The 57,671-nt window shown below is 38.1% G+C and carries 45 protein-coding genes (2 of these 45 only partly in view); 16 read left to right on the top strand and 29 right to left on the bottom strand.

What is annotated here, in order from left to right; all coding sequences use genetic code 11:
• A protein-coding gene (locus ACQ334_RS08640; protein WP_430987791.1) for a DUF3108 domain-containing protein crosses the window boundary here: on the top strand, positions 1-709 show its 3' portion. Its footprint begins 89 nt before the window's first position; 709 of the gene's 798 nt are visible here — the last part of the coding sequence; the start codon falls outside the window, past its left edge; it ends in the stop codon at positions 707-709.
• A gap of 61 nt (positions 710-770) precedes the next feature.
• Here the strand turns inward: ACQ334_RS08640 and ACQ334_RS08635 are convergent, their stop codons facing one another.
• From ACQ334_RS08635 to ACQ334_RS08610, 6 genes are all read right to left on the bottom strand, one after another.
• Positions 771-1,661, bottom strand: a complete 891-nt coding sequence (locus ACQ334_RS08635; RefSeq protein ID WP_430987790.1) for an MBL fold metallo-hydrolase — start codon at positions 1,659-1,661, stop codon at positions 771-773.
• 9 nt (positions 1,662-1,670) lie between these two features.
• On the bottom strand, positions 1,671-2,957 hold the full coding sequence (locus ACQ334_RS08630; protein WP_430987789.1) for an MFS transporter: 1,287 nt from the start codon (positions 2,955-2,957) through the stop codon (positions 1,671-1,673).
• Positions 2,958-3,080: 123 nt separating this feature from the next.
• On the bottom strand, positions 3,081-3,509 hold the full coding sequence (locus ACQ334_RS08625) for a hypothetical protein (protein ID WP_430987788.1): 429 nt from the start codon (positions 3,507-3,509) through the stop codon (positions 3,081-3,083).
• A gap of 65 nt (positions 3,510-3,574) precedes the next feature.
• On the bottom strand, positions 3,575-4,372 hold the full coding sequence (locus ACQ334_RS08620; protein WP_430987787.1) for an undecaprenyl-diphosphate phosphatase: 798 nt from the start codon (positions 4,370-4,372) through the stop codon (positions 3,575-3,577).
• Between the two features lie 75 nt (positions 4,373-4,447).
• Positions 4,448-4,708: a DUF3098 domain-containing protein gene (locus ACQ334_RS08615; protein ID WP_430987786.1), complete on the bottom strand. Its 261-nt coding sequence runs from the start codon at positions 4,706-4,708 to the stop codon at positions 4,448-4,450.
• Positions 4,709-4,730: 22 nt separating this feature from the next.
• The gene (locus tag ACQ334_RS08610) at positions 4,731-5,609 is read right to left on the bottom strand and encodes a cell division protein FtsX (RefSeq protein ID WP_430987785.1); all 879 of its coding nucleotides are present in this window, start codon (positions 5,607-5,609) and stop codon (positions 4,731-4,733) included.
• A gap of 372 nt (positions 5,610-5,981) precedes the next feature.
• On the opposite strand from ACQ334_RS08610, the gene ACQ334_RS08605 reads away from it, so the two are divergent.
• The 7 genes from ACQ334_RS08605 to ACQ334_RS08575 all read left to right on the top strand — a co-directional run bounded on the left by ACQ334_RS08605 (position 5,982) and on the right by ACQ334_RS08575 (position 22,974).
• Positions 5,982-8,909 (top strand): leucine--tRNA ligase, encoded by a 2,928-nt coding sequence (locus ACQ334_RS08605; RefSeq protein ID WP_430987784.1) that lies wholly within the window; start codon positions 5,982-5,984, stop codon positions 8,907-8,909.
• A gap of 358 nt (positions 8,910-9,267) precedes the next feature.
• Positions 9,268-9,945, top strand: a complete 678-nt coding sequence (locus tag ACQ334_RS08600; protein ID WP_430987783.1) for a transposase — start codon at positions 9,268-9,270, stop codon at positions 9,943-9,945.
• A 162-nt stretch (positions 9,946-10,107) separates the two neighbouring features.
• Positions 10,108-11,322: a helix-turn-helix domain-containing protein gene (locus tag ACQ334_RS08595; RefSeq protein WP_430987782.1), complete on the top strand. Its 1,215-nt coding sequence runs from the start codon at positions 10,108-10,110 to the stop codon at positions 11,320-11,322.
• 84 nt (positions 11,323-11,406) lie between these two features.
• Complete coding sequence (locus ACQ334_RS08590) at positions 11,407-12,465, top strand: serine hydrolase domain-containing protein (protein ID WP_430987781.1); 1,059 nt, start codon at positions 11,407-11,409, stop codon at positions 12,463-12,465.
• 144 nt (positions 12,466-12,609) lie between these two features.
• Positions 12,610-14,802: an outer membrane beta-barrel protein gene (locus ACQ334_RS08585; RefSeq protein WP_430987780.1), complete on the top strand. Its 2,193-nt coding sequence runs from the start codon at positions 12,610-12,612 to the stop codon at positions 14,800-14,802.
• A 224-nt stretch (positions 14,803-15,026) separates the two neighbouring features.
• A complete protein-coding gene (locus ACQ334_RS08580; RefSeq protein WP_430987779.1) occupies positions 15,027-22,124 on the top strand; it encodes a PKD-like domain-containing protein in 7,098 nt (2,365 codons plus the stop codon).
• Between the two features lie 127 nt (positions 22,125-22,251).
• The gene (locus ACQ334_RS08575; protein WP_430987778.1) at positions 22,252-22,974 is read left to right on the top strand and encodes a peptidoglycan DD-metalloendopeptidase family protein; all 723 of its coding nucleotides are present in this window, start codon (positions 22,252-22,254) and stop codon (positions 22,972-22,974) included.
• Positions 22,975-22,982: 8 nt separating this feature from the next.
• On the opposite strand, the gene ACQ334_RS08570 is transcribed toward ACQ334_RS08575, so the two are convergent.
• Genes ACQ334_RS08570 through ACQ334_RS08560 form a run of 3 tightly spaced genes read right to left on the bottom strand, consistent with a single transcriptional unit; the run spans position 22,983 to position 25,417 of the window.
• The gene (locus ACQ334_RS08570; protein ID WP_430987777.1) at positions 22,983-23,237 is read right to left on the bottom strand and encodes a hypothetical protein; all 255 of its coding nucleotides are present in this window, start codon (positions 23,235-23,237) and stop codon (positions 22,983-22,985) included.
• A gap of 10 nt (positions 23,238-23,247) precedes the next feature.
• The gene (locus ACQ334_RS08565) at positions 23,248-24,651 is read right to left on the bottom strand and encodes a radical SAM protein (RefSeq protein ID WP_430987776.1); all 1,404 of its coding nucleotides are present in this window, start codon (positions 24,649-24,651) and stop codon (positions 23,248-23,250) included.
• Positions 24,644-25,417 carry a prolipoprotein diacylglyceryl transferase family protein gene (locus ACQ334_RS08560; RefSeq protein ID WP_430987775.1) on the bottom strand — a complete coding sequence of 258 codons (774 nt, stop codon included), beginning with the start codon at positions 25,415-25,417 and terminating at the stop codon, positions 24,644-24,646. Before ACQ334_RS08560 ends, ACQ334_RS08565 begins: the two co-directional genes overlap by 8 nt.
• A 176-nt stretch (positions 25,418-25,593) precedes the next feature.
• Between ACQ334_RS08560 and dxs the strand changes: the two genes are divergently transcribed.
• Both dxs and ACQ334_RS08550 read left to right on the top strand, forming a co-directional pair.
• Positions 25,594-27,540, top strand: coding sequence for a 1-deoxy-D-xylulose-5-phosphate synthase (gene dxs, locus ACQ334_RS08555; protein ID WP_430987774.1), 1,947 nt, complete (start codon positions 25,594-25,596; stop codon positions 27,538-27,540).
• Between the two features lie 160 nt (positions 27,541-27,700).
• The gene (locus ACQ334_RS08550; RefSeq protein ID WP_430987773.1) at positions 27,701-28,354 is read left to right on the top strand and encodes a murein L,D-transpeptidase catalytic domain-containing protein; all 654 of its coding nucleotides are present in this window, start codon (positions 27,701-27,703) and stop codon (positions 28,352-28,354) included.
• Between the two features lie 76 nt (positions 28,355-28,430).
• On the opposite strand, the gene ACQ334_RS08545 is transcribed toward ACQ334_RS08550, so the two are convergent.
• From ACQ334_RS08545 to mscL, 3 genes are all read right to left on the bottom strand, one after another.
• Positions 28,431-29,231 (bottom strand): segregation and condensation protein A, encoded by an 801-nt coding sequence (locus tag ACQ334_RS08545; protein WP_430987772.1) that lies wholly within the window; start codon positions 29,229-29,231, stop codon positions 28,431-28,433.
• Between the two features lie 102 nt (positions 29,232-29,333).
• Positions 29,334-30,230: a DUF3078 domain-containing protein gene (locus ACQ334_RS08540; protein WP_430987771.1), complete on the bottom strand. Its 897-nt coding sequence runs from the start codon at positions 30,228-30,230 to the stop codon at positions 29,334-29,336.
• Between the two features lie 80 nt (positions 30,231-30,310).
• Positions 30,311-30,727 (bottom strand): large-conductance mechanosensitive channel protein MscL, encoded by a 417-nt coding sequence (gene mscL / locus ACQ334_RS08535; protein WP_430987770.1) that lies wholly within the window; start codon positions 30,725-30,727, stop codon positions 30,311-30,313.
• 208 nt (positions 30,728-30,935) lie between these two features.
• Here mscL and ACQ334_RS08530 point away from each other — a divergent pair, with 208 nt between their 5' ends.
• Positions 30,936-31,787, top strand: a complete 852-nt coding sequence (locus ACQ334_RS08530) for a DMT family transporter (RefSeq protein WP_430987769.1) — start codon at positions 30,936-30,938, stop codon at positions 31,785-31,787.
• 2 nt (positions 31,788-31,789) lie between these two features.
• Here the strand turns inward: ACQ334_RS08530 and ACQ334_RS08525 are convergent, their stop codons facing one another.
• The 4 genes from ACQ334_RS08525 to ACQ334_RS08510 form a co-directional block, all read right to left on the bottom strand.
• Positions 31,790-32,479: a tetratricopeptide repeat protein gene (locus tag ACQ334_RS08525; protein WP_430987768.1), complete on the bottom strand. Its 690-nt coding sequence runs from the start codon at positions 32,477-32,479 to the stop codon at positions 31,790-31,792.
• A 58-nt stretch (positions 32,480-32,537) separates the two neighbouring features.
• Positions 32,538-33,419, bottom strand: a complete 882-nt coding sequence (locus tag ACQ334_RS08520) for a sterol desaturase family protein (RefSeq protein WP_430987767.1) — start codon at positions 33,417-33,419, stop codon at positions 32,538-32,540.
• A gap of 90 nt (positions 33,420-33,509) precedes the next feature.
• Positions 33,510-34,073 (bottom strand): ribosome recycling factor, encoded by a 564-nt coding sequence (gene frr, locus ACQ334_RS08515; RefSeq protein ID WP_430987766.1) that lies wholly within the window; start codon positions 34,071-34,073, stop codon positions 33,510-33,512.
• 107 nt (positions 34,074-34,180) lie between these two features.
• Positions 34,181-35,320 carry a glycosyltransferase family 4 protein gene (locus tag ACQ334_RS08510; protein WP_430987765.1) on the bottom strand — a complete coding sequence of 380 codons (1,140 nt, stop codon included), beginning with the start codon at positions 35,318-35,320 and terminating at the stop codon, positions 34,181-34,183.
• Positions 35,321-35,644: 324 nt separating this feature from the next.
• Here ACQ334_RS08510 and ACQ334_RS08505 point away from each other — a divergent pair, with 324 nt between their 5' ends.
• Both ACQ334_RS08505 and ACQ334_RS08500 read left to right on the top strand, forming a co-directional pair.
• The gene (locus ACQ334_RS08505) at positions 35,645-36,478 is read left to right on the top strand and encodes a transketolase (protein ID WP_430987764.1); all 834 of its coding nucleotides are present in this window, start codon (positions 35,645-35,647) and stop codon (positions 36,476-36,478) included.
• Between the two features lie 70 nt (positions 36,479-36,548).
• Entirely contained in the window at positions 36,549-37,076 is a 528-nt protein-coding gene (locus tag ACQ334_RS08500; protein ID WP_430987763.1) for an RBBP9/YdeN family alpha/beta hydrolase, read from the top strand.
• A 6-nt stretch (positions 37,077-37,082) separates the two neighbouring features.
• On the opposite strand, the gene ACQ334_RS08495 is transcribed toward ACQ334_RS08500, so the two are convergent.
• Both ACQ334_RS08495 and rbfA read right to left on the bottom strand, forming a co-directional pair.
• Positions 37,083-38,312: an FtsX-like permease family protein gene (locus ACQ334_RS08495; RefSeq protein ID WP_430987762.1), complete on the bottom strand. Its 1,230-nt coding sequence runs from the start codon at positions 38,310-38,312 to the stop codon at positions 37,083-37,085.
• A gap of 87 nt (positions 38,313-38,399) precedes the next feature.
• Positions 38,400-38,765 (bottom strand): 30S ribosome-binding factor RbfA, encoded by a 366-nt coding sequence (gene rbfA, locus ACQ334_RS08490; RefSeq protein WP_430987761.1) that lies wholly within the window; start codon positions 38,763-38,765, stop codon positions 38,400-38,402.
• A 65-nt stretch (positions 38,766-38,830) separates the two neighbouring features.
• On the opposite strand from rbfA, the gene ACQ334_RS08485 reads away from it, so the two are divergent.
• Positions 38,831-40,660, top strand: coding sequence for an ABC transporter ATP-binding protein (locus tag ACQ334_RS08485; protein ID WP_430987760.1), 1,830 nt, complete (start codon positions 38,831-38,833; stop codon positions 40,658-40,660).
• A gap of 47 nt (positions 40,661-40,707) precedes the next feature.
• Here ACQ334_RS08485 and ACQ334_RS08480 read toward each other — a convergent pair whose 3' ends face one another.
• The 3 genes from ACQ334_RS08480 to ACQ334_RS08470 form a co-directional block, all read right to left on the bottom strand.
• A complete protein-coding gene (locus tag ACQ334_RS08480) occupies positions 40,708-41,355 on the bottom strand; it encodes a response regulator transcription factor (protein WP_430987759.1) in 648 nt (215 codons plus the stop codon).
• Positions 41,352-42,134: a sensor histidine kinase gene (locus tag ACQ334_RS08475; RefSeq protein WP_430987758.1), complete on the bottom strand. Its 783-nt coding sequence runs from the start codon at positions 42,132-42,134 to the stop codon at positions 41,352-41,354. The genes ACQ334_RS08480 and ACQ334_RS08475 overlap by 4 nt, the downstream gene beginning before the upstream one ends.
• Positions 42,135-42,777: 643 nt before the next feature.
• The gene (locus ACQ334_RS08470; RefSeq protein WP_430987757.1) at positions 42,778-43,248 is read right to left on the bottom strand and encodes a hypothetical protein; all 471 of its coding nucleotides are present in this window, start codon (positions 43,246-43,248) and stop codon (positions 42,778-42,780) included.
• Between the two features lie 320 nt (positions 43,249-43,568).
• Between ACQ334_RS08470 and ACQ334_RS08465 the strand changes: the two genes are divergently transcribed.
• Both ACQ334_RS08465 and ACQ334_RS08460 read left to right on the top strand, forming a co-directional pair.
• Positions 43,569-44,708 carry a hypothetical protein gene (locus ACQ334_RS08465; protein WP_430987756.1) on the top strand — a complete coding sequence of 380 codons (1,140 nt, stop codon included), beginning with the start codon at positions 43,569-43,571 and terminating at the stop codon, positions 44,706-44,708.
• Positions 44,709-44,775: 67 nt separating this feature from the next.
• The gene (locus ACQ334_RS08460; protein WP_430987755.1) at positions 44,776-45,912 is read left to right on the top strand and encodes a hypothetical protein; all 1,137 of its coding nucleotides are present in this window, start codon (positions 44,776-44,778) and stop codon (positions 45,910-45,912) included.
• Between the two features lie 13 nt (positions 45,913-45,925).
• Here ACQ334_RS08460 and ACQ334_RS08455 read toward each other — a convergent pair whose 3' ends face one another.
• The 8 genes from ACQ334_RS08455 to ACQ334_RS08420 all read right to left on the bottom strand — a co-directional run.
• Positions 45,926-46,264 (bottom strand): hypothetical protein, encoded by a 339-nt coding sequence (locus tag ACQ334_RS08455; protein ID WP_430987754.1) that lies wholly within the window; start codon positions 46,262-46,264, stop codon positions 45,926-45,928.
• A gap of 68 nt (positions 46,265-46,332) precedes the next feature.
• Positions 46,333-47,322 (bottom strand): aldo/keto reductase, encoded by a 990-nt coding sequence (locus ACQ334_RS08450; protein WP_430987753.1) that lies wholly within the window; start codon positions 47,320-47,322, stop codon positions 46,333-46,335.
• A gap of 94 nt (positions 47,323-47,416) precedes the next feature.
• Positions 47,417-47,764, bottom strand: coding sequence for a VOC family protein (locus tag ACQ334_RS08445; RefSeq protein WP_430987752.1), 348 nt, complete (start codon positions 47,762-47,764; stop codon positions 47,417-47,419).
• Between the two features lie 143 nt (positions 47,765-47,907).
• Positions 47,908-48,762: a TraR/DksA family transcriptional regulator gene (locus ACQ334_RS08440; protein ID WP_430987751.1), complete on the bottom strand. Its 855-nt coding sequence runs from the start codon at positions 48,760-48,762 to the stop codon at positions 47,908-47,910.
• Between the two features lies 1 nt (position 48,763).
• A complete protein-coding gene (ileS, locus tag ACQ334_RS08435) occupies positions 48,764-52,117 on the bottom strand; it encodes an isoleucine--tRNA ligase (RefSeq protein WP_430987750.1) in 3,354 nt (1,117 codons plus the stop codon).
• Positions 52,118-52,861: 744 nt separating this feature from the next.
• The gene (locus ACQ334_RS08430; protein ID WP_430987749.1) at positions 52,862-53,440 is read right to left on the bottom strand and encodes an HmuY family protein; all 579 of its coding nucleotides are present in this window, start codon (positions 53,438-53,440) and stop codon (positions 52,862-52,864) included.
• Between the two features lie 4 nt (positions 53,441-53,444).
• Positions 53,445-55,625, bottom strand: a complete 2,181-nt coding sequence (locus tag ACQ334_RS08425; RefSeq protein ID WP_430987748.1) for a TonB-dependent receptor plug domain-containing protein — start codon at positions 55,623-55,625, stop codon at positions 53,445-53,447.
• Positions 55,626-55,899: 274 nt separating this feature from the next.
• Positions 55,900-57,671: the 3' portion of a TonB-dependent siderophore receptor gene (locus ACQ334_RS08420; protein WP_430987747.1), read on the bottom strand. It continues 640 nt past the right edge of the window; only the last 1,772 of its 2,412 coding nucleotides appear in the window; the start codon falls outside the window, past its right edge — the gene reads right to left on this strand; the stop codon is at positions 55,900-55,902.

Raw genomic sequence — 57,671 nt, 5'->3', positions numbered from 1 at the left:
TACTGCTTTTAAAGCGGATGAAGTGGTAACGATGAAAGTTTTTTACAGTGCCATGGGTGCTTATATTGGTGCAGGCGAAGCTACTTTTTCCACTACGCTGGAAAGATTTAACGGCAAGCCGGTGTACCATTGTGTAGGTGAAGGAAAGACCTATTCTTTTTTCGATAATTTTTTTAAAGTAAGAGACCGCTACGAAAGTTATATTGATACTACTAATTTAACGCCGTACAAATTTATCCGTAATGTAGACGAAGGCGGTTATAAAAAATACAATAACGTAACGTTTAACCAGGGGGCTGGTACTGCAGTAAGCACCAATGGGGTATTTAAAGTTACCAATTGTATACAGGATGTGGTGAGTGCAGTATATTACGCACGTAATATCGACTTTAGTAAATATAAAGTGGATGATAAAATCCCCTTTGATATGTTTTTGGATGATGAAGTCTATCATTTATACATCCGCTATTTAGGAAAAGAAAAAATTAAAACCCGTTACGGGAAATTTAATGCGATAAAATTCAAGCCGCTGTTGATTAAAGGAACCATTTTTGAAGGTGGTGAAAAAATGAATGCCTGGGTGAGTGATGATCCTAATCATTTATTACTAAGGGTAGAAAGCCCGATTGCAGTGGGCAGCGTTAAGGTGGATATGATGGGGTATAGAAATTTACGTTATCCTTTAACCTCACTTATTAGTGTGAAGTAAGTTAGTAGTACAACGGAATTATATTCCGTTTTTAACAGAGCGAAATAATAATTTCACTGTACTACACTAACTCCTCCAGTTTAAAAATATCTTTTGCACGGATTCCTTTTTCTGTCATTTGCAGATTGCAACATTCATTAACAGGGTCGTGTTCAAAAAATAAAATATAATTATTTTCTAAAGCCTCGGTAAGAAAAGCTTTCTTCTCATTTAAAGTTGTTAAAGGAAACATATCATACCCCATCACATAAGGTAAAGGAATATGGCCAACAGAGGGTAACAGATCGGCCATATACACAATAGTTTTACCATTGTAATTTATTTTTGGCAACATCATAGCACCGGTGTGCCCGTTAACGGTAAAGAAAGAGAGGTGAGAGCTGAGTGGAGAGTTGTGAGTGGTGAGACGTGAGGCATCAGAAGCACTCAAATCTGATGACTCATTATTCACGCTCAAAAATTTTAATTGACCACTTTCTTTAATCGGCAAAATATTTTCTTTTAAAAAACTTGCTTTCTCCCTGGCATTAGGCTCGGTAGCCCATTGCCAATGCCTTTCATTACTCCAGTAAGTAGCGTTTTTAAATGCCGGTACTAATTTATCTCCGTCTCTTACAATACTGCCACCACAATGATCGAAATGCAAATGGGTTAAAAAAACATCGGTGATAGCATCTTTTGTAAAACCATATTTGGCTAAAGATTTATCTAAAGTATCATCGCCATGTAAATAATAGTGCCCGAAGAATTTGGCATCCTGCTTATCACCCATGCCATTATCAATTAAGATCAACCTGCCTTCATCTTCAATCAATAAACAGCGCAAAGCCCAGCTGCACATATTGTTGTTATCTGCAGGGTTTAATTTGTTCCAGATACTTTTAGGCACTACACCAAACATAGCGCCACCATCTAATTTAAAATAACCGGCGTTGATGGAATATAATTTCATAGTGCAAAATTAATAAGTAACGGTCTTGTTTTTTTGAGTTGCTGCTGTGGCGAGCAACATTAATAAACCTAATACAAAAAAGGCTATCAATGCTAAAAGGGAATTACGCATGCTGTTGGTGATGCCTTCTATTAATCCGAAACTGAATAATCCAATTACGATAGCAAATTTTTCTGTTACGTCATAAAAACTAAAAAAAGATGCAGTGTCCTTTGTCTCGGGCATTAGTTTAGAATAAGTAGAGCGGCTGAGCGATTGTATACCTCCCATTACCAGCCCTACCAATGATGCTAAAATATAAAAATGTAATTCCGTAGTAATAAAATAACCTGCAATGCAAACACCAATCCATAACAGAACAGTAAAAATCAGAACCTTAATATTGCCATAAGTGGCAGAAAGTTTAGACATGGCTACAGCGCCAGCAATGGCCACCAACTGAATAATTACCGCAGTAATGATCAGTTTATCGTCAGCTAATTTTAATTCTTTAATACCAAAATCTATGGCTACCAGCATTACGGTTTGAACACCCATACTATAAAAAAAGAAAGCCCCTAAATATCTTTTTAACACAGGCATTTTAATTACCTGCTGCCATACAATTTTTAATTCATGAAAACCATTAACTAAAACATGTTTTTTTGCCTGTCTTTCACTTTTAGGACTAATCGGAAGCCTGGCAAATGTTATCTGGGCAAAGCCCACCCACCATATTCCTACCAATAAAAAAGTGATGGTTAATGCAAGGCCTTTGTCTTCCATTGTCATCACCAATGCAAAACCCACCAGTTGCATTAATACACTGCCAATATAGCCCATCGTGTAACCCTTAGCGCTGATACGATCCATATCTTTTTCTGCAGCTATTTCGGGCAGATAAGAATTATAAAACACCTGGCTGCCATAAAAGCCAATGCCCGCAAACATAAAGCACATCAATCCCAGTGTTACATGGTCTTTATTAAAAAAATAAAGCAGCGAACAACTTGCTGCCCCCATGTAACAAAAGAAACGCATGAAATTTTTCTTATTGCCTTTATAATCTGCTATCGAAGAAAGAATTGGCGATAATAGCGCTATTACTAAAAATCCAAATGCCAGTACATAATCCTTTAGTTCGGTATTCACAAAATGACGGCCTAAAAAAGTAATGCCATCAGGAAAATTTTTAAGCGATGTTACTGCCGCATAATAGGCGGGAAAAAAAGTGGTAGTGATTACTAAATTGTAAACACTGTTGGCCCAGTCGTACATGGCCCATCCATTAATAACTTTTTTAGAAGCTGTTTGCATGCTGGTGGCTTTAAAGTAAATGTACGTTTTTGTACTGATTTACAACAACTCAAAACCCGGGGAGCTTTTGTAAAATAAAAAGACCGCCTTTAGCATAAAGGCGGTCTTTTTAAATCATTACTATTAGTGATTGCTTTTTTCAATACTATCAAAATCAAGTTTTTTATATGTAATGAGCTTCACACTTTCAAATGTGTTATTGGTAAGATCCATATTTACGGGAGCACCATTAAACACACTGTCGGAAACCATATTGCCAATAGCTAAAAAACTAAAATCGCCCATTTCTTTTGCTTTTTCTACATTCACTACCATTCTAAAACAAACCGTATCATTTTTTTTGCAAAGCTGAAAACTTTTTTGCCCTTTGGCATTGTTGGATACAGAGTCGACATAATACATTAAGGCGGCAGTTTTTTTAGCCTGGTCTTCTGTAATACCATCCTTGTAATAAGTTTCTATATGTCCTTTGGTGGTTTTTTTACCATAATCTTTACAGGAAGTAAAGCCAATTACTACCAGTAATACAATCAGCATTTTTGTTTTTATCATAAAATTATTTTAGAGGACATAAGTACGATTTATTGCTTACAAATAAAATACCCTTTTACCGGTATTTAATTAATAACATGGGAAAAAATAAGCGCTAGCATTATTACACCAACAATAATTCTATATATCCCCCAAACCTTAAAGCCATATTTTTTTAAGAAGCCGATAAAAAATTTAATAGCTAAAAGAGCAACGATAAAAGCTACCACACTGCCTATAAGCAAAGTAGTTAAATTGTCTTTTGCAATTACTTCCGGATTGGTTTTATAAGTATCTAAAAAACTTTTTGCAGATGCAGCCAGCATGGTTGGTACGGCCAGGAAAAAAGAAAATTCTGCAGCAGCACTCCGGGTAAGCTTTTGGCTCATACCTGTAATAATAGTAGCCGCACTGCGGCTTAACCCCGGAAAAATAATAGAGAGCACCTGGCCACAGCCAATAACGAAGGCTGTTTTATTACTTACTTTTTCTTCGGAGTCTACTGTTGGGTTTTTAAATACCTTATCTATAAATAAAAGTATGATACCACCAGCCACCATTACACAGGCAATAAAAGTGAGATTGCCCAATGCTACATCAATATGTTTTTTTAAAAAGAAGCCGGCAATTAATGCTGGTATCACCGCAATGATCAGCTTGATATAAAAACTGATCCTCTTAAAATCAAAGAATTTCTTCCAGTATAAAACCACTACAGCTAATATGGCGGCTAACTGAATCACCACTTCAAACATATCAGTAAAAGGAGAGGGAGAAACACCTAGTAAAGGGTTTACAAATTTCATGTGGGCCGTTGAAGATATAGGCAAAAACTCTGTAAGCCCTTCCACAATGGCGATAATAATTGATTGTACAGTATCCATGTAATTGTTTTAAGCAGTTAAAATAAAAAATGCGAAGCAAAACTTCGCAAAATAGTATTCAGTATAAATTATGCATTATTCATTGGTCTTCGGTTTCTTCATAATAGCAAAGATCTCTATCAGTAAACCGGCGATAATTAATATTGGTGCAACAGTGATACGCCTTGTACTGTACACTTCGTTATCATTAAAAACTTTTGGATCGGGGCTTTTGCCACCCGACATTAAAACAAAACCAATAGCCATTACCACAATGCCAGCAAGCATCCAGATATAATTTTCTTTTGTAAACAGGGTTTGATTGGTTACCTGTGGTTGTTTCTTTTCGTTGCTCATGAGTTATTATTAAAGTGCAATATTAATATAAATCGTCCAATTTCATCCGCAGGTATTTTATTACCGCACGGTGTGTACTTACCAGGGTAATGGTAATACCCAGGAAGATAATGCCCAGGAACAGTAAAATCAGGCTTTTATTATCCCTTAAAACTTTAAACTCGGGCCTGAAAGATTCCACCAGTATCATTACGCCCCAAACCAGTGCAATGGCGATGCCTGAGGCAATAAGGCCATTTATGACTGCCCGGATATTAATAGGTTTGGCAATAAACCAGCGGGTGGCACCCACCATTTGCATTGTCTTAATTAAAAAACGGTTGCTGTACATAGCCAGGCGGATAGTATTATCAATGGAAAAGATCACTAATATGGTAAGGATAATGGCAGCCACTAAAACAACAATGAACATCATTTTTGCAAATCCACCCACTTTAGATACGATCTCATCGGGGAATTTATATTCCGCTACCATGCCTGGAAAAGCGGCTTCAATTGTGGCAGATATGGCTTTTAAGCTATCAGACTGCACATGATCGGCAGCTACATGAAAATCGATACTTTCCGGCAGGGGATTACTTTTGATAAACTGACGCCAGGTGGTATCATTATCGGCTTCAAATTTTTTGATGGCCATTTCCTTGGTTACATACTCCGCCGATTTTACATAAGGCAGTGCGGTAACATAAGTTTTTAAACTGTCTATCTTTTTAGGCGTGGCATCCCTGTTTAAAAAACATTGTACCTGTATATTTTCTTTAAAATAATCGGCAGTTTTGCGCAGGTTAAGAAAAAACCAGCCCACAATGCCAAATAAAAACAACACCAGAGACACTCCGATGATGGCATAGGCATAAGTAGGTTTTCCACGTTTGCTGCTTGCTTTTCCAAATTGAGACATACGTATCGAAATTTATTTAATGGTACGAACATGCCTCGTGGCCTGTTCTATTATTGATTAGTAGAGCGCAAATTAATTCAATTTGCGGGTATTATGTTATTTTTGCCCACTACAAAACGATTGCCTGCCGTAATTATTTTTATAAATGGAGAAGATATGGGGAGAATGGAGGTGAAATAACTTTTCTTTCACAATTGTGCGTCAAGACGGTTTTAAACCGTCAGACGCATTAGGCTGGCGAAATAAAAGCGTTCAGTAAAGATATAATGTACAAGAGTGCCCCGAATGCTTTCGGGATAAACTCTGCCAATGAAGTTGAACAAAAAATTAATGCAGATAACAAAATAAATTACGCCAAAAGCGGAATAGAAAATGGAATACAAATTTAACGAGATCGAAAAGAAGTGGCAGGATCACTGGAAAGAAAACAAAGTTTATAAAGTATCTAACGATACTGATAAACCAAAATATTATGTGCTGGATATGTTTCCGTATCCGAGCGGTGCAGGATTGCATGTGGGCCATCCGCTGGGGTATATTGCCAGCGATATTTACAGCCGTTACAAAAGACTGAAAGGCTTTAATGTGTTGCACCCGATGGGCTTTGATAGTTTTGGTTTACCTGCAGAGCAATATGCTTTGGAAACCGGGCAGCACCCGGCAGAGACCACCAAAAAAAACATTGCCACATTTAAAAATCAGCTGGATAAAATTGGTTTTTGTTACGATTGGGAAAGAGAAGTACAAACCAGCGATCCCAATTATTACAAATGGACGCAGTGGATATTTTTACAGTTGTTCAATAGTTATTTCTGCAATACCCAAAAAAAGGCGAGGCCAATAACTGAACTGGTTAAAAAATACGAAACAAAAGGCTGTGCAAAATTTACTGCTGAGGAATGGAACAGCTACAGCAAAAAAGAACAGGAAGAAATTTTAATGGACCGCCGTTTAGCATTTAGCAAATACGGTGAAGTAAACTGGTGTGAGGCATTGGGCACCGTGTTAGCCAATGATGAAGTAGTGAACGGTGTAAGCGAACGTGGCGGACACCCGGTTGTAAAAAAGAAAATGCGCCAATGGTATTTGCGTATCACTTCTTATGCTGATCGTTTACTGGAAGGATTAGAAACAGTAGACTTCAGCGAAAGCATGAAAGAAATGCAGCGCAACTGGATCGGCAAAAGCCAGGGAGCAGAGATAATTTTTGAAGTCGTGAGTAGTGAGTCGTCAGTCGTGAGTACTCCACTCACGTCTCCCGTCTCACGTCTCACAGTGTACACTACAAGACCTGATACTATCTTCGGAGTAGACTTTATGGTAGTAGCACCTGAACTTGATTTAGTGCAACAAATAAAAACACCGGAACAAACTGCAGCTGTTGATGAATACATTGCTTATGTAAAAAGCAGGAGTGATGTAGATAGAATGGCAGAGAAAAAAATCACTGGATGTTTTACAGGTGCGTATGCGATCAATCCTTTTGATGGCAAACAAATTCCTATATGGATAAGCGAATATGTTTTGGCAGGCTATGGCACGGGTGCTATTATGGCCGTACCCTGCGGCGATGAAAGGGATTTTAAATTTGCAAAACATTTTAATATTCCCATCACCAATATTATCGGTACACATTTTAATGGCGAAGAAGCGAATGCTACTAAAGAAGCATTGTTGGAAAACAGTGGTTTTTTAAACGGCGTGAAAATGACGGAGGCAACAGAAATAGTATTGCAAAAATTAGAAGAAAAAGGCATTGGCAAAAGAAAAGTGAATTACAGGATGAGGGATGCCGGCTTCAGCCGCCAGCGTTATTGGGGCGAACCATTTCCTGTTATCTGGAGCGATGGTATTGCTGTGCCTTTGGATGCTGCAGAATTACCATTGGAATTACCGCATGTAGATAAATATGGGCCGGGAAGAGAAGGCGAAGGGCCTTTATCAAATTTGGTTGATTGGGTTAGTGTTAGTAGCAACAAGCCTTCCGGCGTGTCTGGAAAAAGAGAAACCTCTACCATGCCGGGTTATGCAGGCAGCAGCTGGTATTTTTTGCGCTACATGGATCCCCACAATGCCGAAACATTCTGCGATAGAAAAGCAAGCGATTACTGGAACCAGGTAGATTTATACATTGGTGGTACCGAACATGCTGTAGGTCATTTATTGTACAGCCGTTTATGGACGAAAGTGTTGTTTGATCTGGGACATATTGGATATGATGAGCCGTTTAAGAGGTTGTTGAATCAGGGGATGATACAGGGGAGTAGTAGGTTTATGTATAGAGTAGAAGAATTTATTTATGGCAAAGGAGGAAGTATTAATTATGCTTCTGGCAAAAAAATCTTTATATCAAAAAATATTTATGATAAGGTTGTAAAACCAGTACATGAAAACGATAAAAATTTAGCCCAAGAAAAAATAGCAGAAATCTTAGAGATTGGGGATTTTGATACTATTCAAGTTCAAAGCATATTATTGAATTCTATTCACGTTGATGTAAATATTGTTGATGGGTTGGAATTAGATTTGAACGCAGTTAGGAAATGGAGAAGTGAATTTGAAGATGCAAAATTTGTTTTAGAAGACGGTAAATATATCTGTGGTGTTGAGACAGAGAAAATGAGTAAAAGATATTTTAATACGGTAAACCCAAGTGATTTATGCGATAGCTACGGCGCCGATACCTTCCGCATGTATGAAATGTTCCTCGGTCCGGTAGAAGCCAGCAAACCCTGGGATACCAAAGGCATTGAAGGTGTTCATCGTTTTTTAAGAAAACTATGGCGTTTGTTTAATGATGAATTAAAAGGTAAAGTATGGACGGATGAAAAAGCTACTGATGCCGAATTAAAAATTTTACACCGTACCATTAAAAAAATTGAAGAAGATACCGAGAAGTTTTCTTTCAACACGGCAGTAAGCGCTTTCATGATCTGTGTGAATGATTTGTTTGATGCTAAGTGTTATAAAAAAGAAGTGCTGGAAAAAATACTGATCTTATTAGTGCCTTATGCACCGCATATAGCAGAAGAGTTGTGGCACCAGTTGGGTAATGCAGGAACAGTTCTTGATGCGGCGTATCCAACTTTCAATCCAGCATTATTAGTAGAAAGCAGTAAAGAATATCCTGTGTCTATCAATGGCAAAGTAAGAACCAATCTTTCTTTAGCATTAGACCTTGATCAGAAACAAGTGGAAGAAATCATTCTGCAAAACGAAACGGTACAAAAATGGCTGGAAGGCAAACCGCCTAAGAAAGTTATTTATGTAAAGAACAAGATGATTAATGTGGTGGTGTAATGCCAGGGTGGGTCACCCCCAAAGGGTGGCTCACCCGGTGTAGGCCAATACGCTTACCTATTTAGCAGGCACTCTACTTTAATTGCCGGGTGAGCCACCCTTTGGGGGTGACTCACCCGGTGTAGGCCAATACGCTTACCTATTTATAGCAGGCACTCTACTTTAATTGCTGGGTGAGCCACCCTTTGGGGGTGACCCACCCGGTGCAGGCCAATACTCTTACCTATTTAGTAGGCACTCTACTTTAATCGCTGGGTGAGCCACCCTTTGGGGGTGACCCAGCCAGCCTGTGTTTATTGTTAAGGGAAAGCAACCATAATTAATCCGGCACTCGTCTTTTGCTCAAAATATTTTTGAGATGCCTGTTTCGGAATTATTAAAATCCCCTTTTGTTGCTGGTAATCATTATCATTTGGTTTTTAAAAGTATCGATGGCGTATTGTTGTTCAGAGAGGAAAATGATTACGCCATTTTTTTAGAACGTTTTCAACAGTTTACTGCGATAGCATTTACCAACTGGGCTTATTGCCAGCTCAGCAATCATGTACATTTTATTATTAAAGTAAAGCCGCTGGAAAATATTATAAAAGCAATTTCTAAAACCGATCAAACAAAACAAACGGTTGCTATGAAAAAATTATTGACATTGCAAGACAACCTGGAAGCTTTGGATGCAATGATAGAACGGCAGGTCAATAGTTTTATGGTATCATATGCTAACTACACAAAAAATAAATACCTGCATGATGGTGGATTATTTCAAAAGCCTTTTAAAAGAATAGCAATTGATACCGATACTCATTTGCAAATGGCAATTATTTATGTACATGCCAACATAATAAAGCATAAAGTTTTTGATAATCATAAAGAATACCTGCACAGCTCTTATAATGCTATTAGTATAAACAATAATTTTTATTGTGCATCAGCAGCAGTATTGCAATTTTTTGGAGGGGTAGAAAAATTTATACGATCACATGAAGAACAGATAAATTACTATTATCAAAAAGGTTTTCCGAATTCTAAACTGGAATAGCGTGGGTAATGCCTTAAGAGTAACTTGCCGGTGTAAGCTGATAGTGTTGCCTATTTAGCAGCAATCTGCTTTACCTGCGGGGTGGGCCACCCCTTAAAGGGTGGCTCACCCAAACTTAAACAGTCGGCGTTTTATTCGCCGACTTTTTTTATTTTACAGCTTATGCTTTTCGAATTCAGCTTTTACAGTTCTATACTGCTTATATTTTTTGTACACGGATTGGTGTATGCAATATTACTATGGCGTAAGAGTATTGTGAATGAAACGATATCTGATAAATGGCTCAGCATATTTTTATTCCTGTCTATATTATACATTTCCCCATGGATGCTGGGCTTTGCAGGCTGGTACGATACACAACCCTACAGGGATATTTTGTTTTACGTAACATTTCAGCATTTATTTTTTATAGGACCGGTCATATTTTTTTATGTACAAAGCTTATTAAACCCCTCATTTAAATTTGGCAAAAGAGAATGGTTGCATTTAACGCCGGGTATTTTATATTGTTTGTACACTATAGTAATTGCAGTTACCGATAAACTGGTATTACACAAATATTATTTTTTATCAGATGGCGCCGACAGGGAATTTGATACCTGGTACCAGCTTGCCGGTTATGTAAGTATGATAGGTTATTTTATTGCTTGTATCCGATATTATAATCTCTACAAAAAGTTACTGGTGCAGGTGGTGAGTTATGCCGACACGGTTTTGTTTAAGTGGATCAGGAATTTTCTCGTGGTGTTTTTGATCTTTCTGATTGTACGCTTTATATTTTTCATGCTTTCTTTTTCATTTACATTGCGGTATTGGGATGTATGGTGGTATTTTTTATCCTTCTCCATGTTATTCTATTATATCGCTATAACAGGATACGCTAATTCTATTAAAACAAAAGTCCCTTTTAAAACAGACTTGTTTAATGCAAAACCTGCATTGCTGCTGCAATATACGAGTGTTGATAGCGATATAGAGGAAGCAGAAGTAATTGAAATGGAAAATGATACAGAAGAAAATACCGGAGATGATTTTATAAAAGAATGGAAGGAAAAAATATTACAGGTGGTGGTAAATGAAAAACAGTTTGAAAAACCGGAATTATCATTGACCGACCTGGCAAAGCAATTAAGCACTAATGCTTCTGTTTTATCCAGGGTAGTGAACAAAGGTTTTGGAATGAATTTTAATGACTTTATTAATTATTACCGGGTGCAGGCTGTACTGGAAAAATTAAAAGCCGGCGAACAAAAAACACAAACTCTATTAGGCATTGCTTACGATTGTGGCTTTAACAGCAAAGCTACTTTTAACCGTGCCTTTAAAAAAGTAACTGGTGTAAGTCCTAAAGAATGGCTGCAAAACCTTACTGCATAATTTGAGACGTATTTAACTGGTAGCAAATCCTGATTTGAGCCATTGGTAAGTATCAGAATGCAGATTTTTATTTTAAAAAACAACATGAAATCAATCATTACTTTTTGTTTGCTCTTTATTGCAATCAACGTAAGCTGCCAGGTTAAAAAATCCGGAAATAAATTTGCCGCCATCGTAAATCAATATGTCAAAACAAAAAATTTTAGCGGCTCTGTATTAGTGGCAGATAAAGGCAAAATAATCTATCAGCAATATGTTGGTCTGGCTGATCGGCAGAATAATTTGCCTGTTACTGCCCATTCAAAATTTAAAATTTGCTCCATTACCAAAACCTTTACCGCTGTAATTATTTTACAGCTGATGGAAGAAGGCAAGATCGATCTTAATAAAACTATTGGCACTTACTTTCCAGGATACACAGGTGAAGCAAGAGATAAAGTGACCATACATCATTTACTTACTTACAGTAGTGGAATAGAAAATGTTGATCAGAGCAGCGAAGCGATGTATGCAATGCAAATGCCGGTGGATACTATCATCAGGAAATATTGCAGCGGTAAATTAGTAACCGAGCCTGGCAAAAAAATGGACTATAAAAATGCCGAGTATATCATCCTGGGAAAGATCATTGAAAAAATTACAGGGAAGCCTTATGCTGTTGTTTTACAGGAAAGAATTTTACAACCACTAAAAATGACGAACTCAGGCCTGTTACACAATAAAGATATTGTACCCGGACTGGCCGACACTTATTTAGTTGACAGTACAGGAAAATTTTACAACGATGATCCTTATTGGATAGAAAATTTTTATAGTAGTGGCGCCATGTATTCCACCACTAAAGATTTGTTGAAATTCGACCAGGCATTATTCAACAATAAATTATTGAAACAGGGGACTATGAAATTGATGACCACTTCTTATCCCGAATTATGGGGTGTGGCATATAGCTTTTGGGTAAATGATCAAAAGTTCGGTACCACTAAAACCAGGGTAATGGACAGAAGAGGAAATATCGGCGGTGCAAATACTGCCTGGTACCATTTCATCACTGAAAACATAACCATCATCGTGTTCAGCAACAGCAATGCGGCAGATGTGATAGAACTGAGAGAAAAAATTGCCCTTGCCTTATTTAATTGATTTTGAGTCGTCTTTTAAGCTGTTTCATATAATTTGAGACGGCTTTTTGTTTTATGATACATCATTATGTAGCCTCAAATCATCATTTGCAGCGACTGCGCCTTATAGCTGAATCATCTTTGTGTTGTTAATCAACACTAATTTATGAAACAGCTTTTAGCAATTTTAACCTGCCTTTTTTCACTACCTGCTTTTGCACAGCAAAAAGATAGCCTTCCCAAAAAAGATACTTCCACTTTTAACCAAACCCAAAAACTGAGCGAAGTAGTAATTAAAAGCAAGAAACCATTTGTAGAAATGCAGGCGGATAAAATGGTGCTGAATGTGCAAAGTGACATCGTAGCATCGGGCGGTACTTTGTTTGAAGTATTGCAAAAAGCACCGGGTGTTACCATCAGCAATGAGGAAACCATAAACATGGCTGGCAAAGCCGGTGTAAATGTTTTAATTGATGGCAGGCCTACGCAAATGAGTGCCAAAGACCTGGCCAATTATTTAAAAGCCACACCAGCTTCGGTAGTGGATAAAATAGAAATTATCATGAATCCATCTGCAAAATATGATGCACAAGGTAATGCAGGTATTATCAATATCCGGCTGAAGAAAAATATTGCTAAGGGAACGAATGGTAATATCAGCGCTTCTTATACACAAAGTAATCATCCTAATTATAATTTCTCCGGTACTATCAATCACCGACAGGGTAAATGGAATTGGTTTGGTAATCTTGCGGCACGTAAATCAAGACAAAATACCAACGGCGCCATCAATCGTTTTGTAAATACTAATGGTATTGATAAAGTTTTTGCCAATAAAACGGTTGATCAGGATGCCTCAAAAAATATCAGTTTTCAAACCGGTGCAGATTATTACCTCAACAAAAAAAATACTTTTGGTTTTATTGTAAAAGGAAATGAGTACTGGAGTAAACTATATACACCGGGTACTACGTTGATCAACAGCAACAATATCACCGATTCATCATTGCATACTATTAATGACAACCAGCAAAGAAATAGCCGTTACAATTTTAATGCAAATTATAAATATGAAGATACGTTGGGTAATGAATTGAATATTGACGCTGATTATACTTCTTTTAAAAATAACAGCAGTGGTTTGGTAGCGACAGATTTGCTGAATAAACAAAATGTAAAATATGGATATACTGCTAACGACCAGGACGTAATAACGCAAATAAAGATTTACAGCTTAAAAACAGATTACAGCAGGCAGCTAAAAAAGATACATGCCAAAATTGAAACGGGCTTAAAATATAATACCGTTGAAACCTCTAACGATTTAAAGGCATTGCTCTGGAATAACAACCAGTTTAAAGCAGATACCGGCCGTACCAACCAATTTAATTACACCGAAAAGATGTTTGCGGCTTATACAAGTTTTAATCAAACCATAAAAAAATGGGAATACCAGGTTGGTATCAGGGCAGAACAATCGGTGATAAAAGGTAAAAGTATTGGACTGAAAAATATTGCATTAAATTATCCCGATACCTCGTACTTAAATTTATTTCCTACAGCATTTGTGCGTTATACTATCAATGATAAAAATAATATTGGGATTTCTTATGGCAGAAGAATTAACCGGCCTACGTTTCAGGATCTCAATCCTTTTGAATACATATTTGATAATTACAGTAAAGAAAGAGGGAATCCTTATTTGCTACCTGAGTTCAGTAATAATTTTGAACTGAATTATTCTTATAAAGGAGCGGTGAATGTTGGCATGGGCTACAGTCATACTAATAATTCATTTCAAAGCATCAGTACACTTAAAGGAGAAGTAACAGAAGTAACAGAGTATAATATCGGTAATGAAAAAAGACTGTACCTGAGTTTAAATGTGAGTGCTCCCGTTACCAAATGGTGGGATGGATATTTTAATCTGAATCCTTTTTATAAAACATACCAGGGCGCAATTCCCGAAGGGAAACTGGATAACACTACCTGGGGAATGAGCTGGTACAGCAGCCAGAGTTTTACTTTACCCAAAAAATGGAAAGCACAGATCAGCAGCTGGGGTAATATCCGCACACTGGATGGTATTTATAAAACATCGGGCCTGGGCAGCCTGGATGCTGGTGGAAGTAAATCAATTTTAAAAGACAAATTAAATATTCGTGTATCAGTAACTGATATTTTTAATACACAACGCTGGAAGCAACAGGCCGATTTTGGTAATGTACATTTTAATTATTACCGTAAGTGGGAGAGCCGAACTTTTCGGATACAGCTTACCTGGAAGTTTGGTAAAACAAATTTTAAATTAAGAGATAGAGAATTGGGGGCACAGGAAGAAATTAACCGGATAAAGTAACACAACTACTTATTATTGGGGCCTTTAACCAGCTATTTATAGCGGGTTAAAAATCAATACAGGCAGGGCTTTTACTTAATGTTATCATTTTATAGATTACAAAAAAATAAATACCGTAAAAATACTATCAAGTTTTTGTTGGTTACAATTAAAAGGAATACTTTAGTTTCTTGTTGCTTGAAAAAGCAACATCACCCGCAATAAATAAAACCAAACTAAACTTTATGAGGAAGATTACCCTTCTCTGCTGTGCGCTGCTATGCACAGTTTTTTCCCGAGCCCAGGTCACAGGTGTAAAAACTATAGGCGTAGATTATCCTACGATAGCTGCCGCTGTTAGTGCATTAAACACTTCCGGTGTAGGTGCCGGCGGAGCCACCATTAATGTTCCGGGGGGCTATACCGAAACAGCTCCGGCAGGCGGCTTTGTATTGGGAAGCACAATTTTAAATGCTTCTTTAGGTGTTGCCAATCCACTGACCATTCAAAAAAGCGGAGCAGGCGCCAATCCATTAATTACTGCTCCGGTAGGAACCAGCACTACAGTTGACGGTATATTTAAAGTAGCTGGCGTAGATTACCTTACCATTGATGGTATTGACCTGCAGGAAAGTGCAGCCAATACCACTGCAACTACAGCCACCGAATGGGGCTATGCTTTTGTAAATTTAAATAATGCAGCGCCTTTTGATGGTTGTAACAACAATACTATTAAAAACTGTACTATTACGTTGAACAGAACTATTGCTACACCTTCTTCTGCTATTTATTTCAACCATATTACAGCTACCAGTTCTACAGCGCTTACAATTACTGCTACAGGAGATTTACATAGTAATAACAAAGTGTACAGTAATACTATAACTAATACCACAACAGGTATAAATTTCACAGGCTTTAGCGCCGCCAGCCCTTATACTCTTTATGACCAGGGTAATGATATTGGTGGTGCCACTGCGGCAACAGGCAATACCATTACAAATTTCGGCGGTACCAACTATACCAGTATTGGCGGTATCACATTTGCTAACCAGAATAATGGCAACGTTTCAAATAATACTTTAAACCAGCTGGCTAACGGCGGCGTAAACACAATTGGTGCACATTGGGGTATTTATACCTTTGGAACCAACTCCGCTTTTACCGTAAATAATAATAATATTACATTAGGTATAGCGAGTATTAATACAGCGTATTTTACTTACGGCGTTTATTCTAATGCAGCCGGTACTAACCTGACTGCTACTAATAATACAATTTCGCAATCCGATCCATCGGGATCTGCTGTAGTTAATTACGGCATATTTTTTCCTAATGGTAATAATCTTACTGCTACAGGTAATACAATCACCCAAACACAGGGGGTTAGTGGTACCACATATGGTATTTACACCACTGCACTAGGTACTCTTAATGTTAACAATAACGTTATTAAGCAGACAACTACGGCTGCGGTAACAAGTGGATTTGCTTCAATTTATTGCAGCGCTACAGCCGTTGCCGAAACTATAAATGGCAACAGTTTTAATAATACTAATGTAAATACCACCGGCACTTATTACCTGATTTATTCAAGCAATAGTACACCTAATATAACTGTTTCTGGTAACAGCATTAATGGCAGTTTTACAAAAGGAGGTGCAGGCGGAACTGTATATGGATACTACAATAATGGTAGCCCTTCTTCAGGTACAGCCACCATTAGTAATAATAATTTTTCAAATGTTAATTTAACAGGCGCAACCGGTTTTTATGGTACGTTTTCAAATACCAGTACTTCCCAGGTTGTAATTATTACGGGTAATACGGTTTCAAATGTAACCACAGGAGCTTCCACAATTTTTGGTTTGTATCATAGCTATGGTGCGGTGGGAAGTTTGTTGAATAATAATACGGTTTCCGGCTTATCGGGCGCTTCAACAGTTAATGGTATGCAGGTGGGAAGCACTGCAGCATTAGGAATTGCAGTGTATGGCAATAGTGTGAGCAACCTGAGTACAACCGGAGCATCCACTGTTACCGGGCTTCTTTATTCCGGTGGTACAAACGGCAGTGTATATAAAAATAAGATATCTGGACTGACAGCTTCCAATGCAGCTGGTATTGCAAATGGTGTAACCATTACTGCAGCCACCACTGCTTTAAATTTTTATAATAATGTTATCGGAGATCTTAAAGCTCCATTAACGTCCAGTGCTACTGATGCTGTAAGAGGGATCAATATCACCGCTACTACTGCTACTTCCAACCTAAACTTATCATATAATACAGTAAATATTGCCGCTTCTTCTTCCGGAGCTAATTTTTCAACATCGGCATTATTTGCTACTACCAGTGCTACAGCAACTTCAGCATCGCTAACGTTAACAAATAATATTTTTATAAATACCTCTACACCTAACGGAACAGGATATACTTCTGCTTACAGAAGGTCAAGTACAACGTTAACTAATTATAATACTGCTTCAAATAATAACCTTTATTATCCGGGTTCGGGTTGTACCAATAACGCCTATCTGTATGATGGCACTACAGCTTATTTAACGCTTGCCACATTCAAAGCTGCGGTAAGTACCAGGGAAGCTGCTTCGGTGTCAGAAATCAGTACACCATTTGCAAGCACAACAGGTGCAGGCGCAACCTTCTTACATATTAATACTGCAACTCCTACAGTTGCTGAATCTGCAGGTATTACTGTTGCAGGTATCACTGATGATATTGATGGTGATGTGAGGAATGCAACTACGCCTGATCTTGGAGCCGATGAATTTACAGGCACTGCACCATCACCTTGTGCAGGTACTCCGGCGGCGGGTGTAATTACCGGTAATGTGAATATTTGCCAGGGAAGTTCCACTATACTCACTCTTACAGGCTATTCATCAGGTTCTGGTATCTCCATTCAATGGCAATCTTCAGCTACTTCTGGCGGTCCATATACTAACATTAACTGTGCTAATGGACCTACTTTAAATACTGGTGTAATTCCTGCCGGCACTACAGTTTATTATGTTGCCGTAGTTACTTGTGCTAACGGAGGTGCTTCTGCCACTACAGCGCAATTTGCAGTTACATCTAATGCCACACCTGCCATTACACTTACGCCTGCATCTGCTACTATTTGTAATAATGGTACAGGAACAAGTATTACAGCATCCGGTGCAGCTACTTATGTATGGTCACCTGCTACAGGCCTGAGTGCTGCTACAGGTGCTACAGTTACTGCTAACCCAACTGTAACTACTACTTATACCGTAACAGGTACAAGCGCAGCAGGCTGCACGGCAACCAATTCTATTTTGGTAACGGTAAATCCTGCACCGGTTGTTACAGGCGTAACGGCATCCAGCACTAATATTTGTTCCGGAGCTGCAGTAAATTTAAATGCTGCTGTTACCTCCAATTCTGCCCCAATAAGTGTTTTAGCTGAAGGCTTTGAAGGAGGAATTCCTGCAAGCTGGGCTATTCTCAACGGCGGTACCGGAAATAACTGGACAATTGGCCCTGTTAATGGTACAGCAAGAACTGGTACCAAATGTGCTGAATATAACTGGAATTCAACGAATGCTGCCAATACTTATCTTATCACAGGTGGGGTTACCCTAACCGCAGGTGTTACCTATACAGTATCATCGTGGTATAGAGGTACAGGTACCACGTTCCCTGAAAAATTAAAAGTAACAGTGGGTACAGCACAAACTATTGCTGCACAAACTACCACCATTCAGGACGTAGGGACAATTACCACTGCGACTTATACACAACAATCTGCTACATTTACTCCGGGAGTAAGTGGTGTTTATTATTTTGCCTGGAACTGTTACTCTGCAGCCAATGAATTTTACCTGGATGTAGATGATATCTCTATTACGTCTCCGGCACCTGCAGATACTTATGCCTGGACTTCTACACCGGCAGGGTTTACATCTAATGTACAAAACCCAACAGGTGTTGTTACAGCGGTTACCACCACTTATAATTTTACAGTAACTAACAGTTACAGCTGTCCTGCTTCAGGTTCAGTAACGGTTACTGTAAATAACCCCACAGCTTATGCCGTAACTGGTGGTGGTGGTTATTGTAACGGCGGCACAGGGGTGAATGTTGGCCTGGCTAATTCGCAAACAGGGGTTACTTATCAACTGGTATTAAACGGCACTACAAACGTTGGTGCCCCGGTTGCGGGAACAGGGGGAGCGATTAGTTTTGGTTTGCAAACTACCGTTGGTACATACACTGTTGTGGCTACCAATACAACATATCTTTGTACCAGCAATATGACAGGTTCTGTATCTGTATTTAACTTTCCCGCAGTAGTTATTACACCTACCTATACACAGCCTGCAACCTGTGTTACCACTGATGGTGCTATTTCAATTGCAATGAGTGGTGCACCTGGCCCCTACAGTTTTATCTGGACAGGACCAGGCGTTGTAACAAATGCTCAAAACCAGACTAACCTCATTGCAGGTACTTATACAGTAACTGTTACTGATGGCAATGGCTGCTCAGGAAACGCTGTGTTAACATTAGTTGGACCTGGAGGTTGTTCAATTTGTCCTACAATAGGCAGCGTAACTACCAACCCAACACCTTCAGGATGTATTGGTTCTCCGATATCACTTACAGCTTCAGGTCTTACCTCTATGGGTATCACTTATGGTATAGAATTTAGATCATTTACTACTGCCACTGCCAATCCTTATGCAGGTGGTACCATACTGGCAACAGTACCTAATGGCAGCCTCACCGGTGGCGGAACAACTGCAACCGGTACGGGTACATTTGCTGCGGCTAATACTTACTTTGTATATGCTGTGCTTTCGCCAACACCACTTGACCCAAGCTGCAGGCCAAGCGTTTTAACCAATTTTACTATTAACCCAACACCTACTGCAATAGCCACACCGGCATCGCAAACAGCTTGTTCTGGTACAGCCATAACAACAATTGCATTCAGCGGTACAGTTGCAGGTACTACTTATAACTGGACAAGAAATAACACCGCAACTGTAACAGGCATCGCAGCAAGCGGCGCAGGTGATATCAGTGGTACATTAACCAATACTACTACCGCACCAGTAACAGTAACCTTTACTATTACACCGATTGCAGGTGGTTGTCCCGGCACTCCTATAACAGCTACTGTTTTGGTAAACCCAACACCTGTTGTAACTGCTACACCAACGGCACAAACCATTTGCTCTGGTACAACAATTACTACTATTGTAAACTCAGGTAGCGGTGTAACAGGTACGGTATACAACTGGGTAAGGAATAATACAGCTACTGTAACAGGTATAGCTGCAAGTGGTACAGGCAATATCAGTGGTGCATTAGTTAATAATACAGCTGCTGCAATAACCGTAACCTTTACCATTACACCCGTAGCTAATGGTTGCTCAGGCACACCAGTAACTGCAACAGTATTGGTAAACCCTGCTACAACAGCTACAGCTACACCGGCATCACAAACTATCTGCTCTGCAGGTACGCTTACACCAATAGTATTAACAGGTGTTGCAGGTTCTACATTTACCTGGACAAGAGATAACACGGCTACAGTAGTAGGTGGTATACCAGCAAGCGGATCAGGATCAAGTATCACTGGTTTCCTCACCAATCTTACAACAGCACCGGTTACCGTAACATTTACCATTACCCCTATAGCTAATGGTTGCCCTGGTACACCAATTACTGCAACAGTGTTGGTAAATCCATTGGCAAGTGCAGTAGCTACTCCGGCAACGCAAACAGCATGTTCAGGATCGCCAATTACTACTATTGCATTAACCAGTAACGTAACAGGCACTACTTATAGCTGGACAAGAGATAACACAGTTGCGGCAACAGGTATAGCAGCTTCAGGTACAGGTAATATTACAGGTACATTAACCACTACCGGTACAGCAGCGGTAACAGTAACGTTTACCATTACACCGTCATTTGCAGGTTGCCCTGGGCCCTCTATAACAGCTACAGTTACTATTAACCCAACACCTGTAGTGACCCAGCCTGCAAACCAAACATTATGTAATGGCAGCACTACCGCAGCAGTTAATTTTGCAGGTGGTATTGCAGGCACTACCTATAGCTGGACCAACAATACAACATCAATAGGACTGGCTGCAGGTGGTACAGGAAATATTGCAGCATTCACGGCTACTAATACGGGTATTGCTCCGGTAACGGCAACAATAACCGTAACACCATCATTAAATGGCTGTACAGGTACTCCTAAAACTTTCACTATTACGGTTAACCCAACTGCAAATGTTAATGCAGTTGCAAATCAAACATTATGTACCGGTGCGGCCACAACTGCGGTTACGTTTGCAGGTACAGTTGCAGGTACAACTTACAGCTGGACAAATAATACGCCATCCATCGGATTGGCAGCAAGTGGTACTGGTAATATTGCATCATTTACGGCAATCAATACCACATCAACAGCTGTAACAGCTACAATAACTGTTACACCAACAGCTGCAGGCTGTCCAGGTACACCAAAAACCTTTACCATCACCGTTAATGGCCAGTCGGTTGCACCAACAGGTGCCACAGCAAGCAATATAGCATTGTGTGGTCCGGGCACTGCAGACCTTACTGTACAGGGCGGGGCATTAGGTACAGGCGCATCATGGAAATGGTATAGCGGAAGTTGCGGCGGTACATTAATAGGTACAGGTGCAACAATTACCGGTGTTGCGGTTAACGGCACAGCTACTTTCTATGTAAGGGCAGAAGGAACATGTAACACTACAACCTGTGCCAGTGTAACGGTAACCGTTAATCCACAACCAGTAATTACATTATCAGCAGCGCCTTACACCAGCCTGATGCCACCATTAGTTACAGGCATCACCGCTAATATTACACCAGTATCGGCAACTAATACCATTGTATGGTTTAAAGATGGTGTACTTATCAATGGCGCAACCACCAACACTTTAAGTGGTATTACTGTTGATCAGCTGGGTTCTTATACTGCAAGGGTAACAACAACAGCAGGTTGTTCGGCTTTATCTGCACCACTGGTGATAAAAGATTCTGCGTCGAACAAACTATTCATCCTGCCAAATCCAAATAGCGGGCAGTTCAAGATCAGGTACTATACCAGTGCCCGTAATTTCGGGTTCCTGCGTACCGTAACTATTTACGACAGCAAAGGAACAAGGGTGTTTACCAAAGCCATACCAATTACAGCCGCATACAGTACTATGGATATCGATATCAGAAATTCTGGTAAGGGATTATACATTGTAGTGGTAGGCGACAGTGAAGGTAAAGAACTCATTACCGGGAAGGTTGTGGTACAATAAACAATAATTTATCACATTAAATAAAGCTAAAGCTGCTCCTGAAAAGGGGCAGCTTTTTTATTGCTAAGCATTACAACCAGGCCAAACATCTGCTAAGTTTTAATTTACATTTCACTACCTTCAATAAATGAAAAGTGTATTGGAAAATGTTTTGCAAAAAAATCAGTCCGGCTTTCGTGCGGTAGTAGATTTTAATGCAGCAACAGAAAAAATTGCCCACATTAATTTGTCAAAATCCAATACAGAACTTACAGAAGAAATTTACAGCAATACCAAAAGTTTTTCTGCCTGGATTGATGCCAAACGAAAAGAACAAGGCGCTAAATTTTTAATTGGTGGCTATGCCGAATTGCGGGATATGTACAAGCGCAGTTTACTTTTTGACGAAGAAAAAAAATATGGTATAGAAAAACCAATAACAGAAGAACCCCGCCGCCTGCATATTGGTACCGATATATGGGGTGATGCCGGTACCAAAATATATGTACCTGTTGGCGGTACTGTACACAGTTTTGCTTTCAATAATAATTTTGGAGATTATGGTGCAACGATCATCTTGCAACACCAGTTAGATACCATTGTGTTTTATACTTTATATGGTCATCTGAGCCTTGCCGATATTCAACACCTGAAAGAAGGAAAATTCATCAGCAGGGGCGAACTGCTGGCACATTTTGGCGAGCCAAAAGATAATGGCAACTGGCCACCGCACCTGCACTTTCAGATTATCAGCGACATACGTTTGTACAAGGGAGATTACCCGGGAGTGTGTGCTGAAAAAGAAAAAGATAAATACCTGGCTAATTGCCCTGACCCGGACCTGATTTTAAATTTGATGAATAAAATATGACCAGGCAATTAATGAAAACTTAAAGGGAAAGTGCTGCATAAAGAAAAACCAATCAGCAACAATACACCACCGCAAATTAAATAGCCCTGAACTAGATGTTTTTTTTCTCCTGGTACCGCAACTATTAATGCACAAATCAGGTTAATGCTACCCTGCAATACGCCAAGTGCCCCAACAAGTATCATGCCCGACGTAGCCATCAACAATCCTAAGACTACAAACACAATAGCATTTACTATAATTACGTTTTTATATTTTTCCATAATACATGTTTTAATTGAAGGCAATTTTTTTAGCCCGGAGTTCGTTTAAATATTCTTCTTTATCATCCCTGTAAAATAAATTCATCGTTTCAAATGGGATTATATTACCGTTTTTGTGAACGATATGCACGCAGCTTTTTTTGATCGCTCTCACATCAAAATCATACGCATCAATAAACCGCATAATTATGATCCTGAACAAATTATCATAACTTAGCCCGGGTGCCTGTATATTGGGTAAACAACAAAGTAACTGGTTAAAATTTTCGGTAACCTTATCTACCGAAATGCCGGTACTGAAAATATTGATGAGTTGTTCATGTAAAAAACTATCCTGTTCGTAAACAATAGTGTTTCTTGATTTATCTAAAAGAAATGCAGGGTCAACATATCTTGTCATAGGAAAAACCTGCCCATTTACTTTTAATGCATATGCCATTGCCAAAGCATCAGGATTGCAGGGAACAGGAATAATATCGTTCTTGTTGAAAATATTTGTTTGGTCTAAAATATTTTGTCGTACTTCAGTTAACGTTAGCCTGTCTGTTGCGGTATTAAAATTATCTAACCTGCCGGCAACCTGTGTAGGTTGAAAAGTTACACCACGAACACATTTTTGTTGCAATGCAAATTCAATTATTTTTCCGATCTCATCATCGTTTAGCCCTTTTTGCAAAGTGACAACTAATGTAGTGGAAAGGTTTAATGCATTCAGGTGCTCAAGAGCTTTCATGCGAACATCACTCAAATCCTTTCCCCGTAATTGTTCCAGCGCATGTGGTTTAAAAGAATCAAACTGTAAATAGATCTCAAAATCGGGAGCATAGCTGGCCAGTTGCTTTGCAAACTCAAAATCCTTTGCAATGCGAATGCCATTGGTGTTCACCATTAAATGTTTAATAGGTTTTGTTTTGGCTATATCGAGGATGGCAAAAAAATCAGGGTGAATGGTAGGCTCACCTCCGCTTATCTGCACTACATCCGGCTCTCCTTCATTGGCAACAATGATGTCGAACATTTTTTCCACTTCCTCAATAGTTCTGTGCCTGCCATAATGCGGACTGCTCATCGCATAACAGGTGGGGCAGGTTAAATTGCAACGGTCTGTAATTTCTATTACGGTTAAGCAACTATGTTGTTCATGGTCCTGGCATAAGCCACAGTCATACGGACAGCCATAATGTGTTTTGGTATTAAATTGTAGTGGTGTCTCCGAAGGTTTATTGTAGTTACGTATATTTTTATAGTAATCAATATCAGTAGCTATCAATACTTTTTCAAAACCATGTTGTGCACAATTTTTAAGCATAAAAACATTACCATCCTCAAATACAATTTTTGCATCTACACGTTGCAGGCAGGTGCTGCAGATGCTAAGGGTAAAGTCGTAGTAAGTGTAGGGTCTTTCAGGCATTTATTTTTATTTTTTGATTAATAAGATTTTGCGGATGCAGTATGGTGTTTAAATAATACAATAAGCCCGCTAAGCAGGTTATTTGTATTGTAGATAACCCCGTTATTATATTGTAATGCGGTTTTATAAAATCCAGTAAAAAACGAAATGAAATATAAGCGATCATAAATAATTTAAATCTGGCACCATTTTCTAAAACATATTTTCTTTCAAAAACTAACAGGGTCACCCAAAGCAACAGGAGAAAAGCAATTTCATATAAAGTAACCGGATGGCGTAATACATTGTCACCTAAATTCATACCCATAATAAAACTGGTGCTGTTGCCATAGGTTTCTTCATACACTCCCATGCTAAAACATCCTATTCTGCCTATTACCAGGCCCAATATCATTGGGTAAGTAAAAAGGTCACCGGAAGATTTTTTTTCATGAATTATTTTCTTCACTGATTCAACTCCAAATAAGCCACCTAAAAAACCACCCACCACTGTTTTGTTGCTATAGATATATAGCAGGGCGTTTTTAGAAGATTGTAACTGTTCCGGGTTCTCCAACGCACCAATAATTCTGCTGCCGATTAAAGCACCGAAAATAGCACCAATAAGTATCCATATCCTGTTAGAAGAGATGATAGGGTCAGTTTGTTTTTTTCTTAAAAAAATAAAATAGCGAAAACCCAGAAAAAGCCCCATTGTTTCAAAAATAGTATGCCATAAAATTTGGGTAGATCCAATGGTTATGTAAAAGGGAAATTTCAAAAGCACAAGTTTTAATCGGGAAGAAGTTACTGCGTAAAATTGATTGGCGCAGACGAAATTTTAGCTGGGTATTCTGTTTTTTTTAAAATTAAAGGAAATCCACAACTTTATAGTTAAAAAAACGTTTATTTAAAGGCATACAATTTTTAAAAAACATAACTTTGCCCAATAAATCTTACAGAATGGAGCTAACTCCCGGTACATTACTGAAAACTATCGACAGTCCGGCTGATTTAAAAAAACTCAGCAGGGAAGAATTGCACCAGGTTTGCGAAGAACTGAGGCAATATATCGTTGATATTGTGAGTGTTCACGGTGGCCACTTTGGTGCCAGCCTGGGCGTGGTGGAGTTAAGCGTTGCCCTGCATTATGTATACAATACCCCTTACGATCAATTGGTTTGGGATGTGGGCCACCAGGCTTATGGCCATAAAATATTAACCGGCCGCAGAGATAATTTCCCTTCTAACAGAAAATACAAAGGACTTAGCGGTTTTCCAAAACGCAGCGAGAGTGAATATGATACTTTTGGCGTGGGGCATTCTTCCACATCAATAAGTGCGGCATTGGGTATGGCAATGGCTGCTAAATACAAAGGCGAAAAAAGAAAAAGCATTGCCGTAATTGGCGATGGTGCTATGACTGCAGGGTTGGCTTTTGAAGCGATGAACCATGCAGGTGTTGCAGATGCAGACATGCTGGTGATCTTAAACGATAACTGCATGAGTATCGATCCAAATGTGGGTGCGTTAAAAGAATACCTTACCGATATCACCACTTCTCAAACTTATAATAAAGTAAAAGACGAAGTGTGGAATTTGCTGGGCAAGCTACCGGTGGGAAAAAGTTTCAGCCGCAGCATGGCGCATAAACTTACCGAAGGGGTAAAAGGTATGGTGAATAGTAAGGCTAATTTATTTGAATCTTTAAAGCTGCGTTATTTTGGTCCTATCGACGGACATAATATCACCAAGCTGGTGGATACTTTACAGGATCTGAAAAATATTCCCGGCCCTAAAATTTTACATATTGTAACAGTAAAAGGGAAAGGATACGATTTAGCAGAAAAAGATCAAACCCTTTGGCATGCGCCGGGTTTGTTTGATAAAGTGACGGGAGAAATTCAAAAGAAAAAATTCGATCTGCCGCAGCCGATGAAATACCAGGACGTTTTCGGGTACACGATGATTGAACTGGCAGAAAAAAATAAAAAAATATTTGGTATCACTCCGGCAATGCCCAGCGGCTCCTCTTTAAAATACATGATGGAAAAAATGCCCGACCGTGCATTTGATGTGGGCATTGCAGAACAACATGCAGTAACAGTGAGTGCAGGTATGGCTACGCAAGGGATGAAGGTGTTTTGCAATATCTATTCTTCCTTTATGCAAAGAGCATACGATATGGTAGTACATGATGTGGCTATTCAAAAATTACCTGTAGTATTTTGTTTAGACAGAGCCGGGCTTGTAGGTGAAGACGGACCTACACATCATGGTTGTTATGATATTGCTTTTATGCGTTGTATACCCAACCTTATTGTAAGTGCGCCAATGAATGAAAGGGAATTGCGTAACATGATGTATACTTCACAATTGGATTCACTTAATCTTCCCATTGTAATCCGGTATCCGAGAGGAGAGGGTGTGATGCCGGATCTGCAAAAGGATACGATGGCTGATAAATATCCTTTTGAAGAAATTCAGATTGGTAAAGGGCGCAAATTAAAAGACGGCGAGAACATTGCCATTCTTTCTTTCGGTCATCCGGGAAATTTTGCAGCTGCAGCCATACGTGATGTAAAAGCAGACGGCATTAATCCTGCACACTATGATATGCGTTTTGCAAAACCATTGGATGAAGCCATGCTGCATGAAGTGTTTGCAAAATTTGATAAAATAATCACCATAGAAGATGGTACCGTAGTAGGTGGATTTGGAACGGCGGTGCTGGAATTTATGAATGCACATGGTTATAAAGCAGATGTAAAAATATTAGGTATTCCAGATAGGTTGGTAGAGCATGGTTCTCCCAAGCAATTGTATGATGAAATTGGTATTGATGCCAATGGTATTGCAGAAGTGCTGCGGGAGATGAGTAGTGTAAGTGTAGCGCAACTGGTGAAGTAAAATTGCTTCTTAAACGTCATATTTTACCTGATAAAAAATCAATGATTTTAAAATAAAAAAAGCAACTGTTTTCGCAGTTGCTTTTTTTATTTTCTTTAACACCCTATTAAATATTTTTGTGGAAATATATGCGTTAGGCATCTCAGCCAAACACATCTCCATGAAATTTTTTATGAAACTTACAGCAACAGTGCTTTTACTGCTGGCCAGCATTTCTGCATTAGCTTATTTTCTTTGGTACAAACCCAAGCCTGGTCACCTGGCTGCAAAAACAACTTTTAAACCAAAGAAAGATGAAACGGGTAAAACTGCGTTGCTAAGGTTAAAACAAAAAGCTGAAATTATTGCTGCTTATGCCAAAGCACACGAGTACAACACTGTGTATTGCTTTATGGTAGACATGAAGATCGAATCAGGCAAGAAACGTTTCTTTGTTTATAACCTGCAAAAGGATTCTATTGAACTATCCGGATTAGTAACACATGGCAGCGGCAGGGTGCAGAGCAGCGAAGTACAATTTTCTAACGAAGCTAACAGCTTATGTACTTCACTGGGTAAGTATAAAATCGGCGGTTCGTACACCGGTAAATTCGGACTGGCTTTTAAATTATATGGATTGGATAATACCAACAGCAAAGCCTTTGATCGTTTTGTAGTATTACATTCTCACTCCTGCGTACCCAACGAAGAAATAGCACCATCGGGTATTTGTGAAAGCTGGGGCTGCCCCACTGTAGCACCGGCATTTTTAGCACAATTGAAAACTTATATTGACAAGGCAGAAGATCCGATCTTGCTTAATATCTATTATTAAAATGCATTGGGCTGCCTGTGTAATTTGTGCAATCTGTGGCAAAAAAAATCCCCTTATTTAAAAGGGGATAATTATTTTAGTTCCATTGTGTGGGGTTATCATCAGGTAAAAGCCCTACCACTTCTTCTTCCCGGTTTTCATTCCACTCCACTATAAAATTATTTCTTCCTTCGCCAATTAGTAATGTAATATAACGGCCCTGCGCCATTTCCAGCATATTTAAAAACAGGAATAAAGCATGGATACGGTTATCACAAGCTTCAAATATTTTTTCAAATGACAAAGTTTTTTCAGTACGGCAGATGGTCATCATATATTCCCTGCTGCCTTCCATGGTGTAATTGTATTGTACCACGGTATGCACCGGTTTAAATTTACGTTCCTGTAATTTTTGTACCACTCTTTCAAAAGCCTTCATCAATTTAAACAACGTAACAGCTTGTATCTCGGTGCCTTCGCCGGCTTCTTCACCAATCTGTGCTATTTCTCTTTGTACATTACCACGTTTAACGATCATCATGCGTATGGCTTCCATCTCTGCCATTTGAGCAGCCGCTTCTTTAAACTTTTTGTATTCAAGAATTTTGTTTACCAATTCCTGTCTTGGATCAATTTCATTACCCAATGCATCTACTTCTTTACGTGGCAACAACATTTTTGCTTTAATACGCATCAATGTACTGATGAATAAAATAAACTCACTGCTCAATTCAATATTCAGCTTTTCGCCCTGGTGAATGAAATCCAGGAAATCATTAGTGATCTTGGTAATAGGAATATTGTAAATATCCAGTTCATCCCTTTCAATAAAGAAGAGCAACAGATCGAAGGGACCTTCAAAGTCCTGTAATTTTATCTGGTAACTTGGTGCGTTCACGGTAGCTGAGTTATAGTATTAAAAAAACTCCCCGATTATGTCGGGGAGGGCAAATGTATTAATTATTAGTTAAGTTAAGGCCACAACTATTCCACAATTCATTTACAATTTTAAGGTAAGGCCGATGCCTAAAATTTCCTTTAACTGCGTTTTTTTAATAATATCATCATCGTAGATCATATCCAGGCTGATGGTGGTACCCAGCCATTTATTAAACTTCATAGCCAGCAGGTTGGTAAAATAGACGTCCACATTTTGCGGATTCCTTTTGTAATTACTGAAAAGATCCAGTCTTCCTGCATAAGTAGCCCATTTGGCAAGTGCTTTATTGTATTTGGCAGTAATATAGGCTCCAATCTCGTTATAACTCTTTTTAAAAGCCGGCACCCCAAATTTATCAAGCGCATAAAAATCAGGGTCTTTTTTAAATATCCATCTGGTGGTTATGGGGGAGATGAATAAGGAGAAATTATCATTGGGCCTGTAGTCCATACCCAGCGAAACCAGTAATTTACCCGGCGCCAGAAAATTGGAAATCTTGGTATTAACCGTATCAGTATAAGCAAAACCTTCCAATGCCTGGCTGTTGAAATTGATCAATGCCGCAGCATACCATTTTTTCGACACCTGGTAGCCGTATTTGCTGGTAACATCAATCAGGTCGTCCGTTTTTCTGAATTTACTATAGCTGGTAGCATTTTGAAAACCGAGGGCAAGGTTAAAATAATTGTCCCAGGTATTTTTGCCTCTTCTGAAATTAATGCCATAATTGAAGATGCCATTTACACCCAAAGTATTTTGTTCGCCACCGGCTGCCCAGTTGCTCAGGCTGCCCTGGTTAAGGTTGATGATTAAAGTGCCGCCACGTTTCCAGCCATCTTTTTCAGCGCTTTTTACTTCTTTGTTAGCGGAGGCTTGTAAGCCTTTTACGGTAGCATCTTGTGCGGTTGCGGAAATAGCTGCACCAAAAAGGGCAGCTGCTAATAAGGTTTGTTTCATACTCATCTGTTTTAATTAAAAAAGCATTGCTGCCACTAAGACAAACAATGCTTTATTAAGGTTGTATTTAAAAACGAAAATTATTTCTTCAGCGCATCTCTTATCTCCATTAACAGCGCATCTGTTGAAGATGGGCCTGCCGGAGCTGCTTCGGCTTTCTTCTTCTTCATTTTATTTAAGGCTTTAATTACCATAAATACAACGAGTGCTACAATCAAAAACTCAATAAACTGAGTAATGAATGCCCCGTATTTAACGGTAACAGCCTCGGCAGCCTTTATGCCGTTTGCTTTATCTTCTGCAACAGCATCTTTAAGCGTTATTGCCAACTTACTGAAATCAACCCCGCCGGTTAACATTCCAATTGCTGGCATTACCATGCCATCAATAAAAGCAGATACAACTTTACCAACTGCTGCACCCATTACAACACCGACAGCCAGGTCTACAAAATTTCCTGTAGCTGCAAACTCTTTAAATTCTTTGATAAATCCCATAATCGTAAATTTTTTTGTTTAAAAAGATAAGTAAATATCATTGGACAAGGTGCGGCTAAACTATATAAAAATTACAAGTAATGCAAACAATGTTTACCAAATCAGGAATAGAAAAACCGTTTTCAGGTAATTTGTTGTAAATCCTGCACCTTTGCTGCTTAAATTTTTTGCCTTGAAACAAGGGTTTTTAAACTGGTTCATTTTCATTATGCTCTCTATTATCTGGGGCAGCAGTTTTATTTTGATGAAAGAAGGATTGGTAAGTTTATCTGCTTACCAGGTGGCATCATTGCGTATTATTTTCTCGGGTATTGTTTTGTTACCTACTGCAATTAAATATATCCGGCTGATACCTAAGGATAAAATATTTGTGATTTTTATGAGTGGCGTGTTAGGCAGTTTATTACCGGCTTATCTATTTTGCATTGCAGAAAGCAGTAACGGTATTGATAGCGCTTTGGCTGGTACCTTAAATAGTTTAACGCCCATTTTTGTAATTGTAACAGGAGCGCTGTTTTTTAAAAGTACCACTACTGCCAATAAAATTTTCGGGATATTAATATCATTTACCGGCAGTATTTTATTATTGCTCAGCAAGGGCCATATGCAGGAAAGCCAGAATTTACTGTATGTTTCTTTTGTGGTGCTGGCAACAATTTTTTATGGCTTTAATGTAAACATGGTACACCGCAACTTAAAAAACATCGGCTCTCTGCAAATAGCAGCAGTTGCTCTTACCCTTAATGCAATACCAGCTTTAATTGTATTGGCATGCACCGGTTATTTTAATTTAGATTTTACCAATAAAGATATTTTATGGTCAACGGGTGCTGCAGCCATATTGGGTATTTTTGGTACTGCTATAGCTTCCATTATTTTTTATATGCTGGTAAAACGTGCCGGTGCTGTGTTTGCTTCCATGGTTACTTATGGTATACCGCTGGTGGCAATTGTATGGGGCATTGCTTACCACGAACAAGTAGGATGGAAACAAGTAGCTTGTTTAGGATTGATCTTGTTTGGGGTTTACTTTGCTAACAGGAAAGGGAAGGAGGGATAATTTTACCTGCACAGTGGTAAGCTATGATTGCTGGCCATACTGCCGTAAGTAGCTCCTTTTTTAAATGCATCACAAGCCTTTTTAGTAGCAGCCTGCCAGCAAAGCCCACTCATATAAAAGCATTCATCCAGGTTATATTTTTGCGCAATACAGGTTCTGAAATCATGATATGCCCTTTCAATTTGCTCGCTGGAATAATAAGCCCATCCACGATCGTAAAATAATTGCACTGCACTTACAGTTAATGCAGGCTCTGCTGCGGCAACATTGTTTTTATTCACATCAGCAAGCACAAGAACCAGGCTGGTGTCAGACGGATTGGGAATTCCTTTTATTACCAGGGCTTTATTATAGTTTGCTATTGCTTCATCAAACTTTTTTTGTTTGAATTTACATAGCCCGGAATGGTATAATGCTATAGTGTTTGCAGAATCAAAGCTTAAAAGAGTTGTATAATTATATAAAGCAGAGTCTTCGTGATGAAGGTTCTCGTAATATAATCCTCTTTGAATATAAGCTTCTTTAAATTTGGGATTTTTATCTATGGCTTTGTTGAGTAAAGTAATGGCATGGTTGTAATCTCCATTTTCTCCGGCAAGCTTCGATTCCTGCAGGTAAGTAGCTGCAGATTTAAAATCGCAACTGGCAAAAGCAGCGATCACAAAAAGCAATATAAAGAAACGTGGAGTCATTATAAATAGTCGGTTCAATCAAAAATAAACGAAAATTTACACAAGCCGTCCTGTGCAATCATAGGCCCTGCCTCATTTCCCTTGCCGTTTTAGTGCTGCCATCGTGACTCCAGCCAGGGGGCATAAACAAATATTTCAGGCGTGTACCCAGTGGTAATTTCTTACTGATGTCTTTGCCAATATTTTGCCATTCGTGAAAAATGATCTTTACCGGGTGGTTATGATTGTCTACTGGTTTGGTAAGGCCGTATTTTACCGGTTCGCTTTCCACTTCTTCCTGGAAGCTGCCAAATAATTTATCCCAGATGATCAGGCACATGCCCATGTTCTTATCTAAGTAAATAATATTGCTTGCATGATGTACCCGGTGATGGCTGGGGCTTACAAATATACTTTCGAACCAGCGGGGCATTTTATTGATGTATTGGGTATGAACCAGTATGCCATAGGTTTGTGTGATGGAATACATAAACACAATATCCAACGGATCAAATCCCGCTAACGCTAATGGAATAAAATATACAAAACGATATACCGGTTGTAATACCGAGGAGCGGAATCCGGTGGTAAGGTTAAATTCTTCTGATGAATGATGTGTAACATGTACAGCCCAAAAGATGCGGCAGTAGTGATCGATACGGTGTTCAATATAAAAAGCAAAATCTTCTAAAATAAATAATGCAAACCAATAGAGGTAAACATTTTCAATTTGAAAAAAATGATGGTTGAAACTCCATTTAAGTACGCTGATATAAAATGCCCAGCGCAAAAACATATCCAGACCTGCATTTACCAAAGTGAGGTAAACATTTTGAAGTGTAGCTTTTAAAGAGTATAATTTTTTGTGTTGCCAGTTACTTAATAAAATTTCTGCACCAATAATAATGGCATAAAAGGGAACGGAGAAAATTAAAAACCATGTTTCCCTGGCAGATTGCATAACATGTACAATGTTTAATATTGATTATGGGATATACAGCCCTGTAAGGCTTTTAAATCTCAAATCGCAAATCCGAAATCTCAAATCTTCTTAAACGGCCATTATCTCTTTTTCCTTTGCCGCTAAATGCTTTTCCACTAATGCAATAAATTTATCGGTAGTATCCTGTACCTCTTTTTCAGCATCTTTACAAATATCTTCGCTAAGGCCTTCTTTCTGTAATTTTTTTATGGCTTCAATATTTTCCCGGCGGATATTGCGTACAGCTACTTTTGCATGCTCCCCCTCGCCATTACAACGCTTTACCAGTTCCTTCCTTCTCTCTTCTGTAAGCGGCGGTAAAAATAAACGGATAACAGTACCATCGTTTTGGGGGTTGATGCCAATATTAGCCATGATGATAGCCCTTTCAATTACCTGTAGCATATTCTTCTCCCAGGGCTGCACCGAAATGGTACGGGCATCCAGTACAGAAACGTTAGCTATTTGATTGATAGCGGTAGGATTACCATAGTAGTCGGCAACAATACCATCCAGCATGTTAGGATTGGCTTTGCCGGCACGTATCTTAACCAGTTCTGCCTCCAGGTGGTTAATTGCTTTGGTCATTGAGGTTTCGGTGTCGCTGAGTATTTTATCTAATCCTTCGGCCATATAGAAATATTAAGTGGCTGCAAAGCTATAAAAAAGAACCGTGATTTACATCGCTGCATCACGGTTTATATAATTTTAAAACGGAAATAACAAAAAGGAGGTGAAAATCAATCCGCTTCCACACTCTCTGGCGCCAGTGTAAGAATCTTACGTGGCTTAATGATATTGGTGTTGGGAATGGCGTTTTGTTTGTTTACTACCGATTTATTTTTAGGACGGTTATAATAGATAATACCAATAAATGCAAAAGCAGATACCAATAAAATTCCTATAACAGTAGTTGGACCTAAAAAGCGCAGGAAGTAAGCCGCTGCAATGAAAAGAATATTAACACCTACACAGGTAAAAGTTATCATACGGTGATTAAAACCTATATCTAATAAGAAGTGGTGTACATGCGTCCTGTCGGGGCTGAATGGTGAACGGCGATCTAATATTCTTAAAGCAAAAACCCTCAGGGTATCAAACAATGGAATCATCAGAATAGCAAAACCAATAGCAGGGGAAGATTCTAATGCAAATTTTGTAGTACCCTCAGCAAAATTACCTGCAACATTAATGAATTTGATCACCAATATGGAATTCACCAATCCTAGTAAAAGCGAACCGGTATCACCCATAAATATTTTGGCAGGAGAGAAATTATAGATCAAAAAGGCAATAGTACTGCCGGCAAGTGACAATGCCATAACAGCATAAGTTAACTGGCCTGCAAAGAAGAAATAAATGCCAAATACCAATGTAGTTAACACCCCAAGGCTTCCGGCAAGGCCATCTACACCATCTATTAAGTTAAAAGAATTAGTAATAACGATGATAGTAAATATGGTAAGAACGATACTGGCAACACGTGGAATTTCGTAAATACCTAAAAAACCATGCATATTATTTAAAAGAACACCACCGAATTTGATAACAATACCGGCTGCAACCAGCTGGCCTATAAATTTTTTACTGGCAGACAATACCAGGATATCATCTTTAAGCCCCAAAAAGAAAATTACTGTGGTAGCGGCGGCAAAATATTGCAACTCTGAAGTAATGCCTGAAGGAACGCCCATTAGAGTAGCGATAATAAAACCGGCAAAAATGCCAAGGCCTCCTAAGGTGGGGATCACAGTTTTGTGAACTTTACGTTCGTCGGGCTCGTCAAATAATTTTTTGTCTTTGGCTACCTGTATTACAATAGGTATGGCAAAAAAAGTTATCAAAAAAGCCAGGGACGCACTAAGTAAGATATGTTCCATTCAAATTATTTAATGGCAATCATTGTGGTACAAAAGTATTAAATATGTTTTAAGTAAACCTAATATTTTCAGGAAATACTTTATAACATTTATTAAGACGCTGTTTAAAACCAAAAAGTTGCCTGATAAATTAATTCGGGATATTTTTCTGAAAATTGGTTTTTCCCGGATTTTATAATGAAATAACGAAGAAATTATAAACTTATTATTAACTATTTAAGTTGCTGTTGTTTTTTTAATTTTTCTATCAATCGATTTAAAGTAGGTTTGCAGCGAAAATAGTTTTTAAAGGTTTAATTATTTAATGATAAATTAATCATTCCAATGAACAGTTTACCAGAAATAGCATCGCAGATACGCAGGGATATTGTACGTATGGTACATGCCGTACAAAGTGGCCACCCCGGTGGTTCTTTAGGTTGTACAGAGTACTTTACTGCTTTGTATTTTAATATTATGAAACGCAATCCGGGATTTAGCATGGATGGCGTTGGGGAAGACCTTTTCTTTTTAAGTAACGGGCATATTTCTCCTGTATTTTACAGCGCATTGGCCCGTAGTGGTTATTTCCCTGTGTCTGAACTGGCTACTTTCAGAAAATTGAACTCCAGGCTGCAAGGCCACCCTACCACACACGAGCATTTGCCGGGTGTACGTGTTGCCAGTGGCTCACTGGGGCAAGGTATGAGTGTGGCTATTGGTGCTGCATTGGCAAAAAAGCTGAATAATGACGATAATATTGTGTACTCCTTACACGGCGATGGCGAATTAGACGAAGGGCAAAACTGGGAAGCTATCATGTTTGCAGCTCACAAAGGGGTAGATAACTTGATTGCAACTATCGACTGGAATGGTCAGCAAATTGACGGCCCTACCCAAAAAATAATGGGCTTAGATAGCTTAAGAGGCAAGTTTGAAGCCTTTAATTGGCAAGTGCTGGAAATGGAAGGTAATGATATGGATGCTGTTGTAGCAGGACTGAACACCGCTAAATCTTTTGTTGGTAAAGGGAAGCCCATCGTAATATTGATGAAAACCAGCATGGGTAAAGGCATCGATTTTATGGAAGGCAGCCACGAATGGCATGGCATTGCACCTAACGACGAGCAATTGGCAAAAGCACTGGCACAATTACCCGAAACTTTAGGCGATTATTAATACTTTAATTTTTTGATCATAAAGGAGAGAGTTGATTGTTTTACAATCAACTCTTTTTAATTACAAAAAGATGAACAACTATTTTATTGTACCTGGTTTAGGCAACTCAGGCCCGGAACACTGGCAAACATTTTTTGAAAGTACCGGCGATAATTTTCAACGTATTGAACAAAAAGAATGGGATGCACCCGATTGTAACGACTGGATTGCAACTATTGATAAAGCCTTAACAGGGTATGATCTGTCTACCGTTATTTTAATTGGCCATAGTTTAGGTTGCACCACCATTGCACAATGGGCTAAGCAATACAAAAGAATTATTAAAGGCGCCTTATTAGTGGCACCTAGTGATGTTGAAAATCCGGTATACACTTTTCCTGCAAAAGGATTTACTCCTATACCTGCAGATAAAATTAATTTTAAAACTATTGTTGTTGCAAGTACTGATGATGTATGGGTTAGTTTAACAAGAGCCACTTTATTTGCAGATAACTGGGGTAGTGAGCTGGTGAATATTGGTGCTGCCGGGCATATTAATTCGGCATCGGGACATTTTGAATGGCATGAAGGTTTAGCTATTTTAAAAAGGCTAGGCTGAGAAAAATTATCTTAATTCAAAAGCCTGCCCTGCTGCTTTGCGTGCAGGAAACCAGGATGCAATAAATGCAATAACGGCAGCTGTTACCGTTACTAATAAAAAATCGCCTGCAATTAATTTTACCGGGTAATAATCTATTAAAAAAGAACCACCACCCATTTTTATCAGCTTGAATTTTAATTGTGCCAGGCAAAGTATTGTAGCCATCGCAATGCCGATAGCCGCACCAATACCTCCCAATAACAAGCCTTCGCTCAAAAATATTTTTAAAATAGCCGAACGGCTGGCACCCATGCTTTGTAATACGCTGATGTCTTTTTGTTTTTCCAGCACCAGCATGGTTAAAGCGCTGATCATGGTAAAGGCAGAAACAATTAGTATTAATGTAAACACTGCAAAGATGAACCACCGCTCCAGTTTCATGGTATTGTATAAACTCATGTTTTGCTGGTAAAGTGTTTGTACGGTGTAATTATTGCCCATTAATGCCGTTAGTTTTTCCTTGGCAATATCAATAGATACCGTATTATTTAATTTTAATTCAACTGCGGTGTATTCATTACTATCCAGTCCCATTTGTTGTTTTACAAATCCAATATTGGTAATGGCATATTTACTATCAAAATCCTGCTGAATGGTAAATACGCCTGTAGGCTCCAGGTTGCCTTCGCTTAAAGACTGTAACGGATCATCGCTGCCACTGTTTTTTTTAGGTACTATAACCGTAAGGTGATCTGTTTTGTAAGCCGCACTTAAACTTACATTGGCGGCATATTGTATGCCTGCACCAAGCACAATGCCGGGCTCATCTACAGTGCCGGTGTTAAATTTACCCTGGCTGGTTTTAGCTGCCACACCGCTAACACTGCCATAATTATCATCAACACCTTTAAGAGAAATAACGGTTTGCGACTCGTCTCCATCACTATTTTGCAACAATGCTTTTTCTTCTGCTATTAAAGAAAAATTTTGCACAAAAGACTGTTGTTTAATCTGTGTTAATTGCTGCGGTGTAAGAATAATTGTTTTCCCTTTTGCAGGAATGATTTTAATATCGGTATAGAAAGAAGCGTATAAAGATTTTACCAATCCTTCAAAACCATTAAATACACTTAACACCAATACCTGGCAGCAGGTGGCAAATGCAATTACACCCACCGTTACCCATGCAATGATATTAATAGCATTGGCACTTTTTTTTGCTTTAAAATATCTCCAGGCAAATTGTAAATACATAGTTGATGGTTCATAGTTAATAGTTCATAGTTAAAAGCCCTTTAGCCAAATACGGCTTACTGACCATGAACTATGAACCATCAACTATTAACTTTTCTTGTCTTTATCGTTAATATCTTTAAATAGTTTTTCAATCTTCTCTGCATATTCCAGCGTATCATCAATATAAAAAGTAAGTTTAGGCATACTTCTTAACTGGTGCCTTACACGGCCGGTCAATTCTTTTTTTATTTCGTGGGCATGCTCTTCTATTTTCTTTAAAGCAGCATCGTTATCCTTTACTTTAAAAAAACTTAAATAGATACGGGCATCAAAAAGGTCGGGTGTAATTTTTACCCCGGCAATGGAAACCATGCCGCCATCAATCATATTCAGGCCCAACCGCTGAAAAATGTCGCTCAACTCCTTATTTAACAGGCCGGCCACCTGTTTCTGCCTTTTACCTTCTAACATAATGTTTACGCTTTAATAGCTGTAAAATTAGTTACTTTGCTGCTATTTAGGTTATTTTTAAAACAATGAAGAAATACGCAAGGTTATTCAGCTATCTTAAAGCTTATAAAGGCAATATTGGGTTATACTTTTTATTCATTTTGTTATCTATCGTTTTTTCGGTTATTTCAATAGGGACACTGCCGTTTTTTATCAAGATAATTTTTGCTCCTGATGCTGAAACTAAAGCCGTTTTAAAGCCAATTCATATTGCTTCGTCATCAGATTTTATTGATTATATAAGTTACTATTTACAGCAGATGAAGTTAGAACATAGCTCCATGTATGTAGTTGTAGTGATTTGTATTATGGTTTTAATTGCCGTTTTTCTGAAAAACCTTTTTACTTATCTGTCATATTATATCCTGGCACCCATGCGTAATGGTGTAATGAACAAGTTACGGGAAGAATTATTTCAAAAAATATTACGCATGCCAATCGGTTATTTTACCGAACAACGTAAAGGGGATATTATGAGCCGTATGACCAATGATGTGGCAGAGCTGGAAAATTCGGTTGTTGGTACTGTAGAGGGATTAATAAAAGACCCTTTAAATATTATTATTCTCTTAGGTACTTTAATATTTATCAGTCCAAAACTGTCTTTGTTCTTAGTAGTTTTTTTGCCGGTAACTGGATTTATTATTGGCAGGATAAGCCGTTCTTTGAAAAAGCAATCTAACGACGCTGCCATTAAACAAGGCGAAGCATTATCAGTATTGGAAGAAACACTGACAGGTTTACGGGTAATAAAAGCTTTTACTGCTGAAAAAATTATCGGTAATAAGTTCACTCAGAATAATACCGATCTGTTTCATATAAAAAACAAAATGCAATACCGGAGAGACCTGGCTTCGCCTTTGTCTGAATTCATGGGTGTATTGGTACTTTGTGGCATACTTTATTTTGGAGGTCAATTGGTTTTAGGTAATAATGCAGGTAGCTTAACAGGCACAGGGTTTATTATGTATATAGGCATCTTTACGCAAATCATTAGCCCTGCAAAGTCATTATCTACTTCATTCTATAACATGCAAAAAGGCAGTGCCGCCATCGCAAGAATTGAAGAAGTATTACAGGCACCGGTTACGGTAGAAGAAGCAGTACAACCGAAATCTATTACCACATTCAGCCATGCCATTGAATTTAAAAATGTAGGTTTTGCTTATGATGATGTAGTGATCTTAAAAAATATTAATCTTAAAGTAGAGAAAGGAAAAACAGTGGCTTTAGTAGGTAGCAGTGGCGCAGGTAAAAGCACATTGGCAGATCTGGTACCAAGATTTCATGATGTAAGCAGCGGCGAATTATTAATTGACGGCATCAACATCAAAGAATATTCCCTTAACGAATTACGCAGCCTGATGGGTATAGTAACGCAGGAGCCTATACTATTTAATGATACCATTGCCAATAATATTACCCTGGGTGTGGAGCATGCAACAACCGAAGCCATTGAACATGCAGCCAAAGTAGCTAATGCACATAACTACATTATTCAGAAAGAAGAAGGCTACAATACCAATATCGGCGACAGGGGAAGTAAATTAAGTGGTGGTGAAAGACAACGCTTAACTATTGCAAGGGCGGTGTTGAAAAATCCTCCCATTTTAATTCTGGATGAAGCCACTTCATCGTTAGATACTGAAAGCGAACGTTTGGTTCAGGATGCAATCAATAATTTAATGACCAACCGTACGTCGATTGTAATTGCCCATCGCTTAAGCACTATACGCCATGCAGATGAAATTATCGTGTTGCAAAAAGGCGAAATTGTAGAAAGAGGAACGCATGACAGTTTAATTGAGCAGCATGGATTTTACAAAAGGTTAGTGGATATGCAGGAGGTAAAATAAGTAATAAGTATATAAAGTAAATAGGGTATAGTGTATTAAGGATGTTTTTACTCCGCTACAAAGCCGTTTTTAATTGCATACACTGCAAGCCCGACTCTTGTCTTTAATTCTAATTTTTCAAATAAACTGTCACGGTAACTTTCTACTGTACGTGGACTACAAAACATCTTTTCAGCAATTTCTTTATAGCTCATCTCGGTAACAGTATATTGCAAAAACTCTTTTTCTCTTTCTGTAAAATTTACAGTTTTAATATTTGTTGCAGTTGCTGTACTCAGGCTGTTAAATACTTTACTGGTTGCCCAATCAGGATAATAAGATCCGTTTTTTATTAATCCATTCAAAGCCTTCTCCAGTTCTGCCGGGTGTACATTTTTTAATAAATATCCTTTGGCACCGCCCCTGATCATTTTAATAAGGCTTTGCTCATCATCCTGCATACTTAATGCCATGATCAATATTTCGGGATGTGTTTCTTTTAACCATTGTGCAGTTGCAAAACCATCCATTACCGGCATGCTGATATCTAACAAAACAATATCAGGTATATTTTTTTTCAATTGTAATTTTTCCTGCAGCACTTTTCCGTTTTCGCATTCATACAGTACTTCAAACTGTTTAAAGTTTTCGATAATGCCGCTGAGTGCTTTGGCAATTAAGATATGATCATCTACAATTGAAATGGTGTATGTCATTTTTGTAAAGGTATTTCAATGTTCAATTGAGTTCCGCAACCAGTTTCACTTTCTAAATTATAAGAGCCTCCAATCAGCTCAGTCCTCTTTTTCATATTGGTCAATCCAATTCCTTTTTCACCTGCTGTTATGGTATTAAATCCTTTGCCATCGTCTTGCAGGCGAAGTTGTAGTATGGCTTCACTTGTATTTAAAACAACCCGGATGTTTGCACAGGCTGCATGTTTAATACTGTTTTGTAAAAACTCCTGTACAATACGGAGTAAAATATTTTTTGCCTGGTATGATAAAGCAATAGTTTTTTGATTTGAATTGAAGGTAACAGTGCATTTTTTTAATTGATTTACTTTTTCACATTCCTGTTGCAGTAATTCAATAATGTTATTATTGCTTATAGCATCATCCGTTAATGATTTTGATAACTGCCTTAATTCTGCCAGCGATTCATTGATGATCAAGCTTATATTTTCAATTTTGGCAGTTATCTGCGGCGCTTTATTTTCATAGGCTAATTGCTGGGTATATAAACTAGCCAGCGTTAATTTCTGCCCTACGTTATCATGTATTTCTCTGCCAATATATTGCATGGTTTGGGTTTGCATCTCCAGTTGGCTGGATAAAAGTTCTTTAGTATAGTTTTCGGCAAGTATATTTTTTTCTGATTCATGTTCAATTTTGCGTTTTCTGTATTGAATAATAAACAATACTGTACCGATAATAAAAACCAGCAGGATAATATTGACAACTATTATAAAAGTTACTGTTTCGGTTTGCTCCATATAAAACCAATTGTAAATAAAAGGTACATGATCCAATTAAGAAAAATAAAAATCCACCGGTAAGCCTGGGCAATATCCCGGTTTTTTGCAATTGCCATAGAATTAAAAAAAGTTAGATAAGGAAAACCACCTAAATAAAATATTAATACACCAAGGCAAAACCAGAATGGCATTGAACTTTTAAAATGTAAAATCTGGTCACTTTTAAGCAATTGGAAAAAATACGACAGGCTTAAAACCAGAACAGAAAGACATCCATAGCTTAATGTTAAAGAAATGGAATAAAAATGATTTTTACTCCAGAATATATTCTCAAAAAGAGCAAATAATAAAAATAAAATACCGCTCATTAAAACGAAAGGCTTATTTTTTATTATTATAGAATAGTATATTATGTGGTACACTATAAATAAGAAAGGTATTACAATCCATTTATACAAATTGATATTTTGTACATACATCTCCTTATTAATAAACCAGTTGCCTAATTGTTCCATACAATAAAGACAAATTAAAAAAATAGCAAAAGCAAACCAGGTTGTATTTTGTTTTTTGTAATAGCAGATTACGCCTGTTATACCTGCCAGTAGTTCAAGATACTTTATCAGGTTACTTGCAAATGCCATATCCATAATACTTGATTTTAAATTTGTTTTTTATATTCAGGCTGAGAGCATTGATCGGCCATATTGCCTACGCCTTCTGTAACCGTGGCTGTTGCTGAAGCGTTTGCGCTCGCAATTGCAGTTCTCTCCAAAAGCTGCGGCTCCTCATGTTGTGCTTTTATTTTAAAATAAATTTCTTCTCCTGCGACATCAACAGCAGTAACAACAAAAGTGTGTTGATTGTGCTCATTAACTGCATTATGTACTCTTACCTTACAGATACCTTTTAATTGCAGCAATTGTTCAAACAATGATTTATCAAATTCTAAAGCATTAGTAAATTGTACTATGCCGATATTTTTCAGACTTTCCAGGAAACGTCGTTCCATTATATCACCTTGCGATTTAGGAATGATATGCCTTGATATAGGCTCCTTTGACATCTTTGCTTCCGACTGAAATTTTCTGTAGAAAATTATTCTCTTTCTGGTATTCTTTTTTGCTTTCATGCTGATTGTTTTTTAAGTAAGGTAAATTATTAGTCAACACAAAGTAACGGCTTTGGGTAAGTTATGCAAATGTTTGTTTCGCCATTTTTATATCCGTTGTTTAACGGATACCAAAACCCGCTGATAGCACCTTGGTATTTAGTTACTTCCACATTGCCTGCCTGCCGGCTTGTGTGCACTTTTGTGTTGTGTTGCTGAAGTGTGGTAACCTCACCCCTTCCCTCTCCAAAAAGGAGAGAGGGAAAGAGCAAACTTGCAAGGCACTAAAGCAGCATAATTTCTTAGAACATTTAATTAAAAAACTCAAAAATTATTTTATTATGAAAAAGATTTTATTCTTTCTATGTACACTTATGTTAAGTGCATCAGCAATTTTTAGCCAGGTTAGTGATGAAAAAAAATTAAAAGTAAAAGAGCTTGATCTAAAGGATTATGTACAGGATGCTACAAGGGTTGGCGCTGTAGACTGCAATTGTAACAACAACGTTTTAAAAGATGGCGGATTTGAAAAACTATCGGTTATAACCGGAGGCTCCGATATTTCAGCAAGTTCAAACCCATGGCAATTGAATACTTACTCTCCACAATGGACGAATACTTCAGGAGCTTGTAATAAAGGCTTTGTATCAATGTGGGGTAATAAGGTGGTGGGAGAATCCATCTATCAAAATGGTCTGCCTTTTACTCCCGGAACCTATACGGTAAAATTTACTGCAAGGTTTGCAAATCCTACTACCATATCTACTTTGGTAAGGCTGAAGATCTGGGCATTTAGTGGCAGCAGCCCAAGTGGTTATGACGCATCGGGATTTGCATCATTAAATATTACCAGTACAAACTGGGCAACTTATTCCATGAGCATCACAATTGCACCAGGCCAGACGGGCATTGTATTACATCCGGAAAATGACTACAATAAAAATGATGGCGCTTATGTTTCCTGGATTCAGCTGGATAATATTTGTATAGAAAAGGCCTGCAAAATTCCCGATGAAAAATGCGACCCTAAATTTGCAGCGGCACCATTTACAGTAAATTCACAAGGTAATATTGTAATTAATGTAAACCCGGCAATTACTGGCGGCGCAGAACATTACTGGGGTTTATTAGGAGCAAGTGGTACCACACCAACTGATAATACGCCTATACCACTTTCAACTATTTTATCTGGCGGCAGTTTTGGACTGCATGTGAGCAATACAGGTACCGTAACCCCAATCGGTATGGGTACAGGTATTACTGCAAGCAGTTCCGGTTATGGCTATCATTACGAAGGGGTTGATGTGGGCAAATGCTTTAAAATTACCCATTACGTTAAATGTTGCGGCAAATGGTATTCTCAAACTAATACTTATTGCACCCGCCTTTGTGTTGAAGTAAAGGAAGGGCCCGTTACAGAAATTTCTGCAAAGGAAGCAGAACAAATACAAACACTGGAAGCAACAAAAGGAAGAGGGTAAAATAATTTAAAAGTGAATACACTTTTACAAAAGTGTATTCACTTACTTAATCAATAAGTTTTTTCAAATGAAAAAGATAAAACAGTATATCATTATTATAGCAGTAAACTTTATTTGTCAGAATATATTTGCTCAAAGAGATATCATTTACAAAGTTGATACCACCCAGATCCGCTGCCGGATTTTAAAAACTACTGCAGATAAATACGAATATGCTTTTACCGATTCTGCATTAAAAATCTTTACAACCAAAATATTAAAATCATTGGTTGATTCTGTAAAATATAATTACTACGATAGTAACCTGGTACAAAATAAAATCTTCAATAAAAAAATAAAAAGACCTGCAGAGGAGGCAATTACAGCAGTACAAAAAAACTGGCTATTTACTTTTAGCATCGGCTTAAACCTGGGGAATATTTTGGAATTTAATTCTCCTTCGGGTAGTGATAAAAAAAGCTTATCCGGTACTGCTTCTGTAGACCTTGGATTGAACTATACCAAAGAGAGTAGCCGTCTTGCTATAACGAATGAATTACATTGGCTGTTCAGTTTGCAAAAATCTGGCTTAACCAGTGGCGCACATATACAAAGAATATCGGACGATATTAATACACTGCATGATTTTTCTATTGCCATTGGAAAAACAAAAAAATGGAATTTCAATTTAATCGCTAAAACCGCCACATCCGTTTTTACTATTTATAACGGAGATTATTTTAAAGATATTAACCTGCTGGGTAAATCGCAGGCTTTTTTAAGCCCTTATGATGTAACTATTTCGCCAGGTATAAAATGGCAGCCGGGTAAATATTTGCGCATTTCAATGTCGCCCTATTCTTTTAATTTATATGGTGTAAAAAACCAACAGGTTTCTACTACAGGCGTATTCATAACTGATGTTGACGCATCAGGCAACTATAAAAAATTTCTTTTTAAAAGATTGGGGGCAGAAGTGAATTTCTGGTACGACAGACGATTAAAAACCTGGTTAGAAATGCAGTATCGCCTGGGTATTTCATCTAACTATTTTGAGAAGATAGCTAAAAATGGTTTGTTAGATGGTTTGTTTATCACTAAAATTAAACTGGTAAAAAATCTTTATTTAACCCATAGGGCAGAACTAAAGGGTGATTTTTCAAGCACCCCTTTTAAGCCTTATTATAATCAATCTGTTTTACTAAGTTTTTCAAAATCTTTTTAAGCACAAAACTGTCTTACACTGTCGCTTTTTTCTTCCTCATCCAACCCGCAATCAAAACGATCAGCATTAATATACCAAAACCCAGGCGCCAGTAAACCCTTTTCATTTGTTTGTTTTCCTGCTCTTTTCGTGCAGCCATAAAAGCATCCAGGTTACGGGCATTCTGTTCATTAAAACGCACCATGTTCATAGAGTCTGTTCTATGCATACTCTCATTGATGGATTCATTCAGCTTTGCCGTAGCGCTCTCTATTTTAGCTGTATTATCATGCAATTCCTTTAATTGCTTTTCAGAAAGCTGGGCATGAGCAGTAACAGTACATAGCAACAATAATAAACTGAGTAGCTTCATTTTTTCTGTAAAAGAACTAATTGAAACCAAACATTACAATACCGTTGAGAGGGTATTTTTAAAGTAGTCTATCCGTTCAGCGATTGCATCATTTGTTCGGGATAGCGCATGCCTGCAGCCACATCTTTAGGAGCGATAGCATTTATTATTGCTAATTCTTCTGAAGTAAAATGAATATTCAATGCACCTGCGTTTTCTTCTAAGTATTTTATACGTTTAGTGCCAGGTATCGGGAAAATATTTTCATCCTGCGCTAATACCCATGCTAATGCCAGTTGCGAAGTAGTGCACCCTTTTTGCAAAGCCAGTTGTTCCAGTTTATTTACAATATCTAAATTCTTTTGAAAATTGTCGCCCTGGAAACGTGGCGAAAAGCGACGATAATCATCGGGTTCAAAATCATCAAACTTCTTTATCTGCCCGGTTAAAAAACCTCTGCCCAGGGGACTGTAAGCAACAAAAGCAATACCCAGTTCTTTACAGGTTTTTAGTATGTCATTTTCAGGATCTCTTGTCCATAACGAATATTCACTTTGTATGGCAGTAAGCGGATGAACGGCATGCGCTTTTCGTATAGTGGCTGCCGATACCTCTGATAAACCAATGCCACGTATCTTACCTGCTTTTACCAGGTCGGCCATAGCACCAACAGTTTCTTCAATAGGAGTGGCAGGGTCTGCACGGTGCAGGTAATACAGGTCAATAACATCTGTATCCAGTCTTTTTAAACTGGCTTCGCAGGAAGATTGTACATATTCCGGTTTGCCACTCAATCCTCTTTTCTGCGGATTGGCAGGATCACGAAGGATACCAAATTTGGTAGCCAGCGTAATTTGTTGTCTTATTCCCTTTAATGCTTTGCCTAATAATATTTCATTCAGGTGAGGGCCATAAACATCTGCTGTATCCCAGAAGGTAATGCCCAGGTCTAAAGCCCGGTGTAAGGTTTGTAAACTTTCAGCATCATTGGTAATGCCATAAAATTCACTCATACCCATACAGCCCAGTCCCAATTGAGATGCCATGATGCCTTGCGCACCTAATTTCTTATATAACATGGAAAATAATTTTAGAAGTGAACAATAAAGGTAAAACCTATTGCAATAGTTACAATGGCATTAACACAGCAACAACTATAACTTAACAATGCCACTATGCACCTTCAATCAATCCCACAGCATTACCCCAGGGATCAATAACAGTAGCGGCTTTTATTCCACCACCAACATCTGTTACATCAGATAAAATTGTTGCGCCCTTTTTTACCAATTGTTGTACGCATTGCTCAATATTATCTACCGACCAGTAGGCAATGGATTGATTGCCCCTGGTAACAGTTTCATCTTCGGGATGCAAACCCAATTCACAACCATTAAAATCAAAACCAACATAAAAAGGTTCGTCAAAATAAGGTTGATTGCCGGTAAGATCGATATACCATGCTTTTGCTTTTTGTACATCGCTTACATTGTAAATAACTGTTCTTAATTTTTTAAACATGGCGACCAGGGATTTCACAGCTTAACACGGATTAATACTTTTGCTTACAAAATGGTAAGCCAATGTAAAATTAAAAAGAAAAAGGGAGAACGATTACTCATTCTCCCTGACTTATTACTTGATGTACTTTTTATACTTCTCCCTTACTTCACCGATCCCATCTTAGCCTCAATGCTTAAAGTAGCATGCGGTACAGCACGTAAACGGGCTTTGTCTATCAGCTTACCTGTAACACGGCAAATGCCGTAGGTTTTGTTCTCAATACGCATCAATGCTTTTTCAAGGTGATCAATAAAAGTGATCTGGCGGCTGGCCATCTGGCTCAATTGCTCCCTTTCCATACTCATGCTGCCATCTTCCATGGTCATGTAACGGGCATCATCATTATCGCCACCCATTTCATCTTTACGGGTAATTAGACCTTGCAAATAAGCCAATTCTTTTTTAGCCGATTCCAGCTTACGCTGAATCAGTTCCCTGAATTCCTGAAGATCGTTATCACTATACCTTACAATGGGTGCACCCGGATCATTTTTAGGTTGATCCAAAACTGATTTGGTAAAATCTGGTTGGTACTTACGTGAGGTTTTGGTGTTTATTTTTGGAATAACAACGGGTTTAGGCGGTGCCACTTTAATATCTTTTGCTTTTACTGCAGCTGCAGATGGAGCAGGAGTGGTAGCTTTAACAGGGGCCGGTTTCACTTCCGGTTTCTTTTCTTCAACTTTTTTTGCCATAGGTTTTTGTACCGGTTTTGTTACAGTTACCGGCTTTTTTGATACTGGTTTTACGACTGGTTTAGCAACTTTTTTAACGGGTGCCGCTTTTTTGGCAACCGGTTTAGCTACTGGTTTTTTTGCTTTTGCCACCGGCTTAACTACCTTTTTAGGGGCTGGTTTTGCAGGTTTTTTAGCAGGTGCTACCTTTTTGGCAGCAGGTTTAACAGGTTTAGCAGGCTTTTTTGCCGCAGGTTTTGCAGCTTTCTTTTTTGTTGCCATGTTATGTTCCTTTTTTTATAACGTTCACATTTACAATGGATTCGTTAATTTCAATAGCGTTACCATCGTTAATTTCCGGCAAAAACTCTAAGGAATCAGCCAAAATTTCGGCGCAAATATAAGATTTATATTCACTAAAAGACGCTACCAGCCCTTCATTTGCAGATACTTTCACAATAATTCTGTCGGTAAGGTTAAAGCCACTATCCTTGCGGATATTTTGAATGCGGTTTACAAATTCACGGGCATCACCTTCTTTTTTAAGCTCATCGCTGATCACAATATCCAGAGCTACCGTTAAAGCACCTTTGTTGGCTACTTCAAAACCAGGTATCTCGTCGGTTGAAACTTCCAGGTCTTCTGCACTGATATATATTGCTTCTTCGCCCTTTGATGCATAATCAGTATTGAGCAGGTAATTGCCTTCCTGCACTTTATCGATGGTAGCATTATCAAATTTTACGATCTCATCAGCCGCCCATTTCATTTTTGCCCCCAGCTTTTTGCCCAGGGTTTTAAAATTGGCCTTGGCTTTTTTGCGGATGAAATTATTATCTTCTGCCAGTATCTCAATTTCTTTAATATTCGTTTCAGCCTTAATAATGTCTTCCACCAGTTTTATCCTTTGCACCATCTCTTTATCAATTACCGGTATAGAAACTTTTTGCAAAGGCTGCCGCACTTTAATATTTACTTTTTTACGCAACGACAATATTAAAGAAGAAGCATCCTGTGCCAGCTGCATTCTTTTTTCCAGGTCAGCATTAATCACCTCTTCTTTTACTGTAGGAAATAATACATGATGGACTGATTCGTTTGCAAAACGGTTGCTTACTTCATTCAGGTTAACAAATAACCAATCGGCAAAAAATGGTGCAATAGGTGCAATTAACAAAGACAAGGTTTCCAAACATTCGTACAAAGTCTGGTAAGCACAAATTTTATCCTGCTCATACTCACCTTTCCAGAAACGACGGCGGCATAAACGAACATACCAGTTGCTTAAATGAGAGTCAACAAATTCTTCAATAGCACGGCCAGCCTGCGTAGGCTCGTAGTCATCCATGCTTTGTTGTACCGTTTTTATTAAAGTATTTAAAGAAGATAAGATCCATTGATCAATCTCGGGCCTTTCTTTTAACGGCACATAGGTTTCTTTAAATGCAAAACCATCTACATTGGCATACAATGCAAAGAATTGATACGTATTATAAAGTGTACCAAAGAATTTACGTTGCACTTCCTGTATACCGCCAATATCAAATTTCAAACTATCCCATGGCGATGCATTGGTGATTAAATACCAGCGGGTGGCATCGGCACCATATTTATTAATGGTTTCAAACGGATCCACCACATTGCCCAGGCGTTTACTCATCTTATTGCCATTCTTATCCAATACCAAACCATTGCTCACTACTGTTTTGTAGGCAACAGAATCAAATAACAAAACACCTAATGCATGTAAAGTATAAAACCATCCTCTTGTCTGGTCCACACCTTCGGCAATAAAATCTGCCGGGAAAGATTTTTTAAACTGTTCTTTATTTTCAAAAGGAAAATGCCATTGTGCGTAAGGCATAGCACCGCTATCAAACCACACGTCAATTAAATCGGGCACACGTTTCATTGGTTTGCCGGTTGCAGATATCAATACGATGTCATCTACATAAGGTTTATGCAGGTCCAGTATGCCTTCGTGCAAATAATGTTTATTGGTTTCGCCACCTAAAACTTCTGCTGCTTTTCTTATTTCCGTATTTAATTCTTCAATGCTGCCGATACATTTTTGTTCTTCACCATCTTCTGTTTTCCAGATGGGCAAAGGTGTTCCCCAAAATCTTGAACGGCTTAAATTCCAGTCCACCATATTCTCTAACCAGTTACCAAAGCGGCCGGTGCCGGTGGCAGCAGGTTTCCAGTTGATGGTTTTATTCAGTTCCACCATTCTGTCTTTTACAGCTGTGGTTTTAATGAACCATGCATCCAGCGGATAATAAATAATAGGTTTATCAGTACGCCAGCAATGCGGATAATTATGTTCGTATTTCTCTACTTTAAAAGCCCTGTTCTCTAATTTTAATTTTACAGCAATGTCTACATTCACATCGATATAACCCTTCTCGTCCTTGTAATCTTTTACATAACGGCCGCTGAATTCACCTACGCCATCTACAAATTTTCCTTGTTTGTCCACTAATGTCAAAATACCCAGGTTATTTTTCTTACCAACCCGGTAATCATCTGCGCCAAATGCCGGTGCCGTGTGTACGATACCAGTACCATCTTCTGTGGTAACAAAATCACCAAGGATAACTCTGAATGGTTGTGCACCCGGAGTTATTTCCTGAATTTTTTCTAAAGTGTTTGCTTCGGAAGGTAATAATTGTTCGTATTCCACACCTTCAAGATCCTTGCCTTTAAATGCTGCAACGATTTTCCATGGAATCAATTTTACTTCAGCAGAATAATTATCAAAGTCACCATTCTCTCCTTCTGCTTTAAAGTATTTACTGACCAAAGCTTTTGCCAGTATTACATCTATCGGAAGATGCGTATAGGGATTGAAAGTTTTTACTAAAACGTAATCAATATTTGGTCCTGCCGTTAACCCAAGATTGGAAGGCAGCGTCCATGGAGTGGTGGTCCATGCCATTAAATAAACATCTGCCGCAACATTGTGCAGTTTAAATTTTGAATTCTGAATTACCCTGAACATCACCGTTGCACTGGTATCCTTTACATCTTTATACGTACCCGGCTGGTTTAATTCATGCGATGATAAACCTGTACCTGCAGCAGGCGAGTACGGTTGTATGCTCACACTCTCGTACAGGTAACCTTTCTTATACAATTCACTCAGGCACCACCACAATGTTTCAATATAATTATTTTCAAAAGTAATGTAGGGATTATTCAGGTCAACCCAGTAGCCCATGCGCTGGGTGATGTCATCCCATTTATCTTTAAAGCGCATCACCACTTCACGGCATTTTTTATTATAATCTTCTACGCTTATTTTTTTGCCGATATCTTCTTTGGTAATACCCAGTTCTTTTTCCACACCCAATTCAATAGGCAGGCCATGGGTATCCCAGCCACCTTTACGTTGCACCTGGAAACCCTGCATGGTTTTGTAACGGCATACCAAATCTTTTAAAGTACGGCTGATTACATGGTGAATACCGGGCATGCCATTGGCACTTGGTGGCCCTTCATAAAAAACGAATGGTGTTTCCCCTTCCCTCAACTCCACACTTTTTTCAAAAGCATGGGCCTGGTTCCATTTGGCTAAAATTTCTTCCCCGATAGAGGGTAAATTCAACTGGTTATATTCTTTGTATTTGCCTGCCATAAAATTTCCGGTCATTGGTCACACGTCCTTGTCTGACCATGTTAAAAAATCGATGGTCTGACGTCCTCGTCTGACCATGCTAAAATAAGTGTGCAAAGGTACTAAAATAGGCGATGCCCGAAACACATTATTCAGGAACTTAATAGAGTTATGATAGCAGAAATTAAATGCCCCTGCAAAATTTCACTACGTAGTTTTCAATATACAAACTGGTTAAATTACGATGCCTATGTTTTTGACACACAACCCATTATAGTAAAAATGCGTGAAAGCCTTATCGCTATTCACTTTTGCTGCTAGTTATCCACATTTTTTAGCATTGGCATAATATTGGTAAATATTCAGGGAAGGCAGTTTTGTGATGAAAGGCTTTTTATAAATTCTTTATTGCAAATCCCCTCAATATATAAATAGTAGTTTTCCAATACCAATGAACATATACATTTCCAATATTGTTGAAATAAAATTATTACAAACACAAACGTGTTTTAAATTTTTGCTGGTTTAGGGTTTTATTAGGGTAAAGACGGGGGTAGTCTTACTCCCGTCACATTTTTTTTATACAATAAAATGGGGTCCGTTTTTAAAATCCATATCCAGAAAATGAATTCTCCAATATCCAACAAAACCAATAAAATCTGATTCCGTAAAAAAGCCACTTTATTTGTGCTTGGCGAAAATTCGTACAAGAAAAAGCATCCCGGTAATTTCGGGATGCTTTTTGTTTTTAGTACATTGTTCTATTTAGAAACTCTTAGAGTTGTTGGATTGATAGGTATAACGGAATCGATAAATTAAACGCTGTGGCACAGGGCCTGTAAATGCTTCGTAATCTACTGCCAGCAGTTCCATTTTTACATAATAGTTATCTGCAGTGCGAAAGATAAAGGTTTGGCCTGCTTTAGGTGAAAAAGCATGTGTGGTTGGATTATAATCGTACCAGCTGCCATCTTTAATAGCTTTTTGAGAAGCTGTAGTATCATAAGCATAACCTGCATCAGGAGCTGCGGTTACATTACTATAGATACCGGTTTGCAAAATGGCTCCTGCATTACCTGGCCCGTAAGTATGGCTGTTTAAAATAAATGTGGTGAATCGCAAACCGAAATCCCATTTGGTAGTAGCACTGTCGCTGTTGGCAACGATGGCATCATTTTTAAAACTAAAAAAAGTATAAGCGGTTGCAGAGCTGAAATTCACTTTTACAGAATCTGTTTTTTCGATAATGGTTACCTGCGGGGTAGCGGTATCTTTTTTGCATGAACTTACGGTAAAAAGTAAAGCTGTGCCTAATACCGCAGTTGCTAAAATTGTTTTTTTCATTTGATTATTGTTTTTTGTTGTAAGAAAGTATATGGTTAAGATTAATGTTGCAATTGACAAAATAAGTTCTGCCATACAGGTTGGGCAGTTTATCCTTATCACGATGATTTAAAATATTATCACTACCTGTTTGTAATTCAAATCCGCATTTAAATGTTTTGGTTACAGAAGCATTAAGCAAGGTATAACCGCTTACATATTCCCTGCTATCATCTAAAATATTGTTACCATTAATATCGCTATACCCATAGCGCCCACGATAGATTGCCCTGATGCTGGAAGAGAAATTATTTTTATGATTATTGTACACCAGCTGAAGATTAGCCGCATGTTTACTGCGATTGAATAAACCTCCATAATCTTTCATACTCACATAAGTACTTACAAAAGTTACCGGGTCTCTTTTTACTACCTGGCTGGCCTGTATTTTTTTTACGATGTCTTTGTCTTTAGCTTCTAAATACTGGTAGCCACCACTGATAGTGAATTTTTTGTTTAATTGCTGATTAATATTCACATCAAAACCACGGGTAAATACTTTGTTGATATTCTGGTAACTGTAAATAGACTGGTTATTCACCTTGGTGAAAGGAAGATTGTACCGGTCAATTAAATTATTGATATCATTACGAAACAGGTTTGAAGTGATTTGTGTTTTATTACTCAAGGTAAAACGCATGCCGATATTGGTACCAACAGATTTTTCAGGTAATAAAGTATGGCTGCCCAGGTATGGGGTGATATTTATTGAAGGGTCAATTTGTCCCTGTTGTTGTAATTGTTGTAAACCACTTGAAAGTTCACTAGCACCTAATAAGGTATACCCTACCAGGGAGTTAGTGAAATTTAAAAACTGCTGGCGAAAATCCGGTGCTTTAAACCCTGTACCTATTGATGCATTAACAGTAAGTTTATTAAAAAATTTATAGGCTACTGCTAATTTAGGATTGAATTGCAGGTTGTATAATGTGTGTTTATCTAATCTTGCACCCGCAGTTACATTTAACCTGTTGCTGAACAACCATTCTTTTTGTGTAAAGAAATAAAAGGCATTAAAATTATGGCTTTCAGCATAGCGGTTGGCATCAATGGTTTCGTAATTATAACCGGCACCGGCTATTAATTTCTGGTTGATCTTTTCACCTGCTTCAATCTGTATTTCGGGTTTTAATAAAAACTGGTGTAAGAATGATTTATCATACAATTGCTTATTGTCTTGTAAAAAAACTTCTGCATTGTTCTGGTAACCGGTAATATACAACAGGGTAGCTAATTTTATTTTTTTAGAAAGCGTAGTTAATAACTGGTTGTTTACACTCCAGTCAGATTCGTTACTGGTGCCATCCACTGCATCAGGCTGTGCACCTGTATACACGAGGTAATTATTAAATTGCTTTTGAGTAAATACCCTTGCAGCAGTTTGCAATTGTGTGCGGCTGCTGATATCATAAAACATTTTTGCAGCAAAAGAATAATTGCGGTAGGGGTCAGCAGTTTTACCGTAAATCGTTTTATCCAGATCGTAACCACTACTGCTGTAGCGATTGGCAAATAACTGAAAAGCAGTTTTATTTTTTTTGATAAAAGAACTGGCAGTAAAGCCCCAGGTATTATTGGTTGAATGATGCAGCTGTATACCTGCTGTAGTATTTTTTGGTTTTTCAGTAATGATATTAATAACACCGGCCAATGCATCGCTGCCGTATAAACTGGTAGCAGGGCCTTTTACAATTTCTATTTGTTGAATATTACCTACTGCCACCCTGCCAAGGTTTAAAATACCGGCATTTCTGCCGGTAAGCGGTTCTCCATCTAATAATATTAAAGTATAAGCAGGATCAAGGCCCTGTAATTGTATGCCGCTTCCGAATGGATTGGGATAACCTTGTAATGCTTGCCCTAATGGATTATCAGCCAATACCAAACCTGTTTGCTGTTGTAAAATATCAATCAGTTTTTGAGAGCCTGTTTGCTGTATGAATTTTTTACTGATTACTTGTATAGGAACAGGAATGTTGCCAATACTTTTTTGGGTACGTGTAGCAGTAACTATAACTTCATCAATAGTAGTAAGTTTATTAAAGCCCGTATCTTTTACATTTTTTTGTGCAAATGAAAAATTGGCTACTAATAATCCTCCTAAAAGAAGACTAAAGATGTTGTTATATTTTTTTATTGCTTTCATTTTATTAACACAAAGTTGTTTCAGCAATAAAAGAGTTTTATCACAGAATTGTCATTATGTTTTGTACAGAGGAAAAATGCAATTGTTTTACGAAGTGGTGACAGACATACTAAGAAAGATCAGGTGGCCACATGAGCAATGTCATAAAAAACAATTTTAAATCAGTTGCGGATACCAGAAAAGAATAAACTATTGTAAACGTTTCTTACAAAATGCAAAAAATATTCCGGTAACAGAATATTTTTTGCATTGATAAGAATATACCAGGGAGGTATTAAAATTTATAACTTATAGTAGAAGTAAATTGTCTTGGCGCAATAGGATTTACACTATTGTCATCATGTACATTATAACTTAACTGGTTCAAAATATTATTTACTTTAAACCGGAAACGTACATTCTGATAAGTGTAACCAATGCTGGCTTCAAATAAAAAGTATTCGGGTACAGGCATTAATGCATATCCGGGATTTGCTTTTGTCGTACTTCTGCCCGCTACTCTTTCTCCTACATAATAAATACCAACACCTGCATTTAAACCATTTAATTTATGGGTTGGTTTTACAGTGTAATAAATATGTGTGTTGGCGGTATGATTAGGAGTATATAAAATTCTGCTGCCGGGAACATACAACGTGCTTTTTTTGTAACGGATATCATTATAACTATAACCTGCATTGATATTAAAGCCATTAATGCTTTTAGTTACCACATCCAGTTCCACACCTTTACTCTGTGTTTGTCCGCCAATTTCCCTGCGGCTGTCGGTAGGTGAAAGATTGGGATAACTCTGCACTGCATTGTTGTTATTGATGATATAACCGGTAGCATTAACAGAAACCAGGTTATTAAACAACAAGGTTTTTACGCCTAATTCGTATTGGTTAATGATGGAAGGTTTTAGTATCACACCAAAAGTATCCACCGCTGTATTTAGCTCGTAGGTATTAGTGTAACTGGTAAATACCGAAATGTTTTTAGTGGGTTGATATACCAGCCCGACCCTGGGACTAAAAGCATCGTTGGTTCTGTTTTCGCTGTGTATTTTTTCAATACCGGTAGCATAAATACTATCCAGTGTTTCTGTTTTAGAAACAGAATATCTTACACCTGCCAGCATTTTTATTGTAGAAGTGATCTCAACAAAGTCCTGTACATATATACCCAGGCGGCTTACAGGCGCATTGGTATAAAAGGTCCATGGTACATTGGGTACATCGTTTCTTTGTGTGTATTGTTTAGTGCCGAAAATATTTACTGTATCATAGATATTTTTTTTGTCAGCCCTGAATTGTGTGAGATCATAAGTATAGGCAGTGGTTTTAATCATATCCGCATCAATACCCGCCAATAAAGTGTGAGAAATTTTTCCCGTTAAAAATTTTCCTGTTATATCTACGGAAGCAAAATTATATTGCTCGATATTTTTATTTCTTACCAGGCCTCTTATCCATCTGCCATAATTGGCAGCGGTAGAATCAATAAACTGGCTGTTGGCATTGGGCCTTGCAGCGCCAAATAATTCATTATTATATTTCCTGGTGCTGAATACTGCTTTTATTTGCCAGTTATCATTTAACTTATGCGTAAGCGTTGATGTAGCTGCAAGTTGTTCTGCATTGTTATAACTCCAGGGCAGGTTTAAATAAAGGCTTCTGGGTGTATTGGCTACTTTGTAATAAATAGCGCCGGTACCAAAATCAAGATTACGGTTGTCTTGTGTATAATCGCCTTCCAGCAGCAACTCTGTTTTAGCACCTATTTTTATTAATAAAGAAGGGTTGATATAAAAACGTTGTGATTTTACACCATCTCTGTAACTGCCGGCTTTGGTAAAGCTGCTGTTAACCCTGTAAGCAACATGTTTGCTGTTGTTAATAGCGCCATATACATCAATAGCAGGTTTATAATAATCGTAGCTGCCCGTTTGAAAACTCACACTACCCCCATTATTAAATATTGGTTTTTTGGTTACGATATTTAATACGCCACCTGCACCAACAGTACCAAATAAAATAGCGTTGCCACCTTTTAGTACTTCAATAT

This window comes from Ferruginibacter sp. SUN106, assembly GCF_050611765.1.
Taxonomy (GTDB): Bacteria; Bacteroidota; Bacteroidia; order Chitinophagales; family Chitinophagaceae; genus Ferruginibacter.
The sequence above is the reverse complement of the archived record's forward strand: the minus strand, read 5'-3'. Positions and strand labels throughout refer to the sequence as shown.

Coding starts and splice junctions, on each gene's coding strand:
- ACQ334_RS08635 (WP_430987790.1), bottom strand. CDS start 1,661: ATGAAATTATATTCCATCAACGCCGGTTATTTTAAATTAGATGGTGGC.
- ACQ334_RS08630 (WP_430987789.1), bottom strand. CDS start 2,957: ATGCAAACAGCTTCTAAAAAAGTTATTAATGGATGGGCCATGTACGAC.
- ACQ334_RS08625 (WP_430987788.1), bottom strand. CDS start 3,509: ATGATAAAAACAAAAATGCTGATTGTATTACTGGTAGTAATTGGCTTT.
- ACQ334_RS08620 (WP_430987787.1), bottom strand. CDS start 4,372: ATGGATACTGTACAATCAATTATTATCGCCATTGTGGAAGGGCTTACA.
- ACQ334_RS08615 (WP_430987786.1), bottom strand. CDS start 4,708: ATGAGCAACGAAAAGAAACAACCACAGGTAACCAATCAAACCCTGTTT.
- ACQ334_RS08610 (WP_430987785.1), bottom strand. CDS start 5,609: ATGTCTCAATTTGGAAAAGCAAGCAGCAAACGTGGAAAACCTACTTAT.
- ACQ334_RS08605 (WP_430987784.1), top strand. CDS start 5,982: ATGGAATACAAATTTAACGAGATCGAAAAGAAGTGGCAGGATCACTGG.
- ACQ334_RS08600 (WP_430987783.1), top strand. CDS start 9,268: ATGCCTGTTTCGGAATTATTAAAATCCCCTTTTGTTGCTGGTAATCAT.
- ACQ334_RS08595 (WP_430987782.1), top strand. CDS start 10,108: ATGCTTTTCGAATTCAGCTTTTACAGTTCTATACTGCTTATATTTTTT.
- ACQ334_RS08590 (WP_430987781.1), top strand. CDS start 11,407: ATGAAATCAATCATTACTTTTTGTTTGCTCTTTATTGCAATCAACGTA.
- ACQ334_RS08585 (WP_430987780.1), top strand. CDS start 12,610: ATGAAACAGCTTTTAGCAATTTTAACCTGCCTTTTTTCACTACCTGCT.
- ACQ334_RS08580 (WP_430987779.1), top strand. CDS start 15,027: ATGAGGAAGATTACCCTTCTCTGCTGTGCGCTGCTATGCACAGTTTTT.
- ACQ334_RS08575 (WP_430987778.1), top strand. CDS start 22,252: ATGAAAAGTGTATTGGAAAATGTTTTGCAAAAAAATCAGTCCGGCTTT.
- ACQ334_RS08570 (WP_430987777.1), bottom strand. CDS start 23,237: ATGGAAAAATATAAAAACGTAATTATAGTAAATGCTATTGTGTTTGTA.
- ACQ334_RS08565 (WP_430987776.1), bottom strand. CDS start 24,651: ATGCCTGAAAGACCCTACACTTACTACGACTTTACCCTTAGCATCTGC.
- dxs (WP_430987774.1), top strand. CDS start 25,594: ATGGAGCTAACTCCCGGTACATTACTGAAAACTATCGACAGTCCGGCT.
- ACQ334_RS08550 (WP_430987773.1), top strand. CDS start 27,701: ATGAAATTTTTTATGAAACTTACAGCAACAGTGCTTTTACTGCTGGCC.
- ACQ334_RS08540 (WP_430987771.1), bottom strand. CDS start 30,230: ATGAAACAAACCTTATTAGCAGCTGCCCTTTTTGGTGCAGCTATTTCC.
- mscL (WP_430987770.1), bottom strand. CDS start 30,727: ATGGGATTTATCAAAGAATTTAAAGAGTTTGCAGCTACAGGAAATTTT.
- ACQ334_RS08530 (WP_430987769.1), top strand. CDS start 30,936: ATGCTCTCTATTATCTGGGGCAGCAGTTTTATTTTGATGAAAGAAGGA.
- ACQ334_RS08525 (WP_430987768.1), bottom strand. CDS start 32,479: ATGACTCCACGTTTCTTTATATTGCTTTTTGTGATCGCTGCTTTTGCC.
- ACQ334_RS08520 (WP_430987767.1), bottom strand. CDS start 33,419: ATGCAATCTGCCAGGGAAACATGGTTTTTAATTTTCTCCGTTCCCTTT.
- frr (WP_430987766.1), bottom strand. CDS start 34,073: ATGGCCGAAGGATTAGATAAAATACTCAGCGACACCGAAACCTCAATG.
- ACQ334_RS08510 (WP_430987765.1), bottom strand. CDS start 35,320: ATGGAACATATCTTACTTAGTGCGTCCCTGGCTTTTTTGATAACTTTT.
- ACQ334_RS08505 (WP_430987764.1), top strand. CDS start 35,645: ATGAACAGTTTACCAGAAATAGCATCGCAGATACGCAGGGATATTGTA.
- ACQ334_RS08500 (WP_430987763.1), top strand. CDS start 36,549: ATGAACAACTATTTTATTGTACCTGGTTTAGGCAACTCAGGCCCGGAA.
- ACQ334_RS08495 (WP_430987762.1), bottom strand. CDS start 38,312: ATGTATTTACAATTTGCCTGGAGATATTTTAAAGCAAAAAAAAGTGCC.
- rbfA (WP_430987761.1), bottom strand. CDS start 38,765: ATGTTAGAAGGTAAAAGGCAGAAACAGGTGGCCGGCCTGTTAAATAAG.
- ACQ334_RS08485 (WP_430987760.1), top strand. CDS start 38,831: ATGAAGAAATACGCAAGGTTATTCAGCTATCTTAAAGCTTATAAAGGC.
- ACQ334_RS08480 (WP_430987759.1), bottom strand. CDS start 41,355: ATGACATACACCATTTCAATTGTAGATGATCATATCTTAATTGCCAAA.
- ACQ334_RS08475 (WP_430987758.1), bottom strand. CDS start 42,134: ATGGAGCAAACCGAAACAGTAACTTTTATAATAGTTGTCAATATTATC.
- ACQ334_RS08470 (WP_430987757.1), bottom strand. CDS start 43,248: ATGAAAGCAAAAAAGAATACCAGAAAGAGAATAATTTTCTACAGAAAA.
- ACQ334_RS08465 (WP_430987756.1), top strand. CDS start 43,569: ATGAAAAAGATTTTATTCTTTCTATGTACACTTATGTTAAGTGCATCA.
- ACQ334_RS08460 (WP_430987755.1), top strand. CDS start 44,776: ATGAAAAAGATAAAACAGTATATCATTATTATAGCAGTAAACTTTATT.
- ACQ334_RS08455 (WP_430987754.1), bottom strand. CDS start 46,264: ATGAAGCTACTCAGTTTATTATTGTTGCTATGTACTGTTACTGCTCAT.
- ACQ334_RS08450 (WP_430987753.1), bottom strand. CDS start 47,322: ATGTTATATAAGAAATTAGGTGCGCAAGGCATCATGGCATCTCAATTG.
- ACQ334_RS08445 (WP_430987752.1), bottom strand. CDS start 47,764: ATGTTTAAAAAATTAAGAACAGTTATTTACAATGTAAGCGATGTACAA.
- ACQ334_RS08440 (WP_430987751.1), bottom strand. CDS start 48,762: ATGGCAACAAAAAAGAAAGCTGCAAAACCTGCGGCAAAAAAGCCTGCT.
- ileS (WP_430987750.1), bottom strand. CDS start 52,117: ATGGCAGGCAAATACAAAGAATATAACCAGTTGAATTTACCCTCTATC.
- ACQ334_RS08430 (WP_430987749.1), bottom strand. CDS start 53,440: ATGAAAAAAACAATTTTAGCAACTGCGGTATTAGGCACAGCTTTACTT.
- ACQ334_RS08425 (WP_430987748.1), bottom strand. CDS start 55,625: ATGAAAGCAATAAAAAAATATAACAACATCTTTAGTCTTCTTTTAGGA.